Annotated in this window: 57 protein-coding genes, 1 tRNA gene, 1 pseudogene and 1 riboswitch (2 of these 60 cut by a window edge); of the genes and pseudogenes, 13 read left to right on the forward strand and 46 right to left on the reverse strand. The window is 59.9% G+C overall.

Translation table 11 applies throughout. The annotated features are described in order from the left end of the window. On the reverse strand, position 1 holds a 1-nt sliver of the coding sequence (locus CLV41_RS11185) for a YdcF family protein (protein WP_103222425.1). Its footprint begins 797 nt before the window's first position; just 1 of its 798 coding nucleotides falls inside the window; only part of the start codon is in view: it crosses the left edge, with 1 base visible at position 1; its stop codon lies beyond the left edge, outside the window. Between the two features lie 446 nt (positions 2 to 447). Between CLV41_RS11185 and CLV41_RS11195 the strand changes: the two genes are divergently transcribed. Further along, positions 448 to 849, forward strand: a complete 402-nt coding sequence (locus CLV41_RS11195) for a globin domain-containing protein (RefSeq protein ID WP_103222427.1) — start codon at positions 448 to 450, stop codon at positions 847 to 849. A 171-nt stretch (positions 850 to 1,020) separates the two neighbouring features. Here CLV41_RS11195 and CLV41_RS11200 read toward each other — a convergent pair whose 3' ends face one another. From CLV41_RS11200 to CLV41_RS11265, 13 genes are all read right to left on the reverse strand, one after another. Continuing rightward, on the reverse strand, positions 1,021 to 1,635 hold the full coding sequence (locus tag CLV41_RS11200) for an ATP-dependent Clp protease proteolytic subunit (RefSeq protein ID WP_103222428.1): 615 nt from the start codon (positions 1,633 to 1,635) through the stop codon (positions 1,021 to 1,023). 231 nt (positions 1,636 to 1,866) lie between these two features. Then, the gene (locus CLV41_RS11210; protein WP_103222430.1) at positions 1,867 to 2,733 is read right to left on the reverse strand and encodes an adenylate/guanylate cyclase domain-containing protein; all 867 of its coding nucleotides are present in this window, start codon (positions 2,731 to 2,733) and stop codon (positions 1,867 to 1,869) included. A 117-nt stretch (positions 2,734 to 2,850) separates the two neighbouring features. Further along, on the reverse strand, positions 2,851 to 3,255 hold the full coding sequence (locus tag CLV41_RS11215) for an ACT domain-containing protein (RefSeq protein ID WP_103222431.1): 405 nt from the start codon (positions 3,253 to 3,255) through the stop codon (positions 2,851 to 2,853). Between the two features lie 371 nt (positions 3,256 to 3,626). After that, positions 3,627 to 3,980 (reverse strand): DUF1428 domain-containing protein, encoded by a 354-nt coding sequence (locus CLV41_RS11220; RefSeq protein WP_103222432.1) that lies wholly within the window; start codon positions 3,978 to 3,980, stop codon positions 3,627 to 3,629. 15 nt (positions 3,981 to 3,995) lie between these two features. Continuing rightward, positions 3,996 to 4,964 (reverse strand): VOC family protein, encoded by a 969-nt coding sequence (locus CLV41_RS28115; RefSeq protein WP_235867114.1) that lies wholly within the window; start codon positions 4,962 to 4,964, stop codon positions 3,996 to 3,998. A 315-nt stretch (positions 4,965 to 5,279) separates the two neighbouring features. Next, complete coding sequence (locus CLV41_RS11230; protein WP_103222433.1) at positions 5,280 to 6,248, reverse strand: agmatinase; 969 nt, start codon at positions 6,246 to 6,248, stop codon at positions 5,280 to 5,282. A 136-nt stretch (positions 6,249 to 6,384) separates the two neighbouring features. Further along, a complete protein-coding gene (locus tag CLV41_RS11235) occupies positions 6,385 to 7,557 on the reverse strand; it encodes an isovaleryl-CoA dehydrogenase (RefSeq protein ID WP_103222434.1) in 1,173 nt (390 codons plus the stop codon). A gap of 27 nt (positions 7,558 to 7,584) precedes the next feature. Continuing rightward, on the reverse strand, positions 7,585 to 8,031 hold the full coding sequence (locus CLV41_RS11240) for a GNAT family N-acetyltransferase (RefSeq protein ID WP_103222435.1): 447 nt from the start codon (positions 8,029 to 8,031) through the stop codon (positions 7,585 to 7,587). Positions 8,032 to 8,034: 3 nt separating this feature from the next. Further along, entirely contained in the window at positions 8,035 to 8,478 is a 444-nt protein-coding gene (locus tag CLV41_RS11245; protein WP_103222436.1) for a PaaI family thioesterase, read from the reverse strand. Then, positions 8,478 to 8,879: a MerR family transcriptional regulator gene (locus tag CLV41_RS11250; protein ID WP_103222437.1), complete on the reverse strand. Its 402-nt coding sequence runs from the start codon at positions 8,877 to 8,879 to the stop codon at positions 8,478 to 8,480. Before CLV41_RS11250 ends, CLV41_RS11245 begins: the two co-directional genes overlap by 1 nt. Positions 8,880 to 8,970: 91 nt before the next feature. Next, positions 8,971 to 9,681, reverse strand: coding sequence for a GH25 family lysozyme (locus CLV41_RS11255; protein ID WP_103222438.1), 711 nt, complete (start codon positions 9,679 to 9,681; stop codon positions 8,971 to 8,973). Positions 9,682 to 9,741: 60 nt separating this feature from the next. Then, positions 9,742 to 10,167 (reverse strand): VOC family protein, encoded by a 426-nt coding sequence (locus CLV41_RS11260; protein ID WP_103222439.1) that lies wholly within the window; start codon positions 10,165 to 10,167, stop codon positions 9,742 to 9,744. Positions 10,168 to 10,371: 204 nt separating this feature from the next. Beyond that, complete coding sequence (locus CLV41_RS11265) at positions 10,372 to 10,797, reverse strand: organic hydroperoxide resistance protein (RefSeq protein ID WP_103222440.1); 426 nt, start codon at positions 10,795 to 10,797, stop codon at positions 10,372 to 10,374. A 173-nt stretch (positions 10,798 to 10,970) separates the two neighbouring features. Between CLV41_RS11265 and CLV41_RS28335 the strand changes: the two genes are divergently transcribed. Continuing rightward, positions 10,971 to 11,687, forward strand: coding sequence for a MarR family winged helix-turn-helix transcriptional regulator (locus tag CLV41_RS28335; protein ID WP_103222441.1), 717 nt, complete (start codon positions 10,971 to 10,973; stop codon positions 11,685 to 11,687). Positions 11,688 to 11,735: 48 nt separating this feature from the next. Here CLV41_RS28335 and mgtE (CLV41_RS11275) read toward each other — a convergent pair whose 3' ends face one another. From mgtE (CLV41_RS11275) to CLV41_RS11300, 5 genes are all read right to left on the reverse strand, one after another. Continuing rightward, positions 11,736 to 13,151 (reverse strand): magnesium transporter, encoded by a 1,416-nt coding sequence (gene mgtE, locus CLV41_RS11275; RefSeq protein ID WP_103222442.1) that lies wholly within the window; start codon positions 13,149 to 13,151, stop codon positions 11,736 to 11,738. Between the two features lie 190 nt (positions 13,152 to 13,341). After that, positions 13,342 to 13,674: a hypothetical protein gene (locus CLV41_RS11280; RefSeq protein ID WP_103222443.1), complete on the reverse strand. Its 333-nt coding sequence runs from the start codon at positions 13,672 to 13,674 to the stop codon at positions 13,342 to 13,344. Positions 13,675 to 13,729: 55 nt separating this feature from the next. Further along, positions 13,730 to 14,308 carry a hypothetical protein gene (locus CLV41_RS11285; protein ID WP_103222444.1) on the reverse strand — a complete coding sequence of 193 codons (579 nt, stop codon included), beginning with the start codon at positions 14,306 to 14,308 and terminating at the stop codon, positions 13,730 to 13,732. A 560-nt stretch (positions 14,309 to 14,868) separates the two neighbouring features. After that, positions 14,869 to 14,955, reverse strand: a tRNA-Leu gene (locus tag CLV41_RS11295). Between the two features lie 121 nt (positions 14,956 to 15,076). After that, positions 15,077 to 15,343, reverse strand: coding sequence for a FliM/FliN family flagellar motor switch protein (locus CLV41_RS11300; protein ID WP_103222446.1), 267 nt, complete (start codon positions 15,341 to 15,343; stop codon positions 15,077 to 15,079). Positions 15,344 to 15,439: 96 nt separating this feature from the next. Between CLV41_RS11300 and lipB the strand changes: the two genes are divergently transcribed. After that, complete coding sequence (lipB, locus tag CLV41_RS11305; protein ID WP_103222447.1) at positions 15,440 to 16,165, forward strand: lipoyl(octanoyl) transferase LipB; 726 nt, start codon at positions 15,440 to 15,442, stop codon at positions 16,163 to 16,165. On the opposite strand, the gene CLV41_RS11310 is transcribed toward lipB, so the two are convergent. The 7 genes from CLV41_RS11310 to CLV41_RS11340 form a co-directional block, all read right to left on the reverse strand. Continuing rightward, a complete protein-coding gene (locus CLV41_RS11310; RefSeq protein WP_103222448.1) occupies positions 16,150 to 17,043 on the reverse strand; it encodes an NAD-dependent epimerase/dehydratase family protein in 894 nt (297 codons plus the stop codon). The two genes, lipB and CLV41_RS11310, sit on opposite strands and share 16 nt — an antisense overlap. Then, positions 17,044 to 17,910, reverse strand: a complete 867-nt coding sequence (locus tag CLV41_RS11315) for a glycosyltransferase (RefSeq protein ID WP_103222449.1) — start codon at positions 17,908 to 17,910, stop codon at positions 17,044 to 17,046. A gap of 8 nt (positions 17,911 to 17,918) precedes the next feature. Continuing rightward, positions 17,919 to 19,139: an NAD-dependent epimerase/dehydratase family protein gene (locus CLV41_RS11320; RefSeq protein WP_103222450.1), complete on the reverse strand. Its 1,221-nt coding sequence runs from the start codon at positions 19,137 to 19,139 to the stop codon at positions 17,919 to 17,921. Positions 19,140 to 19,363: 224 nt separating this feature from the next. Further along, positions 19,364 to 19,651: an acylphosphatase gene (locus tag CLV41_RS11325; RefSeq protein WP_103222451.1), complete on the reverse strand. Its 288-nt coding sequence runs from the start codon at positions 19,649 to 19,651 to the stop codon at positions 19,364 to 19,366. 78 nt (positions 19,652 to 19,729) lie between these two features. Continuing rightward, positions 19,730 to 20,644 carry a DMT family transporter gene (locus CLV41_RS11330; RefSeq protein ID WP_103222764.1) on the reverse strand — a complete coding sequence of 305 codons (915 nt, stop codon included), beginning with the start codon at positions 20,642 to 20,644 and terminating at the stop codon, positions 19,730 to 19,732. A gap of 80 nt (positions 20,645 to 20,724) precedes the next feature. Continuing rightward, positions 20,725 to 20,909: riboswitch (FMN riboswitch) on the reverse strand. An 86-nt stretch (positions 20,910 to 20,995) separates the two neighbouring features. Next, positions 20,996 to 21,649, reverse strand: coding sequence for an HAD family hydrolase (locus CLV41_RS11335; RefSeq protein WP_103222452.1), 654 nt, complete (start codon positions 21,647 to 21,649; stop codon positions 20,996 to 20,998). 102 nt (positions 21,650 to 21,751) lie between these two features. Continuing rightward, positions 21,752 to 23,764, reverse strand: coding sequence for an acetyl-CoA carboxylase biotin carboxylase subunit (locus CLV41_RS11340; RefSeq protein WP_103222453.1), 2,013 nt, complete (start codon positions 23,762 to 23,764; stop codon positions 21,752 to 21,754). A 221-nt stretch (positions 23,765 to 23,985) separates the two neighbouring features. Between CLV41_RS11340 and CLV41_RS11345 the strand changes: the two genes are divergently transcribed. After that, the gene (locus tag CLV41_RS11345) at positions 23,986 to 24,462 is read left to right on the forward strand and encodes a hypothetical protein (RefSeq protein ID WP_103222454.1); all 477 of its coding nucleotides are present in this window, start codon (positions 23,986 to 23,988) and stop codon (positions 24,460 to 24,462) included. A 469-nt stretch (positions 24,463 to 24,931) separates the two neighbouring features. Beyond that, positions 24,932 to 25,246, forward strand: a complete 315-nt coding sequence (locus CLV41_RS11350) for a hypothetical protein (protein ID WP_103222455.1) — start codon at positions 24,932 to 24,934, stop codon at positions 25,244 to 25,246. A gap of 34 nt (positions 25,247 to 25,280) precedes the next feature. Here CLV41_RS11350 and CLV41_RS11355 read toward each other — a convergent pair whose 3' ends face one another. Next, positions 25,281 to 26,813: an acyl-CoA carboxylase subunit beta gene (locus CLV41_RS11355; protein WP_103222456.1), complete on the reverse strand. Its 1,533-nt coding sequence runs from the start codon at positions 26,811 to 26,813 to the stop codon at positions 25,281 to 25,283. 737 nt (positions 26,814 to 27,550) lie between these two features. On the opposite strand from CLV41_RS11355, the gene CLV41_RS11360 reads away from it, so the two are divergent. The 5 genes from CLV41_RS11360 to mgtE (CLV41_RS11380) all read left to right on the forward strand — a co-directional run bounded on the left by CLV41_RS11360 (position 27,551) and on the right by mgtE (CLV41_RS11380) (position 33,196). Next, on the forward strand, positions 27,551 to 28,975 hold the full coding sequence (locus tag CLV41_RS11360) for a circularly permuted type 2 ATP-grasp protein (protein ID WP_103222457.1): 1,425 nt from the start codon (positions 27,551 to 27,553) through the stop codon (positions 28,973 to 28,975). A gap of 7 nt (positions 28,976 to 28,982) precedes the next feature. Beyond that, positions 28,983 to 29,933, forward strand: coding sequence for an alpha-E domain-containing protein (locus CLV41_RS11365; RefSeq protein WP_103222458.1), 951 nt, complete (start codon positions 28,983 to 28,985; stop codon positions 29,931 to 29,933). A 30-nt stretch (positions 29,934 to 29,963) separates the two neighbouring features. Then, on the forward strand, positions 29,964 to 30,782 hold the full coding sequence (locus CLV41_RS11370; protein ID WP_103222459.1) for a transglutaminase family protein: 819 nt from the start codon (positions 29,964 to 29,966) through the stop codon (positions 30,780 to 30,782). Between the two features lie 173 nt (positions 30,783 to 30,955). Beyond that, the gene (locus CLV41_RS11375; protein WP_103222460.1) at positions 30,956 to 31,687 is read left to right on the forward strand and encodes a proteasome-type protease; all 732 of its coding nucleotides are present in this window, start codon (positions 30,956 to 30,958) and stop codon (positions 31,685 to 31,687) included. An 84-nt stretch (positions 31,688 to 31,771) separates the two neighbouring features. Further along, the gene (gene mgtE, locus CLV41_RS11380; RefSeq protein ID WP_103222461.1) at positions 31,772 to 33,196 is read left to right on the forward strand and encodes a magnesium transporter; all 1,425 of its coding nucleotides are present in this window, start codon (positions 31,772 to 31,774) and stop codon (positions 33,194 to 33,196) included. 83 nt (positions 33,197 to 33,279) lie between these two features. On the opposite strand, the gene CLV41_RS11385 is transcribed toward mgtE (CLV41_RS11380), so the two are convergent. Beyond that, positions 33,280 to 34,053: an ATP12 family chaperone protein gene (locus CLV41_RS11385; protein WP_103222462.1), complete on the reverse strand. Its 774-nt coding sequence runs from the start codon at positions 34,051 to 34,053 to the stop codon at positions 33,280 to 33,282. Further along, complete coding sequence (locus tag CLV41_RS11390) at positions 34,053 to 34,733, reverse strand: HAD-IA family hydrolase (RefSeq protein ID WP_103222463.1); 681 nt, start codon at positions 34,731 to 34,733, stop codon at positions 34,053 to 34,055. The genes CLV41_RS11385 and CLV41_RS11390 overlap by 1 nt, the downstream gene beginning before the upstream one ends. Positions 34,734 to 35,167: 434 nt before the next feature. On the opposite strand from CLV41_RS11390, the gene CLV41_RS11400 reads away from it, so the two are divergent. Then, positions 35,168 to 36,469 (forward strand): DUF2778 domain-containing protein, encoded by a 1,302-nt coding sequence (locus tag CLV41_RS11400; protein ID WP_235867115.1) that lies wholly within the window; start codon positions 35,168 to 35,170, stop codon positions 36,467 to 36,469. A gap of 76 nt (positions 36,470 to 36,545) precedes the next feature. After that, positions 36,546 to 36,716: a hypothetical protein gene (locus CLV41_RS27755; protein WP_170107171.1), complete on the forward strand. Its 171-nt coding sequence runs from the start codon at positions 36,546 to 36,548 to the stop codon at positions 36,714 to 36,716. A gap of 29 nt (positions 36,717 to 36,745) precedes the next feature. On the opposite strand, the gene CLV41_RS11405 is transcribed toward CLV41_RS27755, so the two are convergent. From CLV41_RS11405 to CLV41_RS11430, 6 genes are all read right to left on the reverse strand, one after another. Then, a complete protein-coding gene (locus tag CLV41_RS11405; protein WP_103222465.1) occupies positions 36,746 to 37,765 on the reverse strand; it encodes an RluA family pseudouridine synthase in 1,020 nt (339 codons plus the stop codon). Positions 37,766 to 37,896: 131 nt separating this feature from the next. Next, positions 37,897 to 38,280, reverse strand: coding sequence for a fluoride efflux transporter CrcB (gene crcB, locus CLV41_RS11410; protein WP_103222466.1), 384 nt, complete (start codon positions 38,278 to 38,280; stop codon positions 37,897 to 37,899). A gap of 264 nt (positions 38,281 to 38,544) precedes the next feature. Further along, positions 38,545 to 39,333, reverse strand: a complete 789-nt coding sequence (locus CLV41_RS11415; protein WP_103222467.1) for a sterol desaturase family protein — start codon at positions 39,331 to 39,333, stop codon at positions 38,545 to 38,547. 59 nt (positions 39,334 to 39,392) lie between these two features. Further along, the gene (locus tag CLV41_RS11420) at positions 39,393 to 40,217 is read right to left on the reverse strand and encodes a sterol desaturase family protein (protein WP_103222468.1); all 825 of its coding nucleotides are present in this window, start codon (positions 40,215 to 40,217) and stop codon (positions 39,393 to 39,395) included. Further along, positions 40,217 to 40,996, reverse strand: a complete 780-nt coding sequence (locus CLV41_RS11425; protein WP_103222469.1) for a sterol desaturase family protein — start codon at positions 40,994 to 40,996, stop codon at positions 40,217 to 40,219. Before CLV41_RS11425 ends, CLV41_RS11420 begins: the two co-directional genes overlap by 1 nt. A 109-nt stretch (positions 40,997 to 41,105) precedes the next feature. Continuing rightward, positions 41,106 to 43,616 (reverse strand): patatin-like protein, encoded by a 2,511-nt coding sequence (locus CLV41_RS11430; RefSeq protein ID WP_208987457.1) that lies wholly within the window; start codon positions 43,614 to 43,616, stop codon positions 41,106 to 41,108. A 529-nt stretch (positions 43,617 to 44,145) separates the two neighbouring features. Here CLV41_RS11430 and CLV41_RS11435 point away from each other — a divergent pair. Beyond that, positions 44,146 to 44,967 (forward strand): annotated as a pseudogene (locus tag CLV41_RS11435) (adenylate/guanylate cyclase domain-containing protein); the annotation flags it as partial. A 30-nt stretch (positions 44,968 to 44,997) separates the two neighbouring features. Here the strand turns inward: CLV41_RS11435 and CLV41_RS11440 are convergent. From CLV41_RS11440 to rpmD, 11 genes are all read right to left on the reverse strand, one after another. Next, the gene (locus CLV41_RS11440; protein ID WP_103222471.1) at positions 44,998 to 46,302 is read right to left on the reverse strand and encodes a replication-associated recombination protein A; all 1,305 of its coding nucleotides are present in this window, start codon (positions 46,300 to 46,302) and stop codon (positions 44,998 to 45,000) included. 9 nt (positions 46,303 to 46,311) lie between these two features. Then, positions 46,312 to 47,775 (reverse strand): DegQ family serine endoprotease, encoded by a 1,464-nt coding sequence (locus CLV41_RS11445; RefSeq protein ID WP_235867116.1) that lies wholly within the window; start codon positions 47,773 to 47,775, stop codon positions 46,312 to 46,314. Between the two features lie 132 nt (positions 47,776 to 47,907). Continuing rightward, on the reverse strand, positions 47,908 to 49,911 hold the full coding sequence (locus tag CLV41_RS11450; RefSeq protein WP_208987458.1) for a methyl-accepting chemotaxis protein: 2,004 nt from the start codon (positions 49,909 to 49,911) through the stop codon (positions 47,908 to 47,910). A gap of 362 nt (positions 49,912 to 50,273) precedes the next feature. Then, positions 50,274 to 50,699 carry a 50S ribosomal protein L17 gene (rplQ, locus tag CLV41_RS11455; protein ID WP_103222473.1) on the reverse strand — a complete coding sequence of 142 codons (426 nt, stop codon included), beginning with the start codon at positions 50,697 to 50,699 and terminating at the stop codon, positions 50,274 to 50,276. A 185-nt stretch (positions 50,700 to 50,884) separates the two neighbouring features. Then, positions 50,885 to 51,964, reverse strand: a complete 1,080-nt coding sequence (locus CLV41_RS11460) for a DNA-directed RNA polymerase subunit alpha (protein WP_208987459.1) — start codon at positions 51,962 to 51,964, stop codon at positions 50,885 to 50,887. 31 nt (positions 51,965 to 51,995) lie between these two features. Next, positions 51,996 to 52,385, reverse strand: coding sequence for a 30S ribosomal protein S11 (gene rpsK / locus CLV41_RS11465; RefSeq protein WP_103222475.1), 390 nt, complete (start codon positions 52,383 to 52,385; stop codon positions 51,996 to 51,998). Between the two features lie 71 nt (positions 52,386 to 52,456). After that, entirely contained in the window at positions 52,457 to 52,825 is a 369-nt protein-coding gene (gene rpsM / locus CLV41_RS11470) for a 30S ribosomal protein S13 (protein WP_103222476.1), read from the reverse strand. Positions 52,826 to 53,008: 183 nt separating this feature from the next. Then, positions 53,009 to 53,605 (reverse strand): adenylate kinase, encoded by a 597-nt coding sequence (locus CLV41_RS11475; protein WP_103222477.1) that lies wholly within the window; start codon positions 53,603 to 53,605, stop codon positions 53,009 to 53,011. Then, positions 53,602 to 54,933: a preprotein translocase subunit SecY gene (secY, locus tag CLV41_RS11480; protein ID WP_103222478.1), complete on the reverse strand. Its 1,332-nt coding sequence runs from the start codon at positions 54,931 to 54,933 to the stop codon at positions 53,602 to 53,604. The genes CLV41_RS11475 and secY overlap by 4 nt, the downstream gene beginning before the upstream one ends. 50 nt (positions 54,934 to 54,983) lie before the next feature. Then, the gene (rplO, locus tag CLV41_RS11485; protein ID WP_103222479.1) at positions 54,984 to 55,451 is read right to left on the reverse strand and encodes a 50S ribosomal protein L15; all 468 of its coding nucleotides are present in this window, start codon (positions 55,449 to 55,451) and stop codon (positions 54,984 to 54,986) included. 23 nt (positions 55,452 to 55,474) lie between these two features. Then, positions 55,475 to 55,610, reverse strand: partial view of a 50S ribosomal protein L30 gene (gene rpmD / locus CLV41_RS11490; protein WP_103222480.1) — the 3' portion only. Its footprint extends 62 nt past the window's final position; only the last 136 of its 198 coding nucleotides appear in the window; its start codon lies off the right edge, out of view; it ends in the stop codon at positions 55,475 to 55,477.

Below are 55,610 nucleotides of genomic sequence, written 5' to 3' on the forward strand. Positions count from 1 at the left end.
TCTTGAGGGGCTCCACCGGTCGCAGTCTCGCAAGCGCGACAGGATCGAGCGAAACCGGCTTTTTTGAGACCGGAACCGAAGAACAGTTCCGCGGAAACAGGCTGCGCGCCGGGAAACATCGGACCGGCGGAAACCGCCAGGTTCTCAGATCAGCCGAAGGCGATATCCGGTTTCAGATTTCCCGCCTGGAAACAGCCCAAAGGAACAGGAATTGCCGGGCCAGGTCACTGTAATATTTCTGTTACCCCAATGACACATTTTACCGACATCTTGCGCCCCGCCTCGCTCCGGAACCACAGGGGCCCGTCAGAGCTAAGGCGTTCCAATTCCTCTGCAAAAATCCACGATCCTTTTGCAAAGGAACCAATCGTGATCAGGGTCACAGGACTATTGTCAGAATTGCGGCAGTTAACGAGCATCGTTTCGAAGGCAATCGAGGTTAGCCAGATGACACTCTATATGAAACTCGGCGGACGCAAGGCAATCAAGCAGGCAATGCCGCGCCTGCGGGCACGCCTGGAACAGGATCCTTGTTTCGATCTGTCCAAATTCCGCCAGGAGTTCGAACGCTCGGACGATTTGACCGAATTCCTGATTTTCCTGTTCGGCGGCGCGCCGTTTTACGACGGCAAACCCGTAACCGAATTGCTGTCGCCGGTGTGCCCGTCGCAGGAAATCTATCAACGCTTTGTCGATCACCTAGTGACGGTTATTTTCGACGGACGCACATCCGGTGAGGAAACCGGCCTGCGGGACCTGATGGAGCGTCTGCGCCCCCAGGTGCTCAATCCCAAACCCGTGGCTCCCGTCCTGGTCTATTCGGTCGATCGGGAAACCCTGAGCGCATAAGGCAACATGCGTCTGGGCCGCTTGTCCGCTCGCAGGCAAACGCGGTGTTCGGCAGGCACAAACAAAAACGCCGGAAGACGGTCCTCCGGCGTTTTCAATTTTCTCAGGCATTCTGCGTTCAGATGAACTCTTGCAGGATGCCCCGTGACTTTACGAGCGACCGTTTGACCCTCAGCCCAACTCGTCGACGGTGGTGACGACCTTGCCGACCAGACCGTATTCGATTCCCTCGGACGGGCTCATCCAGTAGTCGCGATCGGTATCTTTTTCGATCCGGGCGATGGGCTGCCCGGTCGCATCGGCGAAGATCTTGTTCAGGCGATCCCGCATCTTGATGATTTCCCTGGCCTGGATTTCGATATCCGTGGCCATGCCGCCGGCGCCACCGGACGGCTGATGCAGCAGGAAGCGGGTGTTCGGGGTGCAGAAACGCTTGTCCTTCGGCACGGAGACATAGATCAGCGCGCCGGCGCTCGCGACCCAGCCCATGCCCAGGATCCGCACTTCCGGCGCGACGAACTTGATGGTGTCGTGGATCATGTCACCGGATTCGACATGACCGCCCGGAGACGAGACGATGACCGTGATCGGATCGTTGGAAACCTGTGCCAGCGCGAGAAGACGGGCGCAGACATCGCGGGCCATCTCCTGGTTGACCTGACCGGTGATCAACACCGTCCGCGCTTCGAACAGATGCTTGTCGACCTGAATCGACGGCTGGCTCTTGGCTTTGTCCTCCTCGTCATCGTCGAGGCGTGCAGGCACCGTGGTCGAATAGTTTTTCATGCGCAGGATTAAGCTCCCTTGGCTGCTGCGCCGGCGATACCGGCGTTTTCTGAGGCATCCCGTGTTCCCTTGAACACGGACCGCCCATCGATTTTCAAGTTCGTGGGGGCGATTCCACCGCCACGGCATTTGTCCATGTGTATGCGAAGTGACGGACGCTCGCAAATCATGAGACCGTCAATAGCGCGAAAAGAGTTAGCAGATCGGCAACGCGCCGCGAGATACATGGTCTCACTCGCCATGCTGGGGACCGCCACCCAGCTTCTTTTCCCGCTGGCCGACCAGGAAATGCCAGACCAGCATGACCGCGAAAGGCAGCGACGGCCAGACGAACCACAAGGTGGAGAGGCCCGACGTGAGCAGATTGAGAACGAAAAAGAAGCCGATCATGAAAACGCAGCTTCGCACCCGCTTGGGCTGTGCCCTGAGCCAGCGCCGCGCCTGTTCGAAACCGTTCGCCACGGCTTGCGTGTCCCTGTCCAGATTCGGTTTCTCTTCCGCGGTGTTCCGGCCGTTCCGTGACTTGCCGCCGTTTTCCTTCGTCGGATCCCTATCGGATTTTGCAGGCGCGTTCCGCCCGCCCAGCCGGACGGAATAGGTCTCCACGGGCTCGCTCACGTTCTTGACATGCTGCGGTCCGAGCGGCTCGAATCCGACAGCCATCTTGGTCTTGACCTGATCGTGAACGGACTTGGACAGCATGATGCCGCCGCGCGGCGAAAGCTCCTGCAGCCGGGCCGCCACATTTACCCCGTCGCCGTAGATGTCCTCGCCTTCCACCATGATATCGCCGAGATTGATACCAATGCGGAATTCCATCCGGTTGATGTCAGGCAGATCGGCGTTGCGGTGAGTAAGTTCGTTCTGGATCTCGACCGCGCATTGAACGGCCTCCATCACGGATCCGAATTCGATGATCACCGCGTCGCCCCAGGTGTTGACGATACGACCGTTGTGACGGCCGGTCAGCGATGACATCACGTCGCGGTAATTTTTTAACCGGTCCAGCGTGCCGTCTTCGTCCCGCTCCATGAGCTTCGAATACTGCGCAACGTCCGCGCACATGATTGCCGCAAGACGCCGCTTGACCCGTTGCATACTCTTACCCCTGATTGCTCCTGCTTAGGAATGGTAAGCCGCCGGCGAAATTGCAAGGAAAAATGCTTCAGATACGCCTGGAGGGTGCGCGGAAAAGAGCGCCGTGCGCCTTTCATGTTACGCGGCGCCAGTGAGTTCGCGCAGCACGGCAAGCGCGTCCTGCGCTCGTTCTTCCGGAACAAACACATGGTCATGGAAGAAGGCAGCCACGACATTCGCGGAAATGCCCCTGGCGGCAAGTGCCGAGGAAACCGCGGCCGTCAACCCGACGGCATCGAGCGAAGAATGAACTGTCAGCGTGATTCTGCGAAACCATTCGGCCTCTGCCAGTCCGAGTTCACGCGCCCGCTCGAGCGGAAGGATGGCGGTGACGCCTTCCGTTTCGGCAAAAAGACCGATCGGCTCATATTCGGCAAGTTCCGCCAGGCTTTTGGACACAAATGTGCAGAAAACATACGGCTTGGGATCGAGCATCGGCCGCATTTGCGCGATCAAGGCGTCAAGATCGGTTATGCCGGGCATTTTCAACCTCCTGACGAACCTCAAAAAGCAATTGTCTCGTTTGCCAAGCGAGCATGCCACATTTTGCACATTGCTTCCGACCTGACCAGTGCCCCCAGCAAACCGGTCAAAACTGTCAGGCCGCCCGTCAGGGTCTGTGGAGAATTGCGTTTGGGTCGCGGCGCGAGTCGGATTTCCATGGCCGGCCAGGAAAAAAGGCCTCTGTGGTGCCTCCCGCCCAAAGGGGCCTCGACGCCTTCGGGACCGCAATTCGCCGCGCCTCGCTCAGCAGGTTCGCGTCCGCGAAATGCTGCAAGGGCCTAGATGGGACTGCTGTTTCCCTTTCCCAGGGTTTCCGCAAAACAGGTCCGGCAAGCCTGCCTGCAGCACCGCTACCCCTCCAACAGCATTTCGAATCCGCCAAAGATCATGCGTTTACCGTCAAATGGCATCTCCGGCCCCATCGCGATCATCTCCGGATCTTCCATCACCTTCTTCATACCTTCATCGCGAACCTCTTTTGACGGCCACAGGATCCAGGAAAAAACGACCGTCTCGTCCGCTTTCAATTTCACTGCCATCGGAAACGACGTCACCTCACCGGCGGGAATGTCATCGCCCCAGGCCTCAAAGATTTTCAGAGCGCCGTATTTCCTGAAGTATGGCCCGGATTTTTTGGCGAACCGCAGATAGTCATCCTTTCTGGCAGTCGGAACAGCGGCAACAAATCCATCGATATAAGGCATGATTTTCCTCCTTCGCTATGCAGTGGCTTCAAGACCGGCAATATCGATCTTCTTCATTTTCATCAGCGCTGCCGTCACCCGGCCCGCCCTTTCCGGGTTCCCGGAATGCATCAACCTCGGAAGGGCTCTGGGGACGATCTGCCAGTGAATTCCGAACCGGTCCTTCAGCCAGCCGCACCGCCCTTCCTCACCGCCATCGGCCAGAAGCGCATCCCAGAGCCTGTCCGTTTCGGCCTGATCCTCCGTCAGTACCGAAATCGACGTCAGAGGGCTCGGCTGCACCTGGGAATTGCCATTGAGGATCATGTAGGGCGTCCCCGCCAGGGTGAATTCCGCAACCAGCACCGGACCGTCCGGATCCGGACGGCAAACGGTTTCCATCTTGCTGCCAGGGAGCATTGAAACATAAAACCGCGCGGCTTCCTCCCCCTTGTCCCTGAAAAACAGGCAGGTCCTGACCTTCGAATTGGATCCAGGGTGCGCTTCCACCACGGAACCAGCCTCCGCAAGCGAGCACGCAAGCTCCTCGAGTTGGCCGGAAGCTGCCTTCCAACCCTCTTCGAAGCCCATCTCCAGATGTTTGTCCCGATCGGCTTCATTCGCGTGCCGGGCTCCCCAGATCAGACGGGTCCTGCCATCCGGCAAATCCGTGAGATCGACATAGCCGGTCATGAAAGGCGTTTCCCGCGGCACGAAGTTTTCCGAAAAGGCATCGGTGAAGGTCAGACGGGTTCCCTCCCCGATCTCGAGGAAAATTCCCTCGTTCTCAAACCGTTCGCCTTCGGGCCCGCTCATGACAGTATTCATGCGCCCGCCCGGGCGAAGGTCGAAATCGGCTTCAGGAACCGTCCAGGGTTTCGGACAGAACCATTGCTTCAAAAGGTCGGTATCCGTCCAGCAGCGCCAGACAATGGCGCGCGGCGCGGCTATCACGCGGCTGATTTCAAGTGTCAGCCCGTCTCTACGAACTTCAAAGTCACTCATTGCTTGCTCCCTTGCGACATAACCTTGAACACCGTTCGATATAAAATTCGAGTGGATCGATACCGCCGGTAGCGAGCTGCCCGCCCCCTCTTCGCCTCCACAAGAACAAGAGTCGCGGATTTCCCGACATGTTCCAGCGTCCTTCTTCATCACAACATACCAACCAGTTGGTATGTTGTCAATTTGAACGTTGTCTGCATGAGCCCCTGCACGCCCAATTTCAGCCGGAGCCCCTGATGCTACTCGGGGAGTAACGAGGCAGCGCCGGACCTGAGCGGCTTGTGATTTAGAGAAACCGCCTTCCGGAAAGTCCTGTTAACGGCCGGACGTGAGCGACACCGCCATGTTGCACAGCAATTCGAACATGATCGACACACCGAGAAAGGCGGTGCCACCGGTTGCATCGAAGGGAGGCGAGACCTCGACAAGATCCGCGCCGACGATGTTCACCCCGTCGAGCAACCGGGCCACCTGCAGGGCCTGAAAGGAATTCGGCCCGCCGACTTCCGGCGTCCCCGTTCCCGGTGCGAAGGCCGGATCGACGAAGTCGATGTCGTAGGAAACATAGGTCTCGCCAAGCCCGACAATTTCCCTGGCTTCCGTCATGACGTCCTCGGGCCCTCTGGCGTGAAACTCCTCGATCGGGATCACCCTTATGCCGACGCTTGCCGCGAAATCCCGGTCTTCGTTGTCGTAGGCCGTGCCGCGGATACCGATCTGGACCACGCGCTTTGGATCCAGAAGCCCCTCCTCCACCGCCCGGCGGAATGGCGTGCCGTGCGTATAGAGCATGCCGCCGAAATAGCTCTTGTAGAGGTCGGTATGACTGTCGAAATGGATCATGCCGAGCGGGCGGTCCTTCGCCAGCGCCCGCAGGATCGGCAGGGAACACAGGTGATCGCCCCCGGCCGACAACGGCACGATCCCGGCGGCGACCACCTTGTCGTAGAAATCCGTCATTCGCTTCAGACTGTCATCGACGCTGGCCGGATTGGGACCGACATCGCCGAGATCCGCGCAATTGACCAATTCGAACGGCCGCACGCCCGTCGCCCCGTTCTGCGCCCGGATCATGGTCGACATGTCGCGCAGCTGGCGCGGCCCGTGGCGGGGCCCGGGCCGGTTGGTCGTCCCGCCGTCCCAGGGCGCTCCTATCAGGCCGATCCGCACGTCCTTCAGGCGAGGATGATCGAGATCGACCAACGGCAGGCGCATGAAGGTCGGTACGCCGGCGAAGCGGGGAAGCTCGAAACCAGAGACGGGATGAAAGAACGAATCCGGCATAAGCCTCTCCTATCACGGGAAAACGGTCCTCCCGATCTAATCAGATGATGTCAGCCCGTCCAGAAGAAGTTATCGCGAGGTCCCCGCAGCGCCGAAACACACCGGGAGACAGGCGCCGACGTTTCCGCCAGAACGCTCACGCGGTCTTGTTGAAGATCTCCCGTCCGATCAGCATGCGCCGGATTTCGGAGGTGCCCGCGCCGATTTCATAGAGCTTGGCGTCGCGCAGCAGGCGGCCGGTCGGATATTCGTTGATATAGCCGTTCCCGCCAAGGAGCTGGATGGCATCGAGGGCGATCTTGGTGGCGTTTTCGGCTGCGTAAAGAATGGCCCCGGCGGCATCCTCGCGGGTCGTTTCGCCTCGGTCGCAGGCCTTTGCGACGGCATAGACGTAGGACTTGGTGGCGTTCATGGTGACATACATGTCCGCGACCTTGCCCTGCACCAGCTGAAAGGTGCCGATCGCCTGGCCGAACTGTTCTCGTTCATGGACATAGGGGATGACAACATCCATCGCCGCCTGCATGATGCCGACAGCTCCTGCCGCCAGAACGGCCCGCTCGTAATCCAGGCCGGACATCAGCACATTGACGCCCTTGCCGACCGCGCCGAGCACGTTTTCCTCCGGCACTTCACAGTCCCGGAACACCAGCTCGCCGGTTTCAGACCCGCGCATGCCCAGCTTGTCGAGCTTCTGCGCGACGGAAAAGCCCGGGAAATCCTTCTCGACCAGGAAGGCGGTAATGCCTTTCGCTCCGGCGTCCGGATCGGTCTTGGCATAGATGATCATGGTATCGGCGGAGGGACCGTTGGTGATCCACATCTTGGATCCGTTCAGGATGTAGCGGTCACCCTTTTTCTCCGCGCGCAGTTTCATCGAAACGACGTCGGAACCGGCGCCTGTCTCGGACATCGCCAGCGCGCCGAGATGTTCGCCCGTCACCAGTTTCTCCAGATAGCGCTTCTTCTGCCCGTCATTGCCCCAGCGGCGGAGCTGATTGACACAAAGGTTGGAATGCGCGCCGTAGCTGAGGCCGATGGAGGCGGACGCCCGGCTGACTTCCTCCATGGCAATGCAATGTTCCAGATACCCGAGTCCGGAGCCGCCCCAGTCTTCCTCAACCGTGATGCCATGCAGGCCGAGCGCGCCCATTTCCGGCCAGAGCTCACGCGGGAACCAGTCCTCGCGGTCGATCTTTGCGGCCAGCGGCGCGATGCGGTCCTGGCTGTAGGAGCGGACGGTGTCGCGCAGCATGTCTGCGGTTTCGCCGAGATCGAAATTGAAACCCGGAAAATCATTGCGGATCATTTTGGTTTCCTCCCAATGCTCCGGAAATCAGGAGCGCTCATATCGGATGAAGTCGCTTAAAACGCCGACCCGGTCATAGAGTTTCCGGGCGCGCTCGTTGTGGTGATGCGTGTGCCAGTAGACTGTGCCGTCGGCCCCGGGCTCGCCGTCGGCGGCCGCATAAACAGCCTCGATCAGCTTGCGTCCCGCGCCGGTGCCCCGGCCGGTCTCGCTGACGAAGAGATCCTCCAGATAACAGGTCGACCTCTTCGACCATGTGCTGGAATGGAAGAGATAGTGGACAAAGCCGACGAGGCTGCCCTCCCTGACGGCCACGAAGGCGTCATGACCTGCCGTCGAAAGCAGGCGTTCGAACAGGGTTTCGGTCACGTCCGCGGGCAGATCCTGCCGGTAAAATTCGAGATAGGCGTTCCAGAGGACCTGCCAGGCCGGGCGATCTTCCCGCCGAAGCGCCCGTATGACGGTATCTGCCATGGCTCAGTCCTTTACTCCGGGAACGCTCACAAGCGTAAAAAGGCCGGTGGCGACATGCACGTGGACACCCTCATCAAGACCGTAGACATCGGCTTTCGCGATCGTCAGCGTGCGGCCGGGCTTCACCACCCTGCCCCGGGCCATCAGGACCTTTTGCGCGGCTGGATTGAGGAGATTGATCTTGTATTCGCTCGTCAAAACGCCGAAGCCGGGCGCGAAAAGGGACAGGGCCGCGTAGCCTGCGGCGGAATCGGCGATCGAGGACGTCACGCCGGCATGAAAATAGCCATGCTGCTGGGTGAGATCTGTGCGCATTTTCAGCTCCAGATCCACCGCGCCCGGCGACAGATGGACCAGTTCGGCGCCCAGATTCGTCATGAATGCCTGTGCCGCGTAGCTGGAGCGGACGCGGTTTTCCCAGTTTGGATCTCGTGGGGTGAAATCCATCAGACCTTCTCCGGGGACAGCCTGGTCCCCAGTTCGCAGATGCGCGCACGCGCACCGCTCTCGACCTCGTCAAGCTCCAGGAGGGTCAGTTCGATATCCCGTTGCTTTTCCAGAAGCTCTTCCCGCCGGGCGGCGATCCTCGCCAGCAACAGCTTCAGTTGGCCGGTTTCCCCAGGGTCGCTCGCGTACATCTCGATGATTTCCCTGATATCGTTCAGGGAAAAACCGAGACGTTTGCCACGCAGGATCAGTTTGATCCGCGTCCGGTCGCCGGGAGTATAAAGGCGCTGACGCCCGCGGCGGCTCGGAGACACCAGCCCTTGCGCCTCGTAGAAACGCAAGGTGCGGGTGGTGATGTCGAATTCCTGTGTCAGCTGGGTGATCGTAAAATAGCGCTGCATGCCCGACCCTTCCTGGTTGAGGCACAATTCCGGCTTTTTACGTTAAAGTCAATAAGTTGATTTTCTGTATTGAATTACAATTGGTTAGTGATCATGATTTTAGGCTTTCCAGCCCCGTATCCTTGTTCAGGACATTCAGGTCCACATCGCCCGAAATCCCTTTCACCGTGCCGCGGTCATGATACTGCCAGCCGGTCCACTCATTTGCATAGGCGGGAGAATGCCAGACCGAGCGGGCCCAGAGCCTGCGGTTCAGGCCACTGCCCCTCAGATAGGCGAAATAGAAATCCTGCGGCGAATAGAAGATGATCCGCTTGCCGCCCGCCTGCTCCACCAGTGCGGTAAAGTCGCTGATTTCACGCAGAACTTCTTCGACGGGTGGACGGCGCGCGCAATTTCCGGTGAATTCGAGGTCCACCATCGGCGCGAGCATGTCGCGGTCGTCGGGAAGGACAGAGAGGAAATTTTCCGCCTGCTTTCTCCCTGACTGGCACAGGCTGAAATAGTGATAGGCGCCGCGCGCAAGTCCCGCCGCGCCGGCACCGGCCCAGTTCTTTTGAAAAGCGCCGTCCTTGAAGTCGCCGCCTTCGCTCGCCTTCATATAGACAAAAGCCACGTCGTCCGCCGCGACCTGGTTCCAGTCGATGTCTCCCTGATGATGGGAGACATCGATGCCGCGAAGCGGATAGTCGTCCCGGTCAGGTTCCCAGTTCATGAAAAAAAACGCCGCTCCGGCAACCGAAATCACACCGCCGACCGCTATGTAAAACAGCACCCGCAATGCCGCCTGCAAGAAACTCATATCGCCGCACCCGCATTGTCCCCCAAGTAAAAACAAACCTGCCGCACAAGGCGTTAAAATTCAGGATAGAAAATTCGGCCAGAGCGGAGCCGCGGCCAGTTCCAGGACATTTCCGTCCGGATCGTTAAAATAAAGGCTTGTCCCGCCCGCCGGCCAGGTCACCTCGCTGATGATGTCGATCCCGTTTTCCGTCAGATAATCGCGCCATGGCTGCACCTGTTCGCCGGAGATCCGGAATGCGAAATGACTGTGACCGGTGGTATCGTGCCCGGGAACGGTCCCACCCTCGGTCTCAACATCTTCACCCGTATGACCGCGATGAAAAACCAGCAGGGTCTGCGCGGGTCCGGCGTCGTAGGCGTAGAGACGCTCGCCCGCGACCATGCGTTCAAGTCCCAGAACACCGGAATAAAAGCCATGCGCGGCCTCCATGTCGTCGACATAGACGGCGGTCTCCAGAATGCCGTCGATCTGTGGCGCGTGCATTTCTTATAAGCTCCCCATGACGATGCGCATCGGCTCGAAATAACTCTACCCGATCGGGCGGCAAAGGCTAACCGCAGGGCAATCACGTCCTGTTTCAGTCGCGACTACGCCCGGCAAAACCGAAATCGCCCCGCAGGTTGCGGGGCGAATTCGAAAGTCGCCAGGTCAAGGCGGCGGTCTGCCTTGCCACTGGACCCGAGGACGTCAGACCACCGTCAGCTTGACATCGATATTGTTGCGGGTCGCGTTGGAATACGGACAGACCTGATGCGCTTTCGCGACGAGATCTTCCGCGACCGTCCTGTCGAGGCCCGGCAGAGAAATCTCCAAAGCGACCTCCAGACCGAAACCGCCCTCCGAGCGCGGCCCGATACCCACCGTCGAGGTGATCGAAGTATCGGCCGGAACGGCGATCTTTTCCTGACCCCCGACAAATTTCATCGCGCCGATGAAACAGGCGGCATAGCCGGCGGCGAACAATTCTTCCGGGTTGTTGCCATCCCCGCCGGAACCGCCCAGTTCCTTCGGCGTCGCCAGCTTGACACTGAAGGAACCGCTCAGGGTTTCCGCCGCGCCATCCCGACCGCCGGTCGCCCGGGCTTTTGTCTCGTATTTTACATCTACAGCCATCTCAATTCTCCTTCATTTCATTCCGACCACGGGCAGCCGCAAAAAGATTGCAGGCGCCGTATCACTATATCGCGCAGGTTTTTATCGTGCGCGATATATTTGTTCACATATGGTGCGCTCGCAAAAACGTCAAGAACTTGCGATCATATCGCGCACGATTTATAAGGAGGCGCATGACCCAGACGACAGAGCAGATGTCTCTTCTGGACGCGATCGGATTAACCGCGCCCGAGGAGCAGAAAACACCGAAAAAAGACAAGCCCGCCAAGGCTGAAGCGTCCGAGAAAAAGCCGCGTAAAAAGACCTCTGCCAAAAGCGGAACCAGGCCGGCAGCGAAGCCGGAGAGGACGGCCGGGGTGGAGATGCCCCCTGCCGCGACAGATGCTGGCACCGCTGTTTTACCGGAACCTCCGGCGGAAAAGCCGGTACCCGGTCCTGCTGAAATCGCGAACGATCCTCTGCCGCTCGATAGATTTCTGTGTTTCGCGCTCTATTCCGCCAATCATGCCATGAACGGTGTCTACAAGGCTCTCCTGAAGGAGATCGGCCTCACCTATCCGCAATTCCTCGCCATGACAGTTCTGTGGGAAACCAGCAATGTACCGGTCGGAACGATCACAGCGAAGCTGCAACTCGACACCAACACGCTGACCCCGCTCCTGAAGCGGCTGGAAGCCATGGGCCTGGTCACGCGCACGCGTAACATCAAGGATGAGCGTCAGGTGATCCTCAAGCTGACCCGCAAGGGCCGCGCGCTGCAGAAGAAGACACAGCATTTCGGCAACTGCATCCTGTCCTCCGCCGGCCTGGAGCTTGAAGAAGTCATGGAACTTCAGGGCAAGATCATGAAACTGCGCGATAATCTGCGAAAAGCCGACACCGGTTCGTGACCGGCTCCCGCCTTTCGGGCGTTCACGTTGCGGCGAAGGAAAGCTTCGCTACAGCGGCAGGCCGAACCAGAGCGCGGCTATGCCTAGAAAGGCAAAGAAGCCGACGACGTCGGTGACCGTCGTCACGAAGACGCTGGAGGCGATCGCCGGATCGACATTGAGCCGGTCGAGCGCGATCGGGATCAGCAGGCCGGAAAGACCGGCAAACAGCATGTTGATGACGATCGAACCGCCGATCACCACACCCAGGCCGGGACTGTCGAACCACAGCCAGGCTGTCAATCCGATCAGTATGGCGAGCGCGACACCATTGAGCGCGCTCACCAGGATTTCGCGGTTCAGCACCCGCATCAGGTTGCGGGTGCCCAGTTCCTGGGTCGCGATCCCGCGCACGGCGACGGTCATGGTCTGCGTACCGGCATTCCCCCCCATCGACGCCACGATCGGCATCAGAACGGCGAGCGCAACCATCGCCTCGATGGTTTCCTCGAAGAGCGCGATCACCACGGATGCCAGGATCGCCGTGCCCAGGTTGACCACCAGCCAGGCAAATCGCGAGCGCGCGATGGTCATCACCGTGTCGGAGATTTCCTCGTCGCCGACCCCGGCCAGCGCACGAAGATCTTCTTCCGCTTCCTCCTGGATGACATCGACGATGTCATCGACGGTCAGAACACCGACAAGACGCTCATTCTCGTCGACAACGGCGGAGGAGACGAGATTGTAGCGCTCGAAGCGGCGGGCCACCTCCTCCTGGTCCTCGGTTGCCAGAACCGCCTGCCGGGTTTCCTCCATGATGGAGGTGACCTTTTCCCTGCGTTTGGTGCGCAGGATCTTGTCCAGATGCACCGACCCGAGCAGCTTGAAAGCCGGATCGACGACATAGATCTCGTAAAAACTGTCCGGAAGGTCGCGCGCCTCGCGCATGTAGTCGATTGTCTGGCCGACCGTCCAGAACTGCGCCACAGCGATAAACTCGCTCTGCATGCGCCGTCCGGCGCTTTCTTCCGGATAATCCAGCGCTTTTTGCAGCTGTGCCCGGTCCGCATAGGGCAGCTCATCGAGGATCGCGGCCTGATCCTCCTCGTCCATATCCTCCAGGATGTAGACGGCATCGTCGGAATCGAGTTCGCCGAGACCTTCGGCGATGGCCTCCGTCGGCAGATCCTCCAGAACCTGCAGTCGGGTCGCCTCGTCCATTTCGGTCAGGGCCGTATAGTCGAAGTCCTCGCCCAGCAGCTGGATGAAGGTGGCCCGCTCGTCCGGGTTAATGGTCTCAAGGAGGTCGCCGGTATCGGCCTCGTGCAGGTCGGCGGCAAGCGCTCTCAGACCGAACTGATCATTCGCCCTGATCGCCGTTTCGACGGCGGCGATGAAATCCGGATTGAGATGATCTTCCGCGTCGCGCACCGCAATAACCGGTTCGGGAGAGGCTATGACATCGAGATCGGCTGCTTCACTCATACGATGCTCCCCCTTCTGCGCGCGTTTATCTTCACCGGCGAAACGGGAGCCGGCATGTCGTGACCAGAACTAGCGTCTGGCAGGGAAAAGCGCCACCGGAAAAGAGGAACCGGTCCACAAGACTTGCAATCGAAATGCGAAATGCGCGCGGCGCGCCTGCCATCTGCCGACAGGCGCGAATTCCGTTCGACTAGAACCCCGCGCACCCCTTGTTCCGGGCCGCGCTTCTGAGCTGCTCCAGATAGTCGCGTGTCTTCTTCGGCAGGATGGTCTCATCGGAAGAAATGCAGCGTTTCGCCCGCCGGAACGCCCGCCGGGCCCGCTCGCTTTGAAGGCACACCCGGCCCTCGGCCAGGACCTCCTGCTCGATATACCAGAGTTGCTGGCAGGTCATTCCGGGAAAATTGGCCGGGTTCGTGGAAAACGATTGGGCGGCCACAGGAAAAACCGTCAGCGCGGCAGCCAACAAAGCATACACGTGGCGCAGGACCTCGCGCCTGTATCTCCGTAGGATCTGTTTCATGGGCCTGTCTGATCGAAGTGTCTGAATTTCACGATGCTCGATGCGGACCGGCTGCCTACTCGACCGCACATTCCGGCGGCCACGTATCCATGGTCCAGTCCCCGACAGCCAGCGTTTTAAGCGTGGTCCTGAAGCTCTTGCCGTCCTGGATACCCTTCCCGGTCAGAAGATTGACGTCGCACTGCCCGGAGGCATCCGGATCGAGGGTATCGTAATGGGAATAGGTGTATCCGGCGACCACGAACGCACCGCCGCGATAGGCGATGGTCAGCACCTGCTCCCAGCGGTTCCGGCCGATAGCGGAGTTTTCGGAATAGATCTTGAGTGAGCCGTGCTCGCTCACTTCCATCCAGGGTTCCTGCCCGTACATGCCACCCCGCCAGACGATGTCCGGGGCATGGACAGCCTGCTTCCAGCCGCTGCCGGTATCGGTGTAAATATAGAAATCCGCGCCGTCTTCCGTTTCAACGAGAACCGCCCGGTAGCGGTTGATATCCCCGTCGACCGGCACCGTCGCCACACCCGCAACGGCATCGGCCCGCACCATCGCCTGTTGCGCGGCAGACGGTAGAACACCGAGCCAGCAAAAAGCGGCGGCGCTCAGAAACAGGGAAAGTGCGGATCTTGTCACCATGAAGTCCTCTAGGGTCTGTGGACAATTAGGTTTGGGTCGCGGCGCGAGCCGGATTTCGGTGTCCGAACAGGAGGAAAGTCCGCAGTGGTGCCGCCCACCACAAGGATTTTCCGACGCAGTCGGGACCGAAATCCGCCGCGTCTCGAAGAGATTTGGCGCAAAACGCCCATTTCGGCGTCCCAATGTCTTGAAAGGGAACCCCCTTCCTGCGACCTTGCTTCTTGAACTGGGCGCTTTGCATCCAAACCTCGACCAAATCCTTAGTGTCCACAGACCCTAGTGGTCCGAGAACCGGCATGAACTGCGTGCTGCCGTTGCACGGCCGCCGGCAAGTCTCCCGGCAATCTAGCAGGTTCCGACCGCCGATCCCAAGCTGGTTCCGGTAAGGACACGGAAAAATCGACAACAAAAAAGGCCACCCGAAGGCGGCCCTTTTGAAAAAAAGCCGTTTCTGTCGATTCAGCAAGCCGAATACCGGGAAACTTCGCTTTTGGCGCAGGAGGAAAGCCCCGAACCGGAACAGCGCTCAAACAGCCTCATGGGCAACAGAGCCTCGAATATGGTGCGGTCGAGAAGACTCGAACTTCCACGGGTTTTACCCCACAGCGACCTCAACGCTGCGCGTCTACCAATTCCGCCACGACCGCATATTCGATTGTTCCCGGCGCCTGTCAGCGTCGAGGCGCTCCGTGTAGCAAAAGGAATTTGGGGGCGCAAGAGCCGAATTCGCAATAATGCACAGGCACATGCTTTTTCTTCGGCCGGCCGCTACAGCGGGCCCTCCGTGCGCATCGGGCGGATTTCCGGCGGACGCAGCAGAACCTCGGTGATGGAGATACCGATCCGCTCTCCCAGCAACACCACCTGCCCCTTGGCGACAAGCGTGTTGTTGGCGTAGATCTTCACATCGGCGTCTTCAGCGACATCAAGATCGATCACCGCGCCACGGCCCATGCGCAGCAACTGGTGAACCGGCATTTCGGATTCGCCGAGCACCACGGAAATGTCGACATTGATCTCATCAAAGGTGGTCATTACAGGCCAGAATCCCTAAATATGGCGGAAGCCGCCAAGGCCTGACCATACCACGGCATGGCCAGCCAACTCAAAAAACAAAGAAGTGTCATCCACATGTCACCTGCCGATCGGGACGCGCTGAACGTGAGTTTTCTGCCGGAACCGGGTTCACAGCCGGTCGAATGGCGCATTTCCGACACGCCCGTCGACTACCGGCAGGCGCTCGCGGAGATGGACGAGCGGGTCGAAAGAATCATCAAAGGCGATGCCCCCGAACAGGTCTGGCTGCTGGAGCATCCACCGCTCTACACTGCGGGAACGAGCTCGAACGATGCCGATCTCGTGGCGGCGGACAGGTTTCCGGTCTACCGAACGGGCCGTGGCGGTCAGCACACCTATCATGGCCCCGGTCAGCGGGTTGCCTATGTCATGCTGGATCTGAAGCGCCGCCGGCAGGACGTGCGCGCCTTCGTCTCCGCCCTGGAGGCCTGGCTCATCAATTCGCTGTGGGCCTATCACATCAGGGGCGAACGCCGGGAGGACCGGGTCGGCGTGTGGGTCCGGCGGCCGGACCGCGGGGTGAACGTGGAAGACAAGATCGCCGCGATCGGCATCCGCTTGCGCAAATGGGTGACGTTCCACGGCATCAGCTTCAACGTGGAACCGGATCTGGAGCATTTTTCCGGCATCGTGCCCTGCGGCGTGAGCGACCACGGCGTCACGAGCCTCGTGGATCTCGGCATTCCGGTGACCCTGGCCGAGAACGACAGTGTCCTGCGCGCCGAATTTGAAAAGATCTTCGGACCGGTCGCGACCGCCAAAACCTACGCGGAAGTCTGAAGGTCAGCGCAGCAGGCCTTGAGAAAGTCCCGCAGACGCTCCTGCCCGCCCGGCTGCCACCCAAGCGCCTGAAGCTTCGCCGTATCCATGATCCCGGGTGTGGAAGTTGCCGGCAGGGGCAGCGTTCCTGTGCAGTCGCACAGGGTTTTCAGCTCTTCCAGCAGCTCCCGGCGGTCGATGACCACATCGGACACATTGAAGACCTCGAAACGCGCCAGGCGGCTTTCCTGCCGCCCTCCCTCGTCAAGCAGGAGGGAAACCGCCGCTGCCAGATCCCGCCCATGCACTTCCGTGGCCTTGCGCGGCTCGATCGTTTCGCCGCAAGCAAAAGCCCTGAAGAGGCCGGTCCACTTGTGGCCGGCAAGGTCCGGCACATGCCCGTAGACGCCGGTTGCCCGCAGCGCGGCTCCCTGGAACGCAGGACCGGTCAGTTCCTCCAGGATAGCCTCTCCGGCCAGCTTCACCTGCCCGTACAGCGTATCGGATGCCGCCCGGTCGGTTTCCCGCAGCAACTCGCCCCCGCGATGATCGCCGTAAACCGCGCGGCTCGACAGGAAAACCGCCTGTGTGCAGCCCACTTGCCGCGCCGCCTTGAACAGCACCGCCGTTCCCTCGACGTTCAGGCTCCGGAACCGATCCGGATCGTTCCCCTCTCCGCCCCGGAATTTTCCCGGTTCATGAGAAAGCGCGCAGTGGACCAGCGCATCAGCCGCCGGCAGGCACGGTTGCGGATCGGCAAGATCGTAGTGGCTGAAGGCAGTTGGCCAGCCTTCCAGCGGCCGGCGGCCCAGAACGGTGACATGATACCCGTCGGCCAGCATCCGCCGGGCGATGAAGCGGCCGACCGTGCCGCCGGCCCCTGTTATCAGGACATGCATTCAGGACGCCCGCTTGTCCGCCGGGGCCTCGGGGCCGGGAAGCCCCGACAGATCATCGGGAATGCCGTCGCCGGAGGCATAGGCCTGCCACAGATCGATCAGCAGCCGTAGCCGTTCGGCTTTCTCATGCCCTGCCTGCCAGGGTTTTTCATACTGGTAGTGCAGCACATGGATCTGGCCCCAGTCCCACAGATCCGGAAGGTTGAACCAGACATATTGCAACATGTTGTAATAGACGGGCAGGCCGTGCCAATCGGGGAAAAAACTCTCCAGAAAGCTCTGGTCGGTGCGCCGCCAGAAGGTGCCCGGCCGATCGAGTTGCGACAGCATGGCGTCAAAGGTGGCTCTGTCCGGACGGGCCGTGAAGACGCCGCTGTTCATGCGCTGAAAATCGGCCAGGCCTTCATAAACATTCGGCGCCGCGCAGAATTCCGGATAGCTGAACAGCTTGTCGCAGTTCTTGAGGACAAGCGCGTCGGCATCGATGAACACCACCTTCTCGTATTCGTCGAGCTGCCAGAGGCGCAGCTTCACGAAATTGTCGAGCGGCGTATGAAACACCGGCTTGCCGCCCTTGGTGAACGGGGCCGCCGCGTGCAGACGGCCGCGTTCATGGAGCTGGTTGAATTCGGCCGAGGTCGGCAGCCGGCCACAGCGGCCGAGCCGCGGCTTGAACGGCCGCAGAACGGACAGATCCTGCTCGTCGACGCCGGGCGTGAACAGAACCACCAGATCCGCACCGGTGTCTGTTCGCCTGAGAGAGCGCAAAAGAGCGGATGCACCCAGCACATAGTCCCGATTGGTCACCAGGGTCACATAGGCAAATGAGCTGGCGGGAGCCCTGTCAAACTCGGGTGCGTCGCTCATGAAATCCCTCAGGAAACCGATTTGAGGCGCGGATGTTCGGGATCGCGTTCGATCTCTTCCGCGATTTCCTTCGTCCAGGCGGACACGGCCGGCACCCGGCCGCGGTCGACCCGGTAGGCGAATGTCTTGGCCACATCCACCACCTCGCTCAGGAGACCGTCCGCCAGCGTCGTCGGATCGAGCCCCAGTTCCAGGAACTGTTTGTTTTCGACCACCAGATCGTTTTCGGGCGCTTCCTTGCGCGGGTTGGGCAGGTAGGCGACCTTGGCGCCGGTCAGGCCCGAGATCAGTTCGGCCAGATCGCGCACCCTGTGGGTTTCCGTCATCTGGTTGAACACCTTGACCCGGTCACCCTTCTTCGGCGGGTTGTCGAGCGCAAGCTCGATGCAGCGCACTGAATCCTGAATGTGGATGAAGGCCCGTGTCTGACCGCCGGTCCCATGCACCGTCAGCGGATACCCGATTGCCGCCTGAATGAGGAAGCGGTTGAGCACTGTTCCATAATCGCCATCGTAGTCGAACCGGTTGATCAGCTGCTTGTGGCGCCGGGTCTGCTGCGTATGGGTTCCCCAGACGATCCCCTGATGAAGGTCGGTGACCCTGAGGCCGTCATTCTTTGCATAGAACTGGAACAGCAGCTGATCCAGGCATTTGGTCATGTGATAGATCGATCCGGGATTTGCCGGATAAAGGATCTCCTGAGCCGCCTTGTCGCCGTTCAGCGTCTCGACATCGACGCTCAGATAGCCTTCCGGAATGGCCGCGCCGACACTGGAATAGCCGTAAACCCCCATCGTGCCCAGATGGATGAGATGCGCGTCCAGATCGAGTTCCACCATGGCGTTCAGCAGATGATGGGTGGCGTTGACATTGTTGCTGACGGTGTAATTCTTGTGCTGATCCGATTTCATCGAATAGGGCGCGGCGCGCTGCTCTGCGAAATGGATGATCGCATCCGGCCGGGCTTCCGCCAGCCAGGCTTTGAAAATCTCGTAGTCCCTGGCGATATCGATCAGATGGAACTGGATCGTGTTGCCGGTCTCCTGCTTCCAGATCCGTGTGCGTTCCTGAATGGAATCCATCGGCGTCAGGGACTGCACCCCGAGTTCGGCGTCGATCCAGCGGCGGCTGAGATTGTCGACGATGTGAACTTCGTGGCCTTGATCGGACAGGTGCAGGGATGTGGGCCAACCGACAAAGCCGTCACCACCGAGGATCGCAATCTTCACCAGAATTCTCCTTGAGTTACGCTGCGGATGCCAAATGGAACAGCCTCGATTGTTCCACGTGACAGAACAGAATATTGCGATAATTCAATGACAACACAACAGCTGAACGATGCGATTGTTACACAAAAGACTGTTGAGAACCGAGATTTCCCCACAGCTTGAAAGCCGGATATTTTCAGGATGCGGCAGAACTCCGGGGGGCTGACGTCAAGCAATTTCCCGCGTCAGACCGTCTCCCGGACGGCGAATGCGCCGCTTGCGGGCTCGGCCGGCTCGAGATCCCTGACCAGGTTCACCCGGGCAAAGGACGGGCCGTGCCACAATACGTCGAGCATATCCACGACGGTATCCGATGGACCGCTGAAGACAGCTTCCACCGCTCCGTTCTTCAGGTTGCGTACCCAGCCGGACAGACCGCGCGATTGCGCTTCATTCGCGCACCAGGCGCGATAGCCGACCCCCTGCACACGGCCTTCGATCAGCACATGAACGGTCAAAGGATCGGTTGTCATCGCAATCTCCTGTCCGGCTCGCCATAGCGAAACCTTAAATCAAGACGCCCCAAACGGAAATGTGTTCCCGGAAGGCCGTCAGGCCTTTGCAGCGGCTGCCGACTGACGCGAAGCCCGCTTCTGTTCGTCCAGCATCACCAGAAGGGAGGCCCCGACTATAACGAGCGCCCCGGGCCAGAAAGCCCCGGAAGGGGCAAATCCGAAGGCAAAAAAACCGACGGCGATGTTCAGCGGCAGTTTCAGATGGTCGAAGGGCTGCACGAAGGCCGCATCCGCCTTCTGGTAGGCAAGGGTCAGAAGATAATTCGCCAGCACGGTCAGAACGCCGGCGCCCACAAGAAGCCACAAAGCGGCGCCTGAGGGCACGACCCCGCCCTCGCCCAGCGCCAGGAGGGCGTTTACCGGCGTCAGCAGCAAAAGCAGATAGAGCGTGATGGAATCGGCGTTTTCGGTTTGTGTGAGCTTCTTGGTCACCAGCGAGGTCCCGGCCCAGAAGGCGGCCGCGGCCACCGGCAGCACCGCGCCCCAGTCGAACCCGTTGTTCCAGGGTGCGAGAATGACCATTCCACCCGAAAATCCGGCAAGGGTCGCAAGCCAGCGCACAGCGCCGACCCGCTCGCCGAAGAAGAGTTTCGCACCGATGATGACAAAGAAGGGCGAGGTCATCACCAGGGCGATGGCCTGCCAGATTTCCACGCGCGCAAGGCCGGCTACCCACATCTGAATACCGATCACGGCAAGCACCGCGCGCAGCAGATGCAAGCCGATCTGCCTGGTTTTCAGGGCTGTCAGGCCGCGCCTCAACACCCAGGGCAAGGCCACCAGCAGGCCGAGCGCATATTGCCAGAAGGCCGCAGAGGTGGACGGGACGCCGAGTTGCATGGTCGAGGCCTGCAGGGCGCCGTTGACCAGGGCGAAGGATGCCCCTGCCCCGACCATCGCCAGGGCCGCCAGCAGCGGTTTTTGAAATGATTTCGATAAAGTGGCGGTCATGTCCGAATTCCGTTCCAGTTGCGCATCCAGAACAGTCTCAAAAGACACCGCGCCTGCCGGTCCCGTCACGGGATCCGCAGCCAAGTTCTCTCTCATCCGGACTTTCGGGTATGATCTCCCTTTCGAAGATCGCACCTCAACCGTCGGCTCCGGCTTCTCACCGGATCTGCTGACCCATGAAACCCGACAGGTTCCATGGCGCTCGCGGGCTCCAGGTCTCCCTGATACCGCCGGTGGGGAATTTCACCCCGCCCCGAGAACTGTTCTCATGACAGTTTCAGTATCGCTGAAAGCTGTAAAAAGCAATGCCAATCTCGGCTGACGGGCTGCGGAGAAAGTCAGCGGCGCTGCTCAGCCGGCACCCATATGCCGGGAAATTTCCACCGGAGTTGTGGCGATCAATACCGGGTTTTCCATTTCGAGTTCCTCCCGGCTGCCATAGCCCCACAGAACGCCAATACCGGCGACCTTGTTGGCGTTGGCGCCGATCAGGTCATGCTTGCGGTCGCCGATCATGACGGTTTGCGACGCTCCAATCCCCTCCTCCTGCAGAATATGGGCAATCAGCTCCGCCTTCGCCGAACGCGTGCCATCCAGTTCGGCCCCATACACCTTGCCGAAATAAGGCATCAGCCCGAAATGCTCCACGATCCTGCCCGCATAGGCTTGGGGTTTTGAGGTGCACACATGCAGGCGGTGGCCTGAGGCCGTCAAACGCTCGAGCGTCTCCGGAATGCCGTCAATCAGCGCGTTCTCGAAAAGCCCTGTATCTGTATAGCGCTCCCGGTAGAAGGCGACAGCCCGATCCAGTCTGGTTTGATCGTCGGTCCCCAGCAGGATCCGGAAGCTCTCCCACAGGGGCGGACCGATGCACCAGCGCAGCTCCTCCGCTTCCGGCACCGGTGCCGCCATATTTTCCAGCGCATAGCGGATCGAGCGGGTGATGCCGTCGAAGGGATCTGTCAGGGTGCCGTCCAGGTCGAACAGCAAGGTCGTGAAAGGCATCGAGCCTCCGGGTGATTGGGGGAACCGAAAACGGGCTGTGGCGTGGGGCCACCGGCCGCTGCAATAACGTTACCCCCGTTCACCTGTCAACCGAGGCAGGCGTCAGGAAAACTCCATGATCACCGCATCCACGGCCAGGCTGTCTCCCGCAGTTGCCTTGATGGCGGTAACGGTACAGTCCCGCTCGGCCCGCAGCACATTTTCCATCTTCATGGCTTCCACCACGGCAAGCTGTTCACCGGCCTTGATTTCCTGCCCCTCGGAAACCGCGATGGAGACCACCAGGCCCGGCATCGGACAAAGCAGCAGTTTGGACGTGTCAGGCGGAAGTTTCTCCGGCATCAGCCGATCCAGTTCCGCGGTGCGGGGCGTCATCACCTTTGCGATCACCGAACTTCCCTGCCAGTCGAGACGGTATCCGCCGGTCACCATGCGCACCTGAACCGTCACCGGCCGCGAGCCGACCTTGCCTGACCAGAGCGGTTCTCCCGGCGCCCAATCGGATTCGACAGTCATCACGGGATCGTCCCCGATCGCCACATCCAGTTCCACCGGGGTTCCCGGATAGCCGGCGGCCAGCCGGATCGGAACATACGTCTTGTCCACCTTGACGACCCAGTCTTCGCGGAGCGCCCCGGAATGCGGCCGCAGGCGTCCGGGCAGATGATCCAGCCGTTCCCTTTCAAGGGCGCCCATGGAAAGCGCGACGGCGGCCAGCACCGAATAGGCGGCTTCATCGGGAAGGGCCGGAAAGAATCCGTCCGGATACTCGTCGGCGATGAAGCTGGTCGAAAGCAGGCCCGACCGCCAGCGCGGATGGTTCATCAGCGCCGTCAGAAACGGCACATTATGCTGGATGCCGTCCACGTAAAACGCGTCGAGCGCCAAACTCATGGCATCGATCGCCTCTTCCCGGGTCGGCGCATGGGTGACCAGCTTGGCGATCATCGGATCGTAGAACATGGAGATTTCCGACCCTTCGACGACGCCGGTGTCGTTGCGGATTGTTACTCCGTCGATGCACATTTCCTCGGGCGGCCGATAGCGCACAAGACGTCCGATGGAGGGCAGGAAGTTTCGGTAGGGGTCTTCGGCATAAATACGGCTTTCCACCGACCAGCCGTTCAGTTTCACATCCTGCTGCGCAAGGACCAGCTTTTCGCCGGCGGCAACACGGATCATCTGCTCGACCAGATCGACGCCGGTGATCAGTTCGGTCACCGGATGTTCGACCTGCAGACGGGTGTTCATTTCCAGGAAGAAGAAGCTCTTGTCCTGCCCGGCGACGAATTCGACCGTGCCGGCGCTGTCATAGTCCACGGCCTTGGCCAGAGCGACCGCCTGTTCGCCCATCTTCCGGCGGGTTTCCTCATCCAGAAGCGGCGACGGGGCTTCCTCGATGACCTTCTGGTTGCGCCGCTGAATGGAACATTCGCGCTCGCCCAGATAAATCGCGTTGCCGTGCTTGTCGCCAAGCACCTGGATCTCGATGTGCCGGGGATTTTCGATGAATTTCTCGATGAACACCCGGTCGTCGCCGAAGGAGGACGCCGCCTCGGATTTCGACCGAACATAGCCGTCGCGCGTTTCTTCCGCGTTCCAGGCAATCCGCATGCCCTTGCCGCCGCCGCCGGCGGAAGCCTTGATCATCACCGGATAGCCGATACCTTCGGCAATCTCGACCGCATGGTCCGCAGAATCGATCTCACCAAGAAAGCCGGGCACCGTACTGACGTTCGCGGCGTTGGCGAATTTCTTGGATTCGATCTTGTCGCCCATTGCCTTGATGGCGCGCGGATGCGGGCCGATCCAGACGATCCCCTCCTTGGCGAGAGCTTCCGGAAAACTGGCCCGTTCCGATAGAAAGCCGTATCCGGGATGGACGGCTTCAGCACCGGTTTCCTTGCAGGCCGCGATGATCCGCTCAGCCACAAGATAGGACTCCGCCGCGGCCGCCGGACCGATATGTACCGCCTCGTCAGCCATCTCGACATGAAGAGCGTCACGGTCGGCGTCGGAATAGACCGCCACCGTCCTGATACCCATCCGCCGTGCGGTCTTGATGACCCGGCACGCGATCTCGCCGCGGTTGGCGATAAGAATTTTCGAGAACATGCGTTTCCACCCAGCTGGAGCGTTTTCAAGGTTGTAGGCCGGGCTTTTCTGCCGCGCAACTTATCCAAAGGGCGAGACGTGATTATGCGGATAGCGTCGGTCAGGCGCGACCGGTCAAGGTTTCCCGTCACCAGCGAAGCTGGCACAGGAGAGTTTCCGCCAGGTTTTATCCGATTATTAATAAATATATAGTTATAAATACCAAAGGGGATTATCAAAGAATGAAGACATTTTTTACAACTTCTTTTCTGGCAGTTTCTTTACTGTCCAACGTGGCGGGCGCTGAAACCGTGGAGAAGTGGAACAGCGGAGAGGTCAACGGATTCACGCGTTTCTGGACCACCAACAACGAAGGATCGAATTTCGTCGTTTGGTGCCACCCCCAACGCAAGGTGAATGGAACGTTGCTTCACATCGTTATCGCGGGAGACACCCCGCCTCCCGATACCCGGGTCAAACTGATCCTGGACCGGGAAGTGCTGGATTTGCCGGTCAACAAGCAGGGCTATATCGACAGCGGATGCGCGACCTGCGCCGACAGCTTCGATTATGTCTGGCATAAACTCAGATCTTCGCGCTCACTGGCCGTCAAGTTTCAGGATGAGCGCTATGCCGGTTTTTCGCTGAGAGGCGCGCGGCAGATCATACCGGGCTCCGTCTGCCCGACCGACTGGGACAAGCGCAAACCCAGCTCCTGATCGGCATCGACATCACCGGCCCTCTACCCTATCGCCTTTGCGGGTTCAGCCCGATCACGACCTGATCAGGTTTACCGCCGGTTCCGACAGCTACATCCACAACGACTGCCCGGATAATTTCACCAATTTCCGGTATCGGCTGCGGTCTGCAGGAAAATTTGCCGTGCGGTTTGAGGACAAGCGTTACGCCGGATTTTCTCCCAATAGTGTCAGCGAGGCGACACGCCATGTTGCCTGCTCGAGCCAGGTCAGCGGAAAAGCACGGTAGACGGACAGGTCACATCCACCGCGGCGCTCCGTTTTCACGGGCCAAAGCAACAGAATGTGGTCACGATCACATTTTCGCCGCACCGCCTGCCGCACACTCCCGTTAATGCCAGCTCAAGGGCAGGATCTGAATGTTCTTCTTTCGAACTGGATTTGACCGGAAATTGTCTTCCGGCCTGAAACGGGAGCCACGGAGGCCAATATGCGAAAATACCGTCTCTTCATCGCCGCGCTCGCGCTGGCAAGTACCTGCCAGCCCGGCGCCGCGCAACAGCGTCCCGATCTTCGAACCATGACCTGCGGCCAGGCCCAGTCACTGGTCCGCCAGCACGGGGCGGTTGTTTTCACCACCGGCCAGCACACCTATTCGATGTTTGTTTCCAACATCAGTTATTGCGACCGTAACCAGCAGCTATTCGTTCAGTATGGCCCAACGCGCGACTATCCCAAATGCCCTGTTGCCTATGAGTGCAAGGAACCCCTGTTTCCGCGCGGCGGCTTCAACCGCTGGAACTAGGTATCCGTGTTGGTCACGGACTGCCGCTGATTGCCTAAAGTGGAATGTTGTCGTGTTTTTTCCACGGCATTTCCACCTTCTTCGAGCGCAGCAATGCCAACGCCCTGGCAATCCGCCGGCGGGTCGAGTGTGGCCGGATCACGTCGTCGATATAACCACGCTCGGCGGCAACGAAGGGATTGGCGAACCGGTCCTCGTAGTCCTTGGTCCGCCTGGCGATCTTGTCCTTGTCGCCCAGTTCGGACCTGTACAGGATTTCAACGGCGCCCTTTGCCCCCATCACCGCGATTTCAGCAGTCGGCCAGGCATAGTTGATGTCGCCGCGGATATGCTTGGAACTCATCACGTCGTAGGCACCGCCATAGGCCTTGCGGGTGATGATCGTGATTTTGGGAACGGTTGCCTCCGCATAGGCGAACAGCAGTTTCGCTCCGTGCTTGATGAGCCCGCCATATTCCTGGGAGGTGCCCGGCAGGAACCCCGGCACATCGACGAAGGTCAGCACCGGAATGCCGAAACAGTCGCAGAACCGCACGAACCTGGCGGCCTTGCGGCTCGCGTCCGAATCCAGCACCCCGGCAAGAACCATCGGCTGGTTGGCGATAATTCCGACGGTGCGGCCTTCGACCCGTCCGAAACCGGTGAGGATATTTTTCGCGAAACTTCCCTGAATTTCGAAGAAGTCGCCTTCATCGACGGTCTTCAGGACAAGTTCCTTCATGTCGTAGGGCTTGTTCGGATTGTCCGGAATGAGCGTATCCAGACTCATGTCCAGCCGCTCCGGATCGTCGTAGTGGGTCAGCTCCGGCAGATCCGCAAGATTGTTCATCGGCAGGAAGTCGATCAGCCGGCGCATCTCCTGCAGGGCTTCCACGTCATTGTCGAAGGCGCCGTCCGCAATGGAGGATTTGGCCGTATGGACCGAAGCGCCGCCCAGTTCTTCCGCCGTGACGGTCTCGTTGGTCACGGTCTTCACCACATCCGGTCCCGTCACGAACATGTAGGACGTATCCCGCACCATGAAGATGAAGTCCGTCATGGCCGGAGAGTAGACGTCGCCGCCCGCGCACGGGCCCATGATCAGGGAAATCTGCGGAATGACGCCGGAGGCCAGCACATTGCGCTGAAAAACTTCCCCATAGCCGCCCAGCGCCGCGACGCCTTCCTGGATGCGGGCCCCGCCCGCATCGAACAGGCCGATTATCGGCGCGCGGTTCTGCAGGGCCATGTCCTGCAGCTTGATGATCTTTTCCGCGTGGGTTTCGGAAAGCGAACCGCCGAAGACGGTGAAATCCTTTGAAAACACATAGACAGTGCGGCCGTTGACAGTTCCCCAGCCGGTCACCACACCGTCGCCGGGGATATGCTGTTCTTCCATGCCGAAATCGGTACAGCGGTGCTGCTTGAACATGTCGAACTCTTCAAAGGAGCCTTCGTCCAAGAGGATTTCAATACGTTCGCGCGCCGTCAGCTTTCCCTTGGAATGCTGCGCGTCGATGCGGCGCTGTCCGCCGCCCTGCCGTGCCGTCTCCCGGCGCTGTTCCAATTCGGCCAGAACTTCTTTCATCCGGTCCTCCCGATACTGAATCAACCCGCTCTCATCCCGGTGCACACAAGAAGCTGCACTTTAGAAGCAGACAGGTTGATCGATCTTGCAATGCTCCAGGGTCAGGCCGTAGCACGATCCCCGGTACGCTCATAGTCAGCACATGGGCTTATGGGAGATCGGCCTTCCGGTTTTCCTGCACCCAAAATCACCCGCAACAGCATACAGCCGCTTCTCCGGCCCTGCTCTTTGACCGCCGGGTGTATCCAACACCTTGATGAAGTACCGTTACGTCAAGGGAGCATCGGCCCAAGAGTGACGGAAACCGGATTCGGACTTGGGGAACTGCTTAATCTATGTGCAGCCGGAGAATATACGTTTTTTCGCCCGATCCCGGAAGACCGCGTGAATCACAAACAATTTTGCGCCGTCAAGCGTGCTTCGGGCATCCGGCGTCAGCAAAAAAAGGACCCGCTTCAGCAAAAAAACGGACCAGCTACGGGAAAGAAGCCGCCAAATCCGACGTACAATCCCGGATTTCTTGTCTGAATTTCTGCGGACCGGACTGCCGTGACACAATTGCGACGTAGTCGCGGAGCATTGAAGGTTCCAAAAGGCTAGCTGAGTCAAAGGGTTATTGGGCAGGACGATCACCATATGCCTAAACACCGGGCACATGCGCCGTCATATTGCTCTTTGACACGCCTTGGAATTTTGCGATGATTGCTCAAGAAGCATGCACCTGCGAAGGGGAGGCAATGGCGGACGAACGTACTTTCTTCAATGAAATGCTCGACGAAACTGGCGAGCCGCGTCAGGCCTATGCCAGACTTGCCCAATGGCTGGAAGACAAGCCCGCCAACTTCCTGACGAAAAAGAGCCGCGATGCGGAGATGGTGTTCCGCCGGCTCGGTATCACTTTCGCTGTTTATGGCGCGCAAGAAGCCACCGAACGGCTCATTCCCTTCGACCCGATACCACGCATCATTTCCGCCGCGGAGTGGCGGCGGCTTTCCGCCGGCATAGATCAGCGCGTCCGGGCCCTGAATGCCTTCCTGCATGACATTTACCACCGTCAGGAAATTCTGCGCGCTGGCAGGGTTCCGGCCGATCTTGTTCTTCAGAACGAGGCTTTCCTGCCGGAAATGGCCGGTTTCACCCCGGCCCGGAAGGTCTATGCCCACATCATCGGCACCGACCTGGTCCGTGTCTCCGAAAATGAATTCTATGTTCTGGAAGACAATACCCGCACCCCTTCCGGGGTCTCCTACATGATGGAGAACCGGGAAACGATGATGCGGCTTTTCCCCGAACTCTTCCAGTCACACCGGGTCGCGCCGGTGGAGCAGTATCCGGAAAACCTTCGCCAGACCCTGGAAAGCGTCGCTCCGGATCCGGCCAAATCGAACCAGACCATCGTCGTCCTCACGCCCGGCATCTACAATTCCGCCTATTTCGAACATGCCTTCCTGGCCGATTCCATGGGCGTCGAGCTGGTCGAGGGCCGGGATCTTTTCGTCGATTCCGGCAAGGTTTTCATGCGCACCACGCGTGCGCCCAAACAGGTGGATGTGATCTACCGGCGTATCGATGACGCGTTCCTCGATCCCCTCACCTTCAATGCGGACAGCATGCTCGGCGTACCGGGCCTGTTCGACGCCTACAGGGCCGGCAGCGTCACCATCTGCAACGCGCCCGGCACCGGGATTGCCGACGACAAGGCCATCTACGCCTACGTCCCGGACATCATCGAGTTCTACACAGGTCAGAAGCCGATCCTGAACAACGTTCCGACCTGGAACTGTTCCCGGCCGGACGATCTGGCCTATGTGCTCGACAACCTGGAAGACATCGTCGTCAAGGAAGTGCACGGCTCCGGCGGCTACGGCATGCTGATCGGCCCGACCGCCTCCAAGCGCGAAATCGCCGAATTCCGCCGCGTTCTGGAGGCCAACCCCTCCAACTACATCGCCCAGCCGACCCTGGCGCTTTCGGCCTGCCCGACCCACGTCGCCTCCGGTATCGCTCCGCGCCACGTGGATCTGCGTCCGTATGTCCTGATCGGCGATCAGGTACGGATCACGCCGGGCGGGCTGACCCGTGTGGCCCTGAAAAAAGGCTCCCTTGTCGTCAACTCCAGCCAGGGCGGCGGCACCAAGGATACCTGGGTACTTGAGGACTGAGAATTAGATGCTCGGAAGAACCGCCTCTTCGCTGTTTTGGATGTCGCGTTACCACGAGCGCGCCCAGAACGTGACCCGTCTTCTGGAAGTGGGCTTTCGCGGTGCCATTATTTCCCATTCCGGCCAGGAGGACGGCACCCATTGGACCTTCGCGCTGTCCTGCTCGGGGTGCGAGAAAGACTTTGCTCAAAAATACGACGAGTTGAACCTGCGCAATGTCGCGGCATTCATGATCTTTTCGAAGGACAATTCGGACAGCGTGCGTCATTGCCTCGAACTGGCCCGCAACAACGCAAGGGCCGTCCGAACCAGCATCACCGCGGAGCTCTGGGAAGCCATCAACACCACCTGGATCGAGTTCAACGAGGTCAACCCGCAGACCATCACCCAGGATACGCTGCCCGATTTTCTCGCCTGGGTGAACCAGCGCTCGCATCTGTTCCGCGGCGCGCTTTTGAACACCATTCTGCGCGATGACGGCTATTTCTTCAGCCAGATGGGAAATTTTGTCGAGCGTGCGGACAACACGGCCAGGATCCTCAACACCCAGTACTGGACGCTGCTGCCGGACAGCGACATCGTCGAGGACGGGTCGGCGGAACGCTATCAGTGGTCGGCGATCCTCAGAGCCCTGTCGGGACGCAGAAGCTACCGCTTCGCATATCCCAATGCCCGCCTGAAGGCCTTCAATATCGCGGAATTCCTGATCCTGAGAACGGAGATGCCCCGGTCGCTTGCCCATTGCTACGACTGGATCGCGGACACCGCGGAGGATCTGGCCCAGTTCTACGGATCGCGTGAACCGAGCCTGGACCTGGCATCGGAGATTTCACGCGAATTGTCCGAAAAGCAGATGCGCGAAATCTATCAACAGGGACTGCACGAGTTTCTGACGGAGTTTGTCGGAAAAAATAATCAGTTCGCAAAGCAACTGAGTGAAGACTACAATTTCGCCTGATCCTCGAACCAAGCTGATCCCCGGTGCCGCATGCGATTGACCGTCAGACATACCACCAGTTATCGATATGAGACGCCGCTGGCCAATGCCATGCAGCAGCTGCGGCTGACGCCAGAGGACTGCCAGTCGCAGAAAATCGTCGAATGGTCCATCGATACGCCGGGCATCGAGCGGGCGACAACCTACAAGGATGCCTTCGGCAACCAGGTTCACATGGTTTCCGGAGAGGGACCTGTTGAGGAAGTGGAGATCACGGCGTCCGGCATCGTCGATACCACCGATACCAACGGCATTCTCGGTCATGAGCTGGACGCAGGCACCCCGCCGCGCCTCTTCACCAGGGTCACCCCGCTGACCCAGTCGAACCAGGCGATCCGGAAGCTGGCAGCTCACGCGGAAGGGCATGACAGGATCGCCGGTTTTCATGCGCTCATGCATGCCATTCGCGACAAGGTCGATTACAAGATCGGTGTAACCGAAACCAGCACCTCCGCGACGGCCGCCCTGGCCGCCGGCGAAGGCGTCTGCCAGGATCACGCGCACATTTTTATCGCGGCGGCACGTTCCATCGGCGTCCCCGCCCGCTATGTGTCCGGCTATTTGCTCCTGGAAGAGGAGCAGGCCTCCGAAGCACATCACGCCTGGGCGGAAGTGCTGGTCCAGGGCCTCGGCTGGATCGGTTTCGACATATCCAACGCTATGTGTCCGACGGATCGTTATATTCGCTTGACGGTCGGGCTCGATTCCCGTTCTGCTGCACCGATCAGGGGCATCCGTTTCGGCGGACTGGAGGAGAACCTGCGGGTTGAGGTCGACGTCGCTCAAGCCGCCTTGCAACAGCAGCAATAGCTGTCATCTTCCTTTCGCGATATACGGAGCTACCGGCACGCTGCAACCATCCGCGCCCACCCCGGGCGGGACGTTCGGCAACGTAACACTAGATCAACAGTCGTGCTTTCTCGTGATCCCACCTGAAGACGGGTTGATCCGGCGTTTCGGATTTTTGTCAGAAGGACAAGGGAATGACCTATTGTGTCGGCTTGAAACTGGATCGTGGCCTGGTCTTTGCCGCGGACACGAGAACCAACGCCGGTGTCGACAACATCTCCACCTTCAAGAAGCTGCATGTCTGGGAGGAGCCGGGCGAAAGGGTGATCACCCTCGCGTCCGCGGGAAACCTGGCTGTTACGCAGGCCGTCATTTCCCTGTTGAGCGAACATATAGCCTCGGCGGAAAGTGACCGGGCGACGCTGATGAGCGCCAGGACCATGTTCCAGGTTGCCCGCCTGGTCGGCAGTGCGGTCCGGGAAGTCAAGGAGATCGACGGAGAAGCTCTCGCGGCCAGCGCGGACAACTTCTTCGTGACCTTCATCCTGGGTGGCCAGATCAAGGGCGAACAGCCCCGCATGTTTCAGGTCTATGCCGCCGGAAACTTTATCGAGGTGGGCGAGGATACGCCCTACCTGCAGATCGGCGAGCACAAATACGGCAAGCCTATCCTGGACCGCGTGACCCGTGCCGACATGCGCCTTGGCGAAGCGGCCAAGCTGGTTCTGCTGTCCTTCGACAGCACCTTGCGCTCCAATCTGTCGGTCGGCATGCCGATCGACATGCTCCTCTACAATACGGATACCTTTTCCACCGAGCGCCAGGTCCGGATCGAGCAGGACGATCCCTATTTCCAGAAACTGTCCCACGGCTGGTCGGAAAAACTGCGCGCGGCATTCGCCGAACTTGAAGAATTCGAAGTTTAAGGGTCATAGCCGGCTCACCAGTCTGTCAGGACGGCGTCACAAACCAGCATTAGAAGCGGACCGGTCAATTCCGGAGGTTTACCCATGAGCAATTCCAGCGCCGAGCCAGACTTGGACACCATTGTCTGGATAAGGGAGCCGGCCCAGAAACATCTGGACGCCAATGACGCGTCCCTCAGGGCGGTGCGCGACATGATCAAGGCCGGCAGGCGCCAGCAGGTGGTGGATCTGCTTAAACGCTGGGATCCGGTGGACGTCATGCAGCTTCTCACCCGGCTGCGGCTCAAACACGCGCGCAAGCTGTTCCAGTGGCTTCCCGCCAATCCGTCGATCAAGGTTGTCGCCGAACTGCGTCCGGAATTCCGCTCCATCCTGATGGAGGAAACGACGCTCGAGCAGTTCCGCGACATTCTCGCCGGGCTCGACCCGGAGGACACGACCGAAATCCTCAACGAGTTTCCCGATGACGTCGCCGACGAACTGATCGCCCGCCTTCCCGACGTGGAAGACATCGCCACGCTTGCCACTTACGCCGACGACACGGCCGGCAGGGTGATGGCCCGCAAATTCGTCGCCCTGCCCGAGGATTGCTCCGCCGGGGAAGCGGTCTCGCAGATGCGCGAGCAGGCCGACCGCATCCGCAAGATCTTCACGGTCTACGTCACCGATGCAAATGGCAAGCTGACGGGAACCGTTGAAGTCGGCAAGCTGCTGCTGGCTCCAAGCGAGACCCCGCTCCGCGAGATCATGAACCGTGATGTGCTCGCCGTTTCCGCCGACACGGACCAGGAGGAAGTCCTGCGCCTTGCCCGCAAACGCGACATGCGCACGGTGCCGGTCGTCTCCGGAGACGGCCATCTGCTCGGCCGGATCACTCCGAAGCAGCTCACCAGGATCGCCTCCGACGAGGCCAATGAGGACATGCTGCTGATGAGCGGCGTTTCGGCCGAAGCGCGCGCGGACGACACGGTCCTCAGGATCGTCAAGGGCCGCCTGCCCTGGCTGCTGGCCGGGCTGGTTGGAGCAAGCGTCGCCGCGACCGTCGTCGGCTCCTATGAGGATCAACTCGCCGAGGCCGCCATTCTCGCGGCCTTCATTCCGGTCACCATGTCGATGGCGGGCAACGCGGGCCTCCAGGCCTCCGCGGTGGCCGTCCAGGGCATCGCCACCGGCGCGCTCTGGTCCGGCGATATTTTCTATCGCCTGATGAAGGAGTTTTTCGCCGCGCTGTTCAACGGAGTGATCGCAGGGATCGTCCTTGGCTGCCTCGTCCTGATCGCCTCTCTGGTGGTACCGCTGGAGGCGCCGCTGCACCTGGCTCTGGCGACATCCCTGTCCCTGGTGTGCGTCACCACCCTCGCCGCCACGGTCGGCGCGAGCATTCCCATCATACTCGACAAGATCGGCATCGATCCAGCCATGGCCATCGGCGTGTTCATCACGTCGTCGAACGACGTGCTTGGCGTGCTGATCTTCTTCCTGATGGCGACGACGTTTTATCTGGGCTGAAGGTCAACCCATGCCAGGAACCTGAATTCGAGTGCGTGGCCGAATGTCTCCGATCGGCAAAGGCGGATTTTCCGGGTTGCCGGTCAACCCGCTTGCAGTATCAACACAGCCGCATCGAATTCCGTGCGTTTGTAAGCCCGCAGGCTGGCCGCGTCCGCGTCCTCTCCCCAGCGCTCGATGTTGAAATCCTCTTCCACATGCGCGGCGGTCCAGACGCGGTCTGCATCCAGGTGGCCCTCTTTCAGGGACAGCGCCAGGATAGCCGAGCCGGTCAGGCTGGTGGCCGTGTGCAGTGCGGCAAGGCGAAGCGGTGTCTCCGCGCCGATCCGCCGCCGGTAGGCCTTGAGCAGGTCCTCCGGCTGGGATGCATGGACAATGCCCTCGATCAGCACGAAGCGTCCGCCGAGCAGGCTCCCCGCCCAGTCGATGACCGGGTCCCAGAGGCCGCGCTGCGTCTCCACCAGGCTTTGCGGGTCGTCGGCGCGGTAACACAGCGCATCGCTGCCGGCGAAGCGGGTGATTTCGTCGGCGACTTCGTCATACCGGACAGAAACCGCATCCTGTGCCGAGTTGGCGATACGGGTCAGCGGCATGTTTGCCGGATTGATCACCTTTTCCTGCGCCATCCATTCGGCCGCGACCGCCGCGCCCAGCGTCTCGTTCGGCAGGAGCAGTGTTGTCCTGCCGGGCGTTTTGACCGGCCGGCCGTCCAGGTGGATGGCAAAGCCGCCTTCCGCGGGTTCATGGGCCGCTTCCTTGTAGAAGCGCTTGGGCAATTCGCGCCGGGAAAATTCGCGCGCGCGCTGTTCCGGATCGCGCGCCGCATCTTCCTGCAGAACTTCAAGAAAATCGCTCATCAGACTGATACCTCGGAAAATTCCAGAATTTCGTTCAAGGCAAGATCGAGATCCTCAAATCCCTCGATGATCCGGTTCGCTCCGCCTGCGGTCAGTTGCGCGCGGTCGTGATATCCCCACGTGACCCCGACCGCATGAGCCCCGGCCGCCCTTGCCATCGCCATGTCGAAACCGGTATCGCCGATCATCAGCGTGCGATGCGGGTCTGCCCCCGTCTCCGCAATGGCCCTGAGGATCATGTCCGGATGAGGCTTCGAAGGTGAAGTGTCTGCCGTCTGGATCGTGACGAAACGGCCGTGCAGGTCATGGGTGTCCTGCATATGCCTGACGCCGCGCATCGCCTTGCCCGTCGCGATGCCGAGCAGGATGTCGTCCTGCGCGTGAAGCTTTTCGACGGCTTCCCTGGCGCCCGGATAAAGCGGGTCGACATCGAGCCCCAGTCCGCGCCGGGAGATCTTGGACGCCCTGTAGGCATCCGCCATCTCCTGTGCCTTGTCCGCATGCGCGGGCCCGACGAGATCCGCAAAGGCTTCCTCCAGCGATCGCCCGACAATCGACAGGGCGGTTTTCCGGTCGGGCATGGGCAGACCGACCGCCTCGAACCCCACCTGGAGACCGTGCAGGATGGTGTTCTGGCTGTCCACCAGCGTGCCGTCGACATCGAAAACGATCAGATACATGGGAACCCAACCTGTGCTTACGGCCCGCATGTGCCGGGTTTTGGCGCCACGGTCAAGACATTGCGACACCATTGATCAATGAGATCTGGAAATATTGACCCAGCGCAATGACCCCGGCTGCATGGGGCGATCTGGTGAAATCCACAGCTTGCGGCACATGGACCGGTTATTTCTGGATATCGCCGATTTGGCCGGTGCGCCCGAAAATCGCCTCTTTAAGGTGGTTTGCGACAACAGGGCCCATTACGCGTGGGTCCGTAAACACGTTGGTTACCATGTTTTGCGATATTGGTCGCTTCTGGTGGGCATGATCGTTTGGGGCAAGCTAGCCGCCAAAGAAATACGGATATGAACCGCAGCCGCAAGGCTGCGGGCAGAAGATTGGTTTTGCCTGAATGCAGCAGACAAACAAACGGATAGGCGACGAGAGCCGGATGGCAGCAAAAAAGAAACAGCGACCATTCTACGCGCTCCTTGCGGGATCAACCCTGCTGATTGCCGGGTTCGCCGTATCCGCCGTCTCCATCGGCCCCTCGCTGGCGCCCTCCAATTTGTCGCCGTCGGTCTCGACTTCCAAAACGCTGACCTTGGCCCATGTCACAACCGGAATGCCCGCTTCCACCCGGGTTCCTGCGAACACGGGAGCGGCAGAGAAGACGGCGAAATTCGCGAAGCCGTCTGTCCGATTGCCGGCCACCAGCTTCCCCGCAAAGCCCGCGCCTTCCGCAATTCCCGTTCAGGCGGAAGACGCCGAGGCGTCATCTCTCCGGCCAAAGGAAGACGACGCCCTGGCGAAGGCCCGGCGCACCGCCAGGAATGCGCTCGCAGGAAAACTCGCAAAGCTCAAACTCACCCGCACGCTCCTTGCCGCGAAGGCCAGGATGACGCCCGCTACAGACAAACCCGCGGCCGCGCAACGCGCCTTTGCCGAAGCACCTGCGGAAGCCTTGCCGAAAGTTCTGCCGCAGATCCTGGCCGAAAAGACGGGGGCATCCTTGCCGGAGATTGCCGCCGAAGTCGAGGTGGCCTCACTTGATCCGCAAGCTTCACGAACTTTGGCTGAGACCACGAACCCGGCCAAGCCGGGAGCCATACCGACCCGCATCCCCGGCGCCAAACCCGAGGTTGCACGCAGCGCGAAGCCGGCCGTCTCGAAACCCGTCGCTACGAAACCGAAGCAGGAAAAGCCGCAGGAGGCCACGCCTGTTCTTGCCTACGCGACGCCCGGAAATCCGGAAGAGGATGAAAACGGCGTCTTCAGCGGTCTCGGCAAACTGTTCGGCGGCGGCAAGGGCGGATTGCCCGGCGCGCACAGCAAGGTTGCGGTCTATGACATCAGTGCGGCGACGGTCCACATGCCGGATGGCACCAAACTCGAAGCCCATTCGGGCATCGGAGCCAAGATGGACAATCCTAAATTCGCCTATGTGAAGAATTACGGGCCGACGCCACCGAACATCTACAAGCTGCGCATGCGCGAGCGGCTTTTCCATGGTGTCGAGGCCATCCGCATGCTGCCGCATGACCGGAGCGCCATGAAGGGCCGCGACGGCATGCTGACCCATACCCGGCTGCTGCGCCGGTCGATCGGCTCCCACGGCTGCGTTGCCTTCAAGGATTACAACAAGTTCCTGAACGCCTTCAAGGCCGGCAAGATCAAGACCTTGATCGTTGTCCCATCCATGGAAAAGCTTCCCACATACATGGCAAAGCTTCAGCGGAACGCCGGCGCCTGATCCGATCCGCCTTGCAGTGGAGCGAAGGATTGGCTAAGCCGCATGGGACAGCCTTCCCCCGCAGCCGGAGCTTTCCTTGACCAAGATCCTGATGGTGCTTCTTTTCCTGATTGCCGCCATCCAGGTAATCAAGCCGATCGGCTGGCCGGGTCTGAAAAAGCGCTCCGACGCCTGGAAGCTGGTCGCCGGTGTCGTGGCCGTCACCTTTGCCTCGGTGATCCTGAGCGCCATGTTTCAGGGTTTTTGAAATATTTGCGTTGAAGTGAAGGCGGAAACCTACCGCTTGATCAGCGTTTCGTCCGGATCGTCCGCTTCCGGATCGTAATCCTTGGCATTGAAACCCAGAAGGTTCCAGGTCTGCTGCATATGCGGCGGCAGCGGCGCGGACACGTCGATCGCGCCATGGCCGGAAGGATGGGGAATGACGATCCGCCGGGCGAGCAGATGCAGCCGGTTCTGGATGCCGCCCGGCAACTCCCAGTTTTCGATGTTGAAATATTTGTCGTCGCCGATGATCGGATGGCCGATATGGGCGGCATGGGCACGCAGTTGATGCGTGCGCCCCGTGACCGGCTTCATGGTCACCCAGGACAGTTTCTGGGCGGATTTCTCGAAGACCGAATAAAGCGAGACGGCGTGCTGAGCCTCATCGTCACCCTGACGGACGACCTGCATGCGCTCTTCGTCCTCGTTGCGGGCGAGAAAGGTTGAAATCCGGCCCTGATAGGGCTTGGGAACGCCGGCCAGCATCGCCCAGTAGATCTTGCGGGTATTGCGGTGGCGGAAGGCCTTGGTGAGTTCCTGCGCTGCCTGACGGGTTCGGGCAACGAGGATGATACCGGAGGTTTCCCGGTCGAGCCGGTGCACGAGGCGGGGCTTGTTGCCTTTGGCGTCGGTGAAAGCGTCCAACATGCCGTCCAGATGCCGGCTGAGGCCGGACCCGCCCTGCACCGCAAGGCCCGCCGGCTTGTTGAGGACCATCACGTGACTGTCCTCAAAGAGAAGCATGTCCTCGACGGCCTTGCGGTCGTCCGAGGTCAGTTTGGTGGATTTCGGCCTGGCGTTCTTCTTGTCGTCCGCGCGCAGTTCCACGCCGAGCGGCGGAATGCGGATCATCTGGCCTGTCGCGATGCGCGTATTGGATTCGGCGCGCTTGCCGTCGACCCGCACCTGTCCGGTACGCAGCAGTTTCTGCAGATGACCGAAGCCGAGCCCCGGAAAATGGTTTTTGAACCAACGGTCCAGGCGCATGCCCGCCTCATCGGCGGTCACTTGTTTCTGTTCAATCGCTGACATGTTGTTCTCAAATTCGGCAGCAGGACACTTTTCGCGGCCCGGCGCATCCCACAGCCCCGCGCTTGAAGGCGTTGGGGCGAAAAATCGTTCCGGAGCGTATAGGCGGAATTGCCGTTAAAGGGAAGGGAAAGTTAGGACCCGACCTGACGCATGATCATCAGCCCGGCGAAGACCGCGACGATCGACAGAAGCACCGACGCGGCTACATAGACCAGTGCAAGTTGCGTGTCGCCGCGTTGCCAAAGAACCGCGGTATCGAGGGAAAAGGCCGAGAAAGTGGTAAAGCCGCCAAGTATCCCGGTTGCCAAGAAATAGCGCAGCGACTGCATATCACCGGTCTCGTGCCTGACCAGCCAGCCGATGAAAAGCCCCATGATCAACGATCCGATAACATTGACACTGAGCGTGCCGACAGGAAAACCCGGTCCGAACAGTCTGAGCGTCCCCATCGACACCAGATGCCGCCCGCCGGCGCCTATTCCGCCGCCGAGCATTATAAGAAGAAGATGATTCAAATCACGGCCCCAGTCATCACTCAGCTATTGCAACGACCCCAACAGCGCCGGTTTCGGTCCCGGCATCCGCTTGGTACCGTCACGCCCCGCTCCGGAACTTCTTCAAACACGCGCCTGGTGAACCTGGATCAAACCCGGCACAGCGCAAGCAGAACGACCTGGAAATTAATAGGGATCTGTTGCAGTCCCTTGATCCCTGCCTGTGAACGACAGCGGTGTCAATCCGTCATATAACTGCCCTGTCCGGGAAGACCCAACCGGGCGCTATTCCCCCGGCGCCACGGGTTTCGCAGCGTCGCCCTGCCCCATTTCCTCGAACACCTTGACCTGCTCGTCATATTTCGGATCGATCGTGCCGCAGACCCGATCCCAGAAAGAAAAGAAATTGGCGAAGTTGTAGCGGAAGCGGGAATGGTGCTGATCGTGGAAGGTTACGCACACCATCGGCGAGGGCATGCGCGACATCGGCGAGGCCCAGAACTCAAAACCCGAATGGCCGATGGTGCCGTTGAAATGGTCCCACAGACGATGGACGATGAGAACCGGGATCGGGATCGGCAGAATGACCATGGCCCACAGATAGTAACTCTGCATGATGAAGGCGTCGACTAGGTCGTCCGAATAGGTGCTCCAGACGGTCGGGGCAACGGAGCGGTGATGCTCGGCATGGAACCGGTACATCACCTTGGTGTGCATGAAGCGGTGGCCCCAGTAGAACCAGGTGTCGAATGCGACAATGGAGACCGCGAACATCAGGAGGACGGACCACCAGGAAAGCTCCAGCGGTGAGACCAGCGTCCAGCCCTTCAGCGACAGGAAGATACCGCCGGCAAGACACCCCGCCGTTACCGTCAGCGACAAGACGCTCGCGCGGATTTCCTTCCACATGCGTTTTTCGCCGCGCCGGTTCTGTTGAATGCGCCGCTCCGGATGCCTGTTCTGGATCTGGATCAGCACCCAACCGGTCGCGAAATAAAGAAATACGTTGATCGCATAGACCGCCGCGTAAATCGGCAGAAATTCGAGCAGAACGGATAGCGCCTGATCCAGCATGATTTTCCTTTAAGTCCGTTTAGCAGGTTGGCTGACACGACGTGTAAACGCATGCGGGCTTACCCGGTTGCCTTGACCCCGGTTGCCCCGCCTCCGGTTGCCCCGCCTCCGGTTGCCTTGACCTTGGTCTCTTCCGACTCCGGAATTTCTCCGGTTTCTTCCATCGAACGCACCAGGGCATCGTATTTCGGATGCACAGTACCGCAAACACGGTCCCAGAACGAAAAGAAGTTTCCGTAATTATAGTGGAACTGGGAATGATGCAGATCATGGAAGGTCGTGCAAATCAGCGGCGAGGGAAAGCGCGAGGATCTGGACGCGAAATATTCGAAGCCGGAATGGCCCACCATTCCGGAGATCTGATCGAACAGGCGCAGCGCGAAAACGCTGAGCGCCGGAACGGGCAGAAAGAACCAGACCAGAAAATAGAAGAAATGCTCGATCAATGTATCGACCGTGGTCGAGCTGTCGTTGCTCCACACTGTCGGCGCGATGGACCGGTGGTGCGGCACATGGAACCTGTAGAGCGCCGGCAGATGCAGGATCCGGTGGCCCCAGTAGAACCAGGCATCGAAGAGCACGAAACACACGGCGAACATCAGTGGAAACGACCACCAGGACAATGCGAGCGGTTCAAACAGCGTCCAGCCCTGCGTCTGCGCGAAATATCCGCTGGACAGCAGCAGCGAAGAGGTCGCCAGCGCCTTCATCGAGGCGCGGATTTCCTCCGCCTGCCGCTTCAGTCCGTCGCGATGCTTCTGGATGCGCCGCTCCGGATGGCGCGAGTTGATCGCGAGCAAGGTGATGCCGGTGACGAAATAAACCCACACCATCGCCAGATAGGTCAGCGCGAACACGGTGAGATAATCGACCAGAAGTCCCATCAAGCCTGGTCCTGCTTGCCGGAATAGAGCGCCTCGAAGCCTTCCACCTTGTTGTCATAGGTCGGGTGGATCGTGCCGCAGAACCGGTCCCAGAAGGAAAAGTAGTTGGCGTAATTATAGACGAAATACTGATGATGCTGGTCATGATAGAGCGTGCACAGCAGCGGCCAGGGCTTGCGGGCCGACGGGCTGGCGAAATGCTCGTAGCCGCAATGGCCGATGGCGGCCGAAACCTGATCGAACAGTCGGTGGCCCAAAAAAACCAGCGGCGGGATCGGGACCACGAAGAGCACCAGTGCATAATAGGAGTGCGCGAACAGCGTGTCGACGCTGGACCCGGCGTCGTTCGACCATACGGTCGGCGTGATCGTCATGTGATGCGGCTTGTGAAACCGGTAGAACAGTTTTGTGTGCAGGATCCTGTGGCCCCAGTAGAACCATGTGTCGTGCAGCGCGAGGGACAGCACGAAAAAGACCGGCACGGACCACCAGCTCAGCATCACGGGTGCAAAAAGCGTCCAGCCGCGCATCTGCGCGTAAAGACCGATCGACAGGCAGCAACTGGTGATGGCCAGCTGCTTCATCGAGGACCGGATATCGCGCAGTGCGTCGTGGGTCGGCTCCCGCTTCTGGATCTTCCGGTCCGGATGGCGCCTGTTTAGCGCGGTCATCGACAGGCCCGTCGTGAACAGCACGATGAGACTCGCGGAATAAAGCCCGGCGAACATCGCCAGGAAAGCTCCCGGCCCGGTACCTGTGTAGTCAGTCAGAAATTCCATGAACCCTTACATTCCGCTCGCGGGACAATAGCCATGCCATACCAGAGTGCGTAGCGAAACAGCCGCCGCGCCGTCAAGGAGACACTTGCCGGTTTTCGGCAATAACAGTCTATACGTCTTCCTTCACATGGGCAAAATCGGGGTAAACCGACCGGACGAGATCATCTACTCTGGCTATTTCCTCCGGTATTTCAATGAGTTTGTCCCGCTCTTCCTCCAGGATCGCCAGGAAAATCCGGGCGCGGGCCTGATTGACCTGCATCTGCGGCAAAGTGCCCTTGCCCGCCGCCGACAGAATGATGCTGACCAGCCTGTCGGCGGCATTGAGCCGTCCCCACAGGTAATCATGCTCCCGCCAGCCGCGATTGAAAAACGCGCCGAAGGAATTCAGCGACTTTCCCTTGAGGTCGAAATTTTCCGTATGCAGGCTTTCGGCATCCCGGGGACTGATCCTGTCGACGAGGATTTCCGTCACCTCCGAAAAGTCGTTCCGCTGCAGCACCGGGAATGTGATCAGATCGTAAAACCCGAACCCGATATAGGATCGCATCAGCGACGCGTGCCGGTCCTTGTCCAAAAGGCCCCGCGCGGTTTCCGCGAAAAGCTCGTCCTGCAGCCGGTCGAGATCCGCCAGACCCATCATTGAGGACATGCATTTAAGCAGCGGGACCACCTGGTCGCCGGCGGACTCGGCCCCCGCCGCGAGGTCCTTCACAAATCGCTCGGCATGATCCCTGCACCGGCTGCCGAAAAACGGCTCCGTCCAGCGCCAGCTCAAATGATCGATCTGATCGTAAAGCAGGCCCTTCATGTGATCGAGGACATCGGTGTTCGGTGGCGGAAGCCCGGATCCTGGATCGAATTGGTAAAATCCGTTCAGCTTGCGGATCGCGAAGCGCAAACGCCGAATGCGATAATCGACATCCAGCCCGCGCAGCAGCGCAACAACATGCGGGTCGTTTCGCCCCAACAAATCCTTGCTCTCCACCGTCAGCGTGGAGAAGTACCGCGCCAATTGCGCCAGAACGGGCTCTTCCAGTTTGCGGGCATCCCTGACACCGCTCAAGCGGGTCGTCAGCCCCGCGAGACGCTCTCCAAGGGCATGCAGCTTCAGCGACTGGTAGTTCAGAAAGGCGAAACCGGCCTGCCGGAAGGCTGCGTCGGTCGCGTCCTTGCGGCATTTGGCAAGGATTTCCGGAGTAACGGTCCTGCGTTTGGGCAACAGACCCTTCACCGCCTGTTCGACCATCGGTCCCGCCGCGTCGATCAACTGTGCCAGCCAACGGCTGCGCCGGTTGTTCTGCTCCAGTTCCTTCAGATCGTCGCCGATCGGCTCGTTGCGCGGGATATGCGCCAGCGACGCGAGGATGACCCTGAAGAAACCGGGCAGTTCGACATGCCGGCCATCGGCCTCAACCGGTTCGACAGGCGCCGGATCGATGTAGATCACCCGCCGGGCGACTTCCTTTGTCGCCGGCCGGTCCTGAATGACCTTGATGACAGGCGCGAACGGCTTGTTCATCACGACACTGCCATCGACAAAGCAATGCCTGCCAATCGCCTCCGGCGTCAGGTTCAGTCCACGCTTCAGGAAGGCCTCCCGATGGGGCCAGGCCAGATGCTGCCTGGCAAGGACCCGCTCCATCTCGGCAATCGTGGCGGGAGGAAAGGCCCCGGGAAAAGAAGACGTCGCCCGGGCGGCAAAGACCAGCTCGGGAATATTTTCCGCGGCGAACTGGCTGTCGACGACCCCCGGTGCACGGTGCACCGCGTGGAAATTCAAAATGCGGCGATGATCCCATTCCTCGACATAATCCGGATCGTCGAGATGAATGCGCCGCTTGATGCCGTTGTAGTCCGTGATGGTCACGAACAGGTCCAGCGTCTGTCCGCGCGGAATGAGCGTCCGGCCCGGTTCCGCGGTTTCTTCCATCTGCTTGCAGGCATCGAGCATCCAGCCGATAAACCTGTCGCCGGAAAACGGCGGCGAGAACCATCTCGCCTGCATGAAACGGCGCAGTTTCTCGCGGGTTTCCGTACTTTCGATCTGCTTGTTCAGCCGGGAGGAAATCAGCCGGTCAAGCACCGGTGAAACAGAAATCTTGAGATAGCGCGAAATCCCCGATTGCGGCCGTGCCAGACGCGTGACATCGGCGTTCTCCAGCCACAGCCGGCTGTGGCTGTCGAGAGGCAGATCGTGGGCGATCGCCCTGGCCAGCATGATACCGTTGACCCCACCCGCGGACGCTCCGGCGATCGCATCGACCACAACCCGGACATCCGCGACCGGGGACAGGATATCGAGCAGTTCCTTGTAGGCGCTCTGGACGGGTGGCAGATCCCGCTCCGCGGCGCCCTCGCCCGCTCCGCCGGCCTTGCGGTCCAGACGGAATCCCGAGGCGCGGACCAGGTTCAACATTTCGCGGCTCACGCCATGCATGTAGATGGCGAGCGAAACCCCGCCGTAGAAGACAAGCCCCAGTCTGAGTTCGATTTCCTTCATGAAGCCGCCGAAATGGTCACTGACCTTCTTGCAATCCCAGCCATCGTCAACGCGGACCCGCCCGACCGCTTTTCGAGACTGTTCGGCAAGGACCGTGTCGCGGGCGATGTGGATCATCGGTCAAGACGTGCGACGCGGCGGAACAGTCTCGAAATGCGGTCTTCAACGGGTCCGTATTAACTATCCTTGGTATAACCTGAATCCGCATAAGAAATGGTTACGGTTCCAGGTCGGGCGGACAGGCTGCCGCGATGTCCTGCCGCCAGACACCGCCTCAAGATCATGGGCTCAAATAACGAGCGTGAAATGGCGTCGGAAATGGACACAAAAGAATACATTTTTCCCCTCATGACGCGGGAATGTTACGGTAAGATAAATTATGTAGCTAACAGTGATTCTTGAGGAATAGCTGCGGACGAGATGTGCCGCGACTACGGTATTGCGAATTGAAATGGCAAAGAGTTTGAAAAAAAAGACGCCTGCGCCCGTTTCGGAAGGCACCGCCGATCTGGAGCTGGCTTTGCGCGCGCAGCAGGAAGAAAACAAATATCTGCTTTCCGAACTGGAAGACCTGCGCGTCCTGTATGAAGCGACCATTGAACACGGCGAAGCCGTTGAGGACCAGTTGGCGGATCAGTCGACCCGCATGGAAGACCTGTCCAAGCAGCTGGCAAAGTATCTCTCGCCGCAGGTCTACAAGTCGATTTTCGAGGGCAGCCAGGAAGTCACGATCACCTCGACACGCAAGAAACTGACCGTCTTCTTTTCCGATATCGCCGGGTTCACGGAAACCGCGGAACGGCTTGAGTCCGAGGAACTGACGTCCATCCTCAACCAGTATCTGACCGAAATGTCGAAGATCGCTCTCAAATACGGCGCCACGATCGACAAATATGTCGGCGATGCCATTCTGATTTTCTTCGGCGATCCGGAAACCCAGGGTGTCATGGAAGATGCCGTGGCCTGCGTCAGGATGGCGATTGAAATGCAGGACCGGATGGCGGAACTCCAGGACGTGTGGCGCGAAGCGGGGATCTCCAAGCCGCTGAAATGCCGGATGGGAATTCACACGGACTACTGCACCGTTGGAAATTTTGGCAGCAACGACCGGCTGGACTACACCATTATCGGCCGGGGCGTGAACACGGCGTCCCGCCTGGAGAACCTGGCGGCACCCGGATCGATCCTGATCTCCTTTGAAACCTTTTCGCAGGTGAAGGACCAGATTCAGTGCATCGACACCGGCGAAGTGACCGTGAAGGGCATCGCCTATCCGGTCGCGACATATGAAGTCATCGGCTTGCGGACCGATACCGCTGACGGGCCGGATCTGGACCTGGCGGTGGTTTCGCGGCAGTTGAACCAACTCGCTCTCCACCTGCCCGGTTCTGTGAGCTCACAAGAACGCGAACAACTTGCCGCTTCCCTCAGGAACGCGCTGGACCGGCTCACCACGACGCAGTCCTGACGCCGCGCCGCCCTTTGCACTACAAATGCGTCAGCCGCGGTCCTTGCGCAATTTGTCCCAATAGTCCAGACGCTTCCGCAATTCCCTCTCAAAGCCGCGTTGCGGCGGATCGTAGTAAGTCTGCCGCCCCAGTTTCTCGGGAAAGTAATCCTGCCCGGAGAAGCCTTCCGGCGCGTCATGGTCATATTGATAGCCCTCGCCGTAGCCCTCCTGCTTCATGAGCTTCGTCGGTGCATTGAGGATATGCTTGGGCGGCAGCAGGGAGCCGCTGGTCTTCGCGTCACGCATGGCCGCCTTGTAGGCCATATACGCCCCGTTGGATTTGGGCGCGGTCGCCAGATAGACCACCGATTGCGCCAGAGCCAGTTCGCCTTCCGGCGACCCGAGCATCTGATAGGCATCCCGGGCGGCGTTCGCCTGGACGAGAGCGTTCGGGTCGGCCAGGCCGATATCCTCGACAGCCATGCGGATGAGCCGGCGGGCCAGATACATCGGGTCTTCGCCCCCGTCCAGCATGCGGCAGAACCAGTACAGAGCTGCGTCGGGATCGGAGCCGCGCACGGATTTGTGCAAGGCGGAAATGAGGTTGTAATGCCCATCCGCGCCCTTGTCGTAGATCGGGGCCCGCCGCTGCACGATCTCTTGCAGGCGGCCCGCATCGAAAACCTCGTCTTCCGCCGCCGCCCGCCAGACATCCTCCGCCAGTGTCAGGGCGGACCGGCCGTCTCCGTCCGCCATGCGGATCAGTACCTGCCTGGCCTCCGCATCCAGCGGCAACTGCTTTTCCTCGGTCTCCTCCGCCCGGCTCAGCAGACTGTCGATCGCTTCCTGGGAAAGCGAATGAAAGGTCATCACGTGAGAGCGCGACAGGAGCGCGGCATTCAGTTCGAAGGAGGGATTTTCCGTCGTGGCGCCGACAAGCGTGATCGTGCCGTCTTCCATCACCGGCAGAAAACTGTCCTGTTGGGCACGGTTGAAGCGATGGATCTCGTCGACGAACAGCAGAGTCGCCCGCCCGCCCATACGCCGGACGCGGGCGCCCTCGAAAACCTTCTTCAGATCGGCGACACCGGAAAAGATCGCGGACGTCTGCTCGAAGGCCAGGTCGGTCTCGTTGGCCAGCAGCCGGGCGATGGTGGTCTTTCCCGTCCCGGGAGGTCCCCAGAAGATCAGCGACCCGAGCGTCCGCGTCTTCAGCATCCGCGAGAGCGTTCCCTCCGGACCAAGGAGATGGTCCTGACCGACGACATCGGCAAGCCGGGTCGGCCGCATCCGGTCGGCGAGCGGTCTTGGACCCGACTGCTGCAGACCGGAGGCTTGGAAAAGATCGCTCAACCGGTCCTCCTATCCGCGCAAGGTGATCTGCGAGACCTTGCCGTCGCGTTCGATGTCAAGCTGCCAGACGCGCGGCGGAGCTTTCGTGATTGCCTCCAGCATACGCGTCGTTTCAATCTTTTGCCGGTTCACACCGCGAACGATATCTCCGGGCCGTAGTCCGACCCGGTCGGCGGCGCTGCCCCCTTTGACCTCCGCGATGACGACCCCGTCGAAGACGCCTCCCTCAAGACCGAGTTCCTCGGCCACCGCCGGAGACAGGTTCATCACGGTCGTTCCCTCGAACGGGGAGTATTCCTTCATTTCGCGGGTATCGCGCGAGGTCGTCTCGGGCGCGGGTCTCAGGGAAATGGACAGCGTGATCTCCCTGTCGTCACGCAGCACCTGAAATTCCGTCTTCTCGCCGATCATCTTGGTCGCGAAGCGATAGCCGAAGGAATTCGGGTCGACCACTTCCTTGCCATCGACCGCGATCACCAGATCGCTGACCTTGAGGCCGGCTTCCTGTGCCGGCGAACCTTCGAAGACCGCCGTCACCAGCACGCCGCGGGGCCTGTCCAGGGAAAGGGCTTCGGCGATCTCGGCATTGACGATCTGAACGGTCGCTCCCAGCCAGGGCCGTTGCACCTTGCCGCCATGATCTGCCGCCTGCGCCACAAACCGCGCCATATGCGCCGGTATGGCGAAGCCTATGCCGTTGGACCCGCCGGAGCGGGAGAAAATTGCCGTGTTGATGCCGACAAGCCCGCCGGCCATGTCCACCAGCGCTCCGCCGGAATTGCCGGGATTGATCGCCGCATCCGTCTGAATGAAGAACTGGAAATCCGTTACCCCCACCTGGGTCCTGGCCGTCGCGGAGACGATGCCCTGCGTCACGGTCTGCCCGACGCCGAAGGGATTGCCGATGGCAAGAACGATATCGCCGACCTCCAGACTGTCGGAATCGGCGAACGCCACATGTTCGAAGGGGCCTTCCCCGCGGATTTTAAGCACCGCCAGGTCGGTGCGCTCGTCCATGAGAACGATATCTGCGTCGAACTCGCGCCGGTCGCTCAGGGCCACCCGCACTTCATCCGCGTCCTTGATGACGTGATGGTTGGTGATCACGGTTCCGTCGGCGGAAATGATCACCCCCGAGCCAAGAGAGGATTCCACCCTTTGCCGCGGCCGGTCGAAACCGCCACCGGGCTGGCCGAAAAACCGGCGGAAGAAGGGATCGTCGAAGAAAGGCGAGACCTGCCGGCGCTGCACGACCTTGCGGCTGGCATAGACATTGACGACTGCCGGGGCGACCTTTTTGACGATCGGAGCGAACGACAGCTTGATCTGCGTTTCATTCTGCGGGACGAGCCGCAGATCGGCCGGTGAGGGCTGCGCGGTCTGTGCGCCCCCCGCAACAGGCCAGAGTGCGAGCAGTCCCGCCAAAATCACCCGCAGCATATGCCGGGTGTTACCAGAATTCGTCGGGCGCATTGCCGGACCCCTTACCTTCGAATCTATCAAGTTTCCTGCGATACATGGCAGATAGGGAGGAAAAGAGGCAAACACAAAAGCAAAGAGCCGCCGGAAATCCGGCGGCTCTTTTCATTTCAGACATGTTCGCTGTCAGGCGGAGCGGACCTGATCCAGGAAGCTGCGCACTTCCTTGTCAAGCTGTTCGGCCTCCATCGCCATGTCCGCGGCTTCCTCGGAGAAGTTCTGCGCGGCCATGTTGGTGTCGTTGGAAAGCGACGACACGTTGCGGATATCTTCGGTGACCTTGGAAGTCCCGCCGGCTGCCCGCTGGGTGTTTTCCGCAATCCCCTGTGTCGCGTAGCTCTGTTCCGTCACGGCCGCGGCAACTTCGCTCACCGACTTGGTGATGTCGTCGATGGTCTTCTGGATGTCGCCGATCGCATCGACCGCATCGTCGGTCGCACCGCGGATTGCATCGATCTGCTGCTGGATCTCTCCGGTCGCCTTTCCGGTCTGGGCCGCCAGATCCTTGACCTCGGACGCCACGACCGCAAAGCCCCTGCCCGCCTCGCCGGCTCGCGCCGCCTCGATGGTGGCGTTCAGGGCAAGAAGGTTGGTCTGGTCGGCGATGTCGCTGATCAAGGTAATGACCTCGCCGATACGGTTCGCGGCTTCGGCGAGCGATTTCACCGTCTCGTTGGTCGTTTCCGCCCGTTTGGTCGCGGTGGCGGCAACACTCGAAGATCGCTCGATCAGCGTTGAGATTTCCTGGATCGAGCTCGACAGCTGGTCGGACGCGGCTGCGATGGATTCCACCTCGGCCAGCGTATTTTGCGACATCTCGGCCGCATTGGCGGAAGTCTCGCCGGCGCTGTCGGTCATTGCGCGCATGTTGGTCGCCGACTCGCGCAGTTTGCTGGCCGAGCGGGCAACCTTGTCGACCACTGTGCCGACTGTCGCCTCGAAGTCTCCGGCTAGGCTCGACAGCATCTCGTGACGCTGCGTTGCCTGACGCTGGGCGGCATCGGCTTCTTCCGTCGCGCGGCGTTCGTTTTCCTCGGCCGCGTTCTGGCGGATCTGCACAACGGCGCGGCCGATGTCGCCGATTTCATCCTTGCGGTTCGCCGCGGTGATTTCAGCTTCCAGATCGCCGGAAGCAATCGCGTTCAGCGCCCCGACAAGAGTGGAAAGCGGCCCGGTTATGGAACGGGAGAAGAAAAGCGCGATAACGGCGGCAACGGCAATCGTGATCAGCGACCACATGAACATCTGATTGCGCATGTTGGCCACGGCCGAAAGCGTTTCCTCAACGCTCTTTTCAGCAACAATCGCCCAGCTCTGTCCCTGGAAGGTGAGAGGACGCGCCACCATCAGGTCGGCCACACCGTCGGTTCCGGTGACCACCGCAGCAGTTTCCGTACCGCCCGCAGCGGCAAGGGCAGGTTCTGCAGTGCTTTTTACAACCAGCGCAGTCCGCTCGTCTGCCAGCGGCAAATCGCTGAGCAGGGTACCGTCATGATCGACGACATAGACCTGGCCGGTTTTGCCGAGATCGTCTCTGCTTGCGACAACATTGTTGAGGAAGGAGGAATCGATCCGCATGACAACCACACCGGTCAGGGTGATTGTTCCAAAGGAATTCATGAACACGGGTGAAGCAAGAAACAGCGAACTTACGCCGCCCGCCGGACCGTAGGATTCAAAAACGCTTGTTGCGATCTCACCCTCGCCCAGGCCCCTGGCGGTATTATAGACAGTCTCCAGCCCGGAGCCGTCCACGACACTTCCATCGCCTATTTTCGAGAGGAACTCGCCGCCCTTGGTCACCGAGTAAAGGATAAGCCCGTCGGAATCGATCAGATAGACATCTGAGTAACCGCCATTCTTCCAGACATTGTAAAATGCCGGATGCGCCTCGGAGTGGCGCCAGGCGTACATGGTCTTCTGTTCCTTGCCGGTAATAGCCGCACGCTCATCGGCGGTCTGCGGCCCGTGGAACAGGCTGAGAATTTCTTCCTTTTCCTTGGAAAGGTTCATCGCCGCGTTGCCCAGATTGCTCAGGGGATCCGCTACGCTCGACGCGAGATTGACGATCTCCGCCTGAGCGGACTTCAACCTGGATTCCAGCAGGGCGGACCGTGCCGTAATCACCATTCCAAGTTCCGCTTCAGCGGCTTTTTGCAAACCATCCCGGCCGGTCATATATCCGATCACGCCAACTGCGGCACAAGCCGCAACCGTGACCACAATCATCAAAGCAGGAATGACAAAGGAAAGACGTAGAGACGATAGTTTTCTCTTCCCGCCTGAATTTTTCTTGCCAATCACAGTGTATCTCCCCAGCCTGATCAAAACGTAGTTAAGGCACTGAAAGGCAAGATAAACGTGACTTCTTAAATCATTGATAATGTAAAAAATTGCTAGGGGAAAAAACGTACCAACCCGCTGCCGCACTACGGGAAACGACAAAGGCGGACCAATGGCCCGCCTCTACAATCATGCCGCGAAAGTTTTTCTTACGCAGCGTTTTCTGCCGCTTCTGCGGCTTCGGTGCGGGCACGGTCTTCTGCGCCGCGCGCTTCCGGATCCCGGTCAACAAGTTCGATAACCGCCAGAGGCGCGTTGTCGCCGTAGCGAAAACCGGCCTTCAGCACACGGGAATATCCGCCGTTGCGGTCCTTGTAGCGCTCACCGAGCGTTTCGAACAGCTTCGCGACCATCGCCGTGTCGCGAATCTGCGAAATGGCCTGGCGGCGTGCATGAAGACCACCGCGCTTGCCCAGGGTGATGAGCTTGTCGATGATCGGCTTCATTTCCTTGGCCTTCGGCAAGGTCGTGACGATCTGCTCGTGCTTGATCAGCGACGCTGCCATATTCGCGAACATAGCCTTGCGGTGGCTAGAAGTCCGGTTGAGCTTGCGGCCGGATTTACCGTGGCGCATGGCCCTCTCCTTTTTCTGTCAGGCAGTCTGCTTGAACCATTGAAGCACTTGCCCGGTTTATCCTCAAGAGCAACCCGTATTCAGGCGGATCACCTGACTACGGACAAGTCGCTCAATTCTTTCGTCGGCGAGCATCTTGTCCGCATTCAACCGAACGCGGGATGCTCTAGGGACGCGTACGTCCCTTAATACTGATGGTCTTCGTAGCGCTTGGCGAGATCGTCGATGTTCTCAGGCGGCCAGTTGGCGACTTCCATGCCGAGATGGAGACCCATCTGGGCGAGAACTTCCTTGATCTCGTTGAGCGACTTGCGGCCGAAATTCGGTGTCCGCAGCATTTCCGCTTCGGTCTTCTGAATTAGATCGCCAATATACACGATATTGTCGTTCTTCAGGCAGTTGGCGGACCGGACGGACAGTTCCAGTTCGTCGACTTTCTTGAGAAGCGCCGGGTTGAACGCGAGTTCCGGAACGGAGTCCTCGGCCACTTCGCGCTGAGGCTCTTCGAAATTGACGAAGATGGAGAGCTGATCCTGCAGAATACGCGCCGCAAAGGCCACGGCATCATCCGGCTTGACCGAACCATCGGTTTCGACAGTCAGGGTCAGCTTGTCATAGTCAAGAACCTGGCCTTCACGGGTGTTTTCCACCTTGTAGGAGACCTTCTTGACCGGTGAATACAGGCTGTCGACCGGAATGAGGCCGATCGGAGCATCTTCCGGACGGTTGCGATCGGAGGAGTGATAGCCCTTGCCGGTGTTGACGGTGAATTCCATGCGGATTTCAGCGCCTTCATCCAGCGTGCAGAGCACCAGCTCCGGGTTGAGAACCTCGACATCGCCGACTGTCTGGATGTCACCGGCGGTGACGGCACCCGGACCCTGTTTGCGCACGACCATGCGCTTGGGACCTTCGCCTTCCATGCGGATGGCGATTTCCTTGATGTTGAGCACGATGTCGGTGACATCTTCCCGGACGCCCGGGATCGACGAGAATTCGTGCAGAACACCGTCAATCTGGACCGCGGTCACGGCGGCACCCTGCAGGGAGGACAGCAGGATACGGCGCAGCGCGTTGCCCAGGGTCAGACCGTAGCCACGCTCAAGCGGTTCGGCAACGACAGTCGCCAGAAAGCGGGGATCGTCGCCCGGCTTGATCTCGAGTTTGGTCGGCTTGATCAGTTCTTGCCAGTTTTTTTGAATGGTCACGTTTTCGTCCCTTCGGCTATCCCGCCCGGCTTTGAAGGCCGAGCCATTCCTTGCCATTTGGAGAAACTAGTAACTAAAGCGGGAAGCCTTAGACGCGGCGGCGCTTGCGCGGACGGCAGCCATTGTGCGGTATCGGCGTCACGTCGCGGATGGACGTGATGAGGAAACCGGCGGCCTGCAGGGCGCGCAGAGCGGATTCACGACCGGAACCTGGACCGCGAACCTCGACTTCCAGCGTGCGCATGCCGTGTTCGGCGGCTTTCTTCGCAGCATCTTCCGCGGCAACCTGGGCTGCGTACGGCGTGGATTTGCGCGACCCCTTGAAACCGAGAGTACCGGCGGACGACCAGGAGATCGTATTGCCCTGTGCATCGGTGATCGTGATCATCGTGTTGTTGAATGTGGAGTTCACATGCGCGACGCCAGAAGAAATGTTCTTGCGTTCGCGGCGACGCACGCGCGTCGTTTCTTTAGCCATTTTCTTGTCCTTGTTTTGATCTCTTCACTGCCGTAATTCCGGCAGCTCCACCGCCAATCGCTGTGCGGTAATTATTTCTTCTTGCCTGCGATCGGCTTCGCCGGACCCTTGCGGGTACGAGCGTTCGTATGCGTCCGCTGACCGCGAACCGGAAGGCCGCGACGGTGACGCAGGCCGCGGTAGCAGCCAAGGTCCATAAGACGCTTGATGTTCATCGCGGTGTCACGGCGAAGGTCACCTTCCACCATATAATCGCGGTCGATGGTTTCGCGGATCGAGAGAACTTCCGAATCGGAAAGCTCATTGACGCGGCGGGCAGCATCGATATTGTTCTTTTCGATGATTTCCTGAGCGAATTTCGCGCCGATGCCGTGAATATACTGAAGCGCGATGATAACGCGCTTGTTCGTCGGGATGTTAACGCCTGCAATACGTGCCACGTTCGTCTCCATGTTGAGCGGCCAGCCGCAAAGGCCGTGCCGCAGAGAGCAAAAACCCGCGTCCGGTGGAGTTCCGGCCCTTGCGGGGTACGAAAATGCCGGGGCAGCCCCGGCACAGAGAATGCCGGTCCCATTGTCATGGAACCGGCTAAACTGTAAGGTAGAGCGCGTCGTTTAACGGCTCTAAACCTTTTCGTCAAGTCCTTGCAGCGCGGTTTCTATGGAAGCCGTGACTTCATCGATAGACTGCATGCCGTCAATCACAGACAGCAGATTTGCCTTGTCGTAATAAGGCACCACGATTGCGGTATCGCGATTGTAAGCTTCAAGGCGCTGCTTGAAAACTTCCGGGTCATCATCCTTGCGCACCGGCTGGCCGGCGGCCTTGGCGTCTGCGGCGCGTTTGATGATCCGATCGACAAGTTTGGTCTGGTCGACGCGCAGTTCAAGGACGGCGTCCAGCTTCTGATCGTCGGCCAGAAGCATCTTGTCGAGCGCTTCCGCCTGAGCGAGAGTCCGCGGAAACCCGTCCAGAATGAAACCCTTCCTGGCATCGTCTTCCGCGATCCGGTCGTGGATAATGCCAACGACGATCTCGTCAGAAACGAGACCGCCGGCATCCATCACTTCCTTGGCCTTGAGGCCGACCTGGGTTCGGGCCGCCACGGCGGCCCGCAACATGTCTCCGGTGGAGAGTTGCGGTATGCCGTGTTTCTCGACGAGGCGCGCGGCCTGCGTCCCCTTCCCCGCTCCTGGCGGTCCTACCAGAATTAGCCTCATCGACGCCTCCCACTTAATTTCGCTTTTTTCACCAGACCTTCATATTGATGCGCAAGCAGGTGTCCCTGAATCTGGGATACGGTATCCATTGTCACGCTTACGACAATCAACAATGAGGTTCCTCCGAAATAGAACGGAACGCCCGTCGCCGAAATGAGGAATTCGGGTAATAGACAAACGATGGTGATGTAAATCGCGCCGACAGTGGTAATGCGCGTCAGCACGTGGTCGATATACTGAGCCGTCCGCTCCCCCGGACGGATCCCCGGTATAAAGCCTCCATGCTTCTTCAGGTTATCGGCGGTATCGCTCGGATTGAAAACGATGGCCGTATAGAAGAAACAGAAGAAGATGATCATGGCCGCGTAAAAGACCATGTAGAGGGGCTGGCCGTGACCGAGCGCCGCGGTGATGTAGGTCAGCCATTCATTGCCCGACCCCTGGCCGAAACCGGCGACCGTTGCCGGAACCAGCAGCAGGGAAGAGGCGAAAATCGGCGGAATCACACCGGCGGTGTTGAGCTTCAGCGGCAGGAACGACGTCTGTCCCTGCATCATCTGATTGCCCATCTGCCGCTTTGGATACTGGATCAGCAGGCGGCGCTGTGCCCGTTCCATGAAGACGATGAACGCGATCACGACGATTGCAAGAATGATGACGGCAAGAATGATCCAGGTCGCAAGCGAGCCCTGACGCCCGAGTTCCAGCGTCTGCACGATGGCGGACGGAAGACCTGCCACGATGCCGGCGAAGATGATCAGCGAAATGCCGTTGCCGATGCCGCGCGAGGTGATCTGCTCACCCAGCCACATCAGGAACATGGTGCCGCCGACCAGCGTGATGACGGTGGACGCGCGGAAGAACCAGCCCGGATCGGTGACGACATTCGCCGCCCCTTCCAGCCCGACCGCGATGCCGTAGGCCTGGAACGCAGCCAGGATGACCGTTCCGTAACGGGTATACTGGTTGATGACCTTGCGGCCCTGTTCGCCATCCTTCTTCAGCTGCTCCAGTGTCGGCACGACGGTCGTCATGAGCTGCATGATGATGGAAGCGGAAATATACGGCATGATGCCGAGGGCGAAGATCGCCATGCGCTGAACCGCACCACCGGAAAACATGTTGAACATGCCGATGATGCCGGACTGGGCCTGGTTGAAGGCCTGCGCGAAAGCTTCAGGATTGATACCGGGCATCGGAATATAGGTGCCCAGTCGATAAACCAAAAGCGCCCCCAGTGTGAACCAGATGCGCTTTTTGAGCTCTTCAGCCTTGGCGAAAGCTGAGAAATTGAGATTTGACGCCAGTTGCTCGGCGGCCGATGCCATGCCCTACTCCGGTCAGATACTTGCTGACAAAATGGGAAAAGCCCAGGCTGTTAAGCCTGAGCTCCCAGAACGGCAACCTTGCCGCCCGCTTTTTCAATCGCTGCTACGGCGCCCTTGGAGGCACCGGCAACTTCAAAGGTCACTGCCGCGGTGAGTTCACCATTGGCAACGAGACGCACACCGTCACGGATCCGCTTGACGACGCCAGCGGCTTGCAGCGCTTTGACGGTGACCGTCTCGGACGCATTGAGCTTGCCGGCATCGATGGCTTTCTGAACACGGCCGACGGACACTGTCGTGTAGTCCTTGGCAAAAATGTTCGTGAACCCGCGCTTCGGCAGACGCCGGTGAAGCGGCATCTGACCGCCTTCAAAGCCTTTGATCGCGACGCCGGACCGGGACTTCTGACCCTTGACGCCACGGCCGCCGGTCTTGCCCTTGCCGGAACCGATACCGCGGCCAACGCGGGTGCGGTCTTTCGCGGCACCTTCGTTGTCACGAAGTTCGTTGAGCTTCATGTTTTTCTCTCCTCACCCCGTTGTTACGCGTTGTCTTCGACAACACGCACGAGATGCTGGACCTTATTGATCATGCCGCGCACTTCCGGAGTGTCCTTCAGTGTTTTACGGCGGTGCATCTTGTTCAGGCCGAGACCGACAAGCGTCGCGCGCTGATCC

Source organism: Roseibium marinum, assembly GCF_002906165.1.
In the GTDB taxonomy this organism is placed as follows: Bacteria; Pseudomonadota; Alphaproteobacteria; order Rhizobiales; family Stappiaceae; genus Roseibium; species Roseibium marinum.

What these genes read in the sequence shown, in the direction of transcription:
- CLV41_RS11195 (WP_103222427.1), top strand. Translation starts at nt 448, where the DNA reads ATGACACTCTATATGAAACTCGGCGGACGCAAGGCAATCAAGCAGGCA.
- CLV41_RS11350 (WP_103222455.1), top strand. Translation starts at nt 24,932, where the DNA reads ATGCGAAAATACCGTCTCTTCATCGCCGCGCTCGCGCTGGCAAGTACC.
- lipB (WP_103222447.1), top strand. Translation starts at nt 15,440, where the DNA reads ATGTCACCTGCCGATCGGGACGCGCTGAACGTGAGTTTTCTGCCGGAA.
- CLV41_RS11215 (WP_103222431.1), bottom strand. Translation starts at nt 3,255, where the DNA reads ATGCCCGGCATAACCGATCTTGACGCCTTGATCGCGCAAATGCGGCCG.
- CLV41_RS28335 (WP_103222441.1), top strand. Translation starts at nt 10,971, where the DNA reads ATGACCCAGACGACAGAGCAGATGTCTCTTCTGGACGCGATCGGATTA.
- CLV41_RS11230 (WP_103222433.1), bottom strand. Translation starts at nt 6,248, where the DNA reads ATGCCGGATTCGTTCTTTCATCCCGTCTCTGGTTTCGAGCTTCCCCGC.
- CLV41_RS11235 (WP_103222434.1), bottom strand. Translation starts at nt 7,557, where the DNA reads ATGATCCGCAATGATTTTCCGGGTTTCAATTTCGATCTCGGCGAAACC.
- CLV41_RS11370 (WP_103222459.1), top strand. Translation starts at nt 29,964, where the DNA reads ATGCGATTGACCGTCAGACATACCACCAGTTATCGATATGAGACGCCG.
- CLV41_RS11415 (WP_103222467.1), bottom strand. Translation starts at nt 39,333, where the DNA reads ATGCTGGATCAGGCGCTATCCGTTCTGCTCGAATTTCTGCCGATTTAC.
- CLV41_RS11460 (WP_208987459.1), bottom strand. Translation starts at nt 51,964, where the DNA reads ATGGCAAGGAATGGCTCGGCCTTCAAAGCCGGGCGGGATAGCCGAAGG.
- CLV41_RS11200 (WP_103222428.1), bottom strand. Translation starts at nt 1,635, where the DNA reads ATGAAAAACTATTCGACCACGGTGCCTGCACGCCTCGACGATGACGAG.
- mgtE (WP_103222442.1), bottom strand. Translation starts at nt 13,151, where the DNA reads ATGAGTGAAGCAGCCGATCTCGATGTCATAGCCTCTCCCGAACCGGTT.
- CLV41_RS11330 (WP_103222764.1), bottom strand. Translation starts at nt 20,644, where the DNA reads ATGACCGCCACTTTATCGAAATCATTTCAAAAACCGCTGCTGGCGGCC.
- CLV41_RS11475 (WP_103222477.1), bottom strand. Translation starts at nt 53,605, where the DNA reads ATGAGGCTAATTCTGGTAGGACCGCCAGGAGCGGGGAAGGGGACGCAG.
- CLV41_RS11325 (WP_103222451.1), bottom strand. Translation starts at nt 19,651, where the DNA reads ATGACAACCGATCCTTTGACCGTTCATGTGCTGATCGAAGGCCGTGTG.
- CLV41_RS11250 (WP_103222437.1), bottom strand. Translation starts at nt 8,879, where the DNA reads ATGCAGCGCTATTTTACGATCACCCAGCTGACACAGGAATTCGACATC.
- CLV41_RS11260 (WP_103222439.1), bottom strand. Translation starts at nt 10,167, where the DNA reads ATGCACGCGCCACAGATCGACGGCATTCTGGAGACCGCCGTCTATGTC.
- CLV41_RS11265 (WP_103222440.1), bottom strand. Translation starts at nt 10,797, where the DNA reads ATGGCTGTAGATGTAAAATACGAGACAAAAGCCCGGGCGACCGGCGGT.
- CLV41_RS28115 (WP_235867114.1), bottom strand. Translation starts at nt 4,964, where the DNA reads ATGAGTGACTTTGAAGTTCGTAGAGACGGGCTGACACTTGAAATCAGC.
- mgtE (WP_103222461.1), top strand. Translation starts at nt 31,772, where the DNA reads ATGAGCAATTCCAGCGCCGAGCCAGACTTGGACACCATTGTCTGGATA.
- CLV41_RS11280 (WP_103222443.1), bottom strand. Translation starts at nt 13,674, where the DNA reads ATGAAACAGATCCTACGGAGATACAGGCGCGAGGTCCTGCGCCACGTG.
- CLV41_RS11405 (WP_103222465.1), bottom strand. Translation starts at nt 37,765, where the DNA reads ATGTCAGCGATTGAACAGAAACAAGTGACCGCCGATGAGGCGGGCATG.
- CLV41_RS11400 (WP_235867115.1), top strand. Translation starts at nt 35,168, where the DNA reads ATGGCAGCAAAAAAGAAACAGCGACCATTCTACGCGCTCCTTGCGGGA.
- rpsK (WP_103222475.1), bottom strand. Translation starts at nt 52,385, where the DNA reads ATGGCTAAAGAAACGACGCGCGTGCGTCGCCGCGAACGCAAGAACATT.
- CLV41_RS11240 (WP_103222435.1), bottom strand. Translation starts at nt 8,031, where the DNA reads ATGGCAGATACCGTCATACGGGCGCTTCGGCGGGAAGATCGCCCGGCC.
- CLV41_RS11310 (WP_103222448.1), bottom strand. Translation starts at nt 17,043, where the DNA reads ATGCATGTCCTGATAACAGGGGCCGGCGGCACGGTCGGCCGCTTCATC.
- CLV41_RS11385 (WP_103222462.1), bottom strand. Translation starts at nt 34,053, where the DNA reads ATGAGCGATTTTCTTGAAGTTCTGCAGGAAGATGCGGCGCGCGATCCG.
- CLV41_RS11315 (WP_103222449.1), bottom strand. Translation starts at nt 17,910, where the DNA reads ATGAGCGACGCACCCGAGTTTGACAGGGCTCCCGCCAGCTCATTTGCC.
- CLV41_RS11390 (WP_103222463.1), bottom strand. Translation starts at nt 34,733, where the DNA reads ATGTATCTGATCGTTTTCGATGTCGACGGCACGCTGGTGGACAGCCAG.
- rplO (WP_103222479.1), bottom strand. Translation starts at nt 55,451, where the DNA reads ATGAAGCTCAACGAACTTCGTGACAACGAAGGTGCCGCGAAAGACCGC.
- CLV41_RS11285 (WP_103222444.1), bottom strand. Translation starts at nt 14,308, where the DNA reads ATGGTGACAAGATCCGCACTTTCCCTGTTTCTGAGCGCCGCCGCTTTT.
- CLV41_RS11355 (WP_103222456.1), bottom strand. Translation starts at nt 26,813, where the DNA reads ATGAAAGAAGTTCTGGCCGAATTGGAACAGCGCCGGGAGACGGCACGG.
- CLV41_RS11335 (WP_103222452.1), bottom strand. Translation starts at nt 21,649, where the DNA reads ATGCCTTTCACGACCTTGCTGTTCGACCTGGACGGCACCCTGACAGAT.
- CLV41_RS11450 (WP_208987458.1), bottom strand. Translation starts at nt 49,911, where the DNA reads ATGGTGATTACGGCACGGTCCGCCCTGCTGGAATCCAGGTTGAAGTCC.
- CLV41_RS11430 (WP_208987457.1), bottom strand. Translation starts at nt 43,616, where the DNA reads ATGATCCACATCGCCCGCGACACGGTCCTTGCCGAACAGTCTCGAAAA.
- secY (WP_103222478.1), bottom strand. Translation starts at nt 54,933, where the DNA reads ATGGCATCGGCCGCCGAGCAACTGGCGTCAAATCTCAATTTCTCAGCT.
- rplQ (WP_103222473.1), bottom strand. Translation starts at nt 50,699, where the DNA reads ATGCGCCACGGTAAATCCGGCCGCAAGCTCAACCGGACTTCTAGCCAC.
- CLV41_RS11340 (WP_103222453.1), bottom strand. Translation starts at nt 23,764, where the DNA reads ATGTTCTCGAAAATTCTTATCGCCAACCGCGGCGAGATCGCGTGCCGG.
- CLV41_RS11245 (WP_103222436.1), bottom strand. Translation starts at nt 8,478, where the DNA reads ATGGATTTCACCCCACGAGATCCAAACTGGGAAAACCGCGTCCGCTCC.
- CLV41_RS11210 (WP_103222430.1), bottom strand. Translation starts at nt 2,733, where the DNA reads ATGCAACGGGTCAAGCGGCGTCTTGCGGCAATCATGTGCGCGGACGTT.
- CLV41_RS11445 (WP_235867116.1), bottom strand. Translation starts at nt 47,775, where the DNA reads ATGCGCCCGACGAATTCTGGTAACACCCGGCATATGCTGCGGGTGATT.
- CLV41_RS11345 (WP_103222454.1), top strand. Translation starts at nt 23,986, where the DNA reads ATGAAGACATTTTTTACAACTTCTTTTCTGGCAGTTTCTTTACTGTCC.
- CLV41_RS11365 (WP_103222458.1), top strand. Translation starts at nt 28,983, where the DNA reads ATGCTCGGAAGAACCGCCTCTTCGCTGTTTTGGATGTCGCGTTACCAC.
- CLV41_RS11375 (WP_103222460.1), top strand. Translation starts at nt 30,956, where the DNA reads ATGACCTATTGTGTCGGCTTGAAACTGGATCGTGGCCTGGTCTTTGCC.
- CLV41_RS11425 (WP_103222469.1), bottom strand. Translation starts at nt 40,996, where the DNA reads ATGGAATTTCTGACTGACTACACAGGTACCGGGCCGGGAGCTTTCCTG.
- CLV41_RS11420 (WP_103222468.1), bottom strand. Translation starts at nt 40,217, where the DNA reads ATGGGACTTCTGGTCGATTATCTCACCGTGTTCGCGCTGACCTATCTG.
- CLV41_RS11255 (WP_103222438.1), bottom strand. Translation starts at nt 9,681, where the DNA reads ATGAGTTTCTTGCAGGCGGCATTGCGGGTGCTGTTTTACATAGCGGTC.
- CLV41_RS11360 (WP_103222457.1), top strand. Translation starts at nt 27,551, where the DNA reads ATGGCGGACGAACGTACTTTCTTCAATGAAATGCTCGACGAAACTGGC.
- CLV41_RS11300 (WP_103222446.1), bottom strand. Translation starts at nt 15,343, where the DNA reads ATGACCACCTTTGATGAGATCAATGTCGACATTTCCGTGGTGCTCGGC.
- CLV41_RS11220 (WP_103222432.1), bottom strand. Translation starts at nt 3,980, where the DNA reads ATGCCTTATATCGATGGATTTGTTGCCGCTGTTCCGACTGCCAGAAAG.